We start from the raw sequence: 57671 nt of genomic DNA on the forward strand, positions 1-57671 counted from the left end.
TGCCATTGCAGAAAGGGTAAACGGGATACTAAAATCAGAATTTGATTTGCATAGCTCAAAAGTTGGTTTTAGGGAAACTACCCAAAAGATAAGAGAAAATATCCAAACCTATAATCAATTAAGGCCCCATGCTAGTTGTGATTATCTAACTCCAGAGCAGGCACACCTGAAACACGGGCCATTGAAAAAAAGATGGAAACCTAAATGGTGCAAACCAAATGAAAAGCAACTTGTATAATTGATACAGGAATAACAAATTTGCGTGTATAGTCTATCTAAAATTAATTCAGTAAACTGTATAGCCATTTCAGGATAAGACATTCCAATCCCCTCATTCTGGTCTCGCCCTGCTCATGTTCGGGTCTTGGTCGGGTCTCCTTCTTGGTTGCCCCATTTATATAAGGGGTTGCATCAAATCTACCCCATCCTTGACCCATTTATAATGTTTTAAGCATAATTAACGAATTAAGTAAAACTGGCAAATTTACGCTTTAGTTTATTATGGCTATCGAGTAAGAGCAGCAGATAAAAACTTAAAAAAGGCGGGAAAATAGATCTGGATAAAATATAGTTTTTGAGCAAGTTCAAAAGGGATTTTAAGCATTTCAGGAAGAATTCAAGCAAAATTACAATGCTAGCATAATATGCATACCGAATACCGATATCATATTCGGTCTACCTATCGCCACTTTTTGATATGTAAAATATAATATACGCAATATTTAATACCGAATTATAGAAGTATTATTACTATATATTTTTTTTTATTTATTTTCATTCAGCTATTGACAGTATCTGAAGCATAAACTAAATTGGATTTACAAACCAACAGCAAAAGAAATACAGATGTTAAGCTTATTCATTGTCCTGCTAATTGTCATTATTATCCTGAATCTACTAGTGATTCCCAGGAAGTGTGGCGCTGCACAATGAATATTTAAAAAATAGATCAGAAAGCGCCTTCGAAAGAGGCGCTTTTTTTAATACAATCATACCGAACGAAATAAAACAAACCAAAATGCAATACTACGACGCCAACACATTCCTTTATTTAAACGGTAAGTTTGTAAAGGCCAGCGAAGCCAGCACAGATCTGTACAGTCAGTCACTTCATTATGGCTATGCCGTCTTTGAGGGAATTAAATCGTATCATACGCATAATGGTACCCGCATATTTAAGGCTAGAGAGCATTATGAGCGTCTGAAGCGCTCTGCAGAATTAATGCACATCCCTTTTCCTTACGAGGTAGATGATCTAATCAGGCAAACCTATAAATTGCTGGAGAAAAATAATTTTAAGGATGCGTATATCCGCCCGCTGGTATATTGTGGGCCGCACATGACTCTTAGTCCGGGAGCAGAAGTATCTATTCTTATCTGTGCATGGGAATGGGGCGCATATCTGGGCTGTACCTTACAAAAAGCCTGTATCTCATCTTATCAGCGCCCAAACCCTAAATCAACACATATTGAAGCTAAAGCAAGCGGACATTATATCAACTCCATCCTGGCTACAACAGAAGCTAAAGCAAAGGGTTTTGATGAAGCTATCCTGCTGGATATGAACGGCCATGTAGCTGAAGCATCCGGAGCCAATATTTTTATTGAAAAGAACGGTAAACTATATACACCTGCGTTAGGACATATCCTTCCGGGTATAACCAGAACGACAGTTATACGCCTGTGTAAAACACTGGATATTGAATGTATTGAAAAACAAATTACTGTAGATGAACTGAAAGCAGCAGACAGTGCCTTTTTTTGTGGTACAGCAGCAGAAATTGCAGGTATAGCATCTATCGATGAGACCGTTTTCCCTTCCCTGTGGACAGAAACTATCGGCGCAACTATCCAGCGTACTTATAAAGCACTAGTATTAGAAAAACAGAACTACGAAGTTATTATCTAACCTAAAAATTAAATGTCACAACAACCAGAACTCAACCGCTACAGTAAAGTATTTACCCAGGATCCGACACAACCGGGTGCTCAGGCCATGCTCTATGGTATTGGTTTAACCTCCGAAGACATGCATAAGGCACAAGTCGGGATTGCCAGTATGGGCTATGACGGAAATACCTGTAACATGCATTTGAATGACCTTGCTAAAATCGTAAAAGATGGTGTATGGAAAAACGATATGGTGGGCTTAACTTTTGGTACAATAGGTGTGAGCGATGGGATGTCAAATGGTACAGATGGTATGCGCTATTCTCTGGTATCCAGAGATGTGATTGCAGATTCTATTGAAACTATCTGTGGCGGACAATATTACGACGGGCTAATTACAATCCCTGGATGCGATAAAAACATGCCAGGTTCAATCATGGCTATGGGACGTCTGAACAGACCCTCTATCATGGTCTATGGCGGAAGTATCCATTCGGGAAATTACAAAGGTAAATCGCTTAATATCGTATCTGCTTTTGAAGCCCTGGGTGAAAAGCTTGCCGGGAATTTATCAGAAGAAGATTACCAGGGAATTATTAAACATACTTGTCCTGGTGCGGGTGCATGTGGTGGTATGTACACTGCAAATACCATGGCTTCTGCTATTGAAGCTCTTGGCATGAGCTTACCTTATAGTTCTTCCTACCCTGCTTTGAGCGACGAAAAGAAAAATGAGTGCGCAGCAGCAGGAAAAGCTATTCGTAATTTGCTTGAGAAAAACATCCTTCCTTCCGATATCATGACTGATAAAGCATTTCATAATGCTATTGTTACTGTGATGATTCTGGGTGGTTCTACCAATGCCGTTCTGCATTTAATTGCAATGGCTAAATCGGTCGGGCTATCTTTAAAACTAGATGATTTCCAACGCATCAGTGATCAGACTCCAGTACTCGCCGACCTTAAACCAAGTGGCCAGTATCTGATGGAAGATGTTCATGAAATAGGCGGTATCCCGGCTGTGCTGAAATATTTGTTAAAAGTAGGCCTGATCCATGGTGACTGCCTGACGGTAACCGGTAAAACACTAGCAGAGAATGTAGCCGACGTTCCGGAGCTGAACTTTGAAACTCAAAAGGTAATTTTTCCAGTTGAACAAGCTCTTAAATCAACCGGGCACCTCCAAATGCTGTACGGTAACCTTGCTGAAAAAGGTGCTGTTGCAAAGATAAGCGGTAAAGAAGGTGAAAAATTTGAAGGCCCTGCACGCGTTTTTCAGGGCGAGCAATCCCTTATCGCTGGTATTCAAAGCGGCAAGGTTAAACGTGGTGACGTAGTAGTTATTACTAATGTCGGTCCGAAAGGAGCTCCGGGTATGCCCGAAATGCTCAAACCCACATCAGCTATTATCGGTGCAGGCTTAGGTAAATCTGTGGCCCTGATTACCGACGGTCGTTTTTCAGGTGGAACACATGGTTTTGTCGTTGGTCATATCACTCCCGAAGCATGGGACGGTGGAAATATCGGACTGGTTCAGGACAACGATATCATCACCATTGATGCGGTAAATAATAAAATTGAATTGCATATCACCGATGAACAATTAGCGGCACGCCGTGCAGTATGGAAACAACTGCCGCCTCCGGTAAAAAGCGGTGTACTATATAAATATTTAAAACAGGTGAGTAATGCCAGTGAAGGCTGTGTTACTGATGCCTATACAGAACAATAATAAGCAAGACCCCTAAAACTAATAAAATGGATACACAAGAGGAAGCATTGGCAGTAGCTGAACCAAAAAAAACCACGCGGGTTTCAGGATCTGTTGCGTTGCTGGAAGGCTTAATTGCCGAGGGTACCGAAACTATATTCGGATATCCGGGCGGTGCAATTATGCCTATTTATGATGCGATTTATGATTACAAAGAAAAGTTAAACCATATTCTTGTCAGACATGAACAAGGTGCAACTCATGCTGCTCAAGGTTTTGCGCGCACTTCTGGTAAAGTGGGTGTTGTATTTGCAACCAGCGGACCGGGTGCAACCAACCTGGTTACGGGTCTCGCAGATGCGCAGATAGACAGCACACCACTGGTCTGTATTACAGGACAGGTATTTGCACACCTGCTGGGTACAGATGCTTTTCAGGAGACAGATGTGATCAATATAACCACACCTGTAACCAAATGGAATTACCAGGTAACAGATGCTAATGAAATTCCTGCCGCTTTAGCTAAAGCTTTTTATATAGCCAGAAGTGGCAGACCAGGACCGGTTCTGATTGATATTACTAAAAATGCACAGATTCAACTATTTGATTACGAAGGCTATGTACCTTGTAACCATATCCGCAGTTACCGTCCTAAACCTATTATCAGGAAAACATATGTCGAACAAGCTGCTGCTTTAATTAACGAAGCTAAAAAACCTTTCATCTTATTCGGTCAGGGTGTACTGCTTGGGAATGCTGAACAGGAGTTTAAAGCCTTCGTGGAGAAATCCGGAATCCCAGCTGCGTGGACTATACTTGGTGCTGGCGCGATTCCTACAGATCACCCTTTGAATGTTGGAATGCTAGGTATGCATGGCAATTATGGCCCCAATGTACAAACGAATTCATGCGATGTATTAATTGCAGTCGGGATGCGTTTTGATGATAGGGTAACCGGAAGACTGGATAAATATGCGACACAAGCCAAAGTTATTCATCTGGATATTGATCCTGCTGAAATTGACAAAAACGTCAAAGCTGATGTTCCGGTATGGGGGGACTGTAAAGAGACGCTTCCTTTACTGACCAGCCTTATTAACGAAAAAACCCATGATAGCTGGCTCGCAGAATTCAATGCATTTGCAAAAATAGAAGAAGAAGAACTGATCCGTAAAGAACTGGAACCGGCCTCAGGGGAATTAACTATGGGAGAGGTTATTAATCAGCTTAATATTCTGACTAAAGGTGAAGCGGTAATCGTAAGCGACGTCGGTCAACACCAGATGGTAGCCTGCCGGTACGGCAAACTGAACACAACCCGCTTAAGCGTAACCAGCGGTGGCCTGGGTACTATGGGATTTGGTTTACCAGCAGCAATTGGTGCAAAGATCGGTGCTCCGCACAGACAAGTTATTGCGGTAATCGGCGACGGTGGTTTCCAGATGACGTTACAGGAGCTGGGCACAATTATGCAGTTTGGTGTAAATGTTAAAATCCTGATTCTGAATAATCAGTTCCTGGGAATGGTTCGTCAATGGCAGCAGCTGTTTAATGATAAACGTTATTCGTTTGTAGATATCACCAGCCCTGATTTTGTAAAACTTGCTGAGTCTTATTATATATCCGGTCAGAAGGTAACAGCAAGGGAAACCCTTGTTCAGGCACTCGAGACGATGCTTAATCATGACGGTTCTTACCTGCTGGAAGTAATGGTAAGCAAGGAACACAACGTGTTTCCAATGGTACCACAAGGATGCAGTGTAAGTGAAATCAGACTTAAATAATAAAGAAAATGAGTAATTCAACCGAACAACAGGAATTTACCATAACGGTATATACAGAGAATCAGATCGGTATCCTGAACCGGATCGCTATTATCTTTTCAAGAAGAAAGATCAATATAGAAAGTTTGAACGTCTCTCCGTCTGAGATCGAACATATCCATCGTTTCAACATTCTGATCACTGAAACAGAAGAAGTGGTTCGAAAACTTGCACGTCAGATTGAAAAACAAGTAGAGGTATTAAAAGTATACTATAATACCAATGAAGATATTATCTGGCAAGAACTTGCACTTTATAAAGTTCCGACTGAAACTATTGTGGAAAAAGTAGTAGTAGAAAGACTTCTGCGCGAAAATGGGGCAAGAGCTGTTGTGATCCGTAAAGATTATACTGTCTTTGAGACTACTGGTCACCGTCAGGAAACAGATAAGTTGATTCAGGTTCTTCAACCTTACGGGCTAATTGAATTCGTCCGCAGTGCAAGGGTTGCCATTATCAAGGACAGTGAAGGCTTTAACAGCAAACTCAGAGAATTTGAGCGCATGGAACCAGGTCAGGAAGTGATAGAAAATGAATTCCTTGACCAACCAAAAAATGTATTTACCATGTAAACGTCTCCGGACATTTATTTAAAGCTTTGAAGAAATTGGAAAACCTATTAAAAACCATCAGACAAACCAGAAAAAACTTTATTCAGCTGATTGACAGGTCAACTGTAGAGGAGTTAAATCAGGTACCTGCCGGTTTTAATAACAATATGATCTGGAATTTCGGGCATATCATTGCAAGTCAGCAGATACTTTGCTATAAGCTTGCCGGTATTGAGCCCCGGATTGATCCTTCATACCTGTTAGCCTATCAAAAAGGTACAAAACCAGAAAGATTCATTGAAGTCCGGCAAATTGACACTTTAAAAGAATTGATGTTGAGCACTATTGACGTATTGGAACATGACCTCAAAAATGAGGTATTTGAAAGCTACAATGTGACGACGACCAGTTATGGGGTTACCTTAAACAATACAGTAGAAGCAGTGCAGTTTTTCCCGGTTCATGATGCCTTTCATTATGGTTGCGCCTCCTCAATTCAGAAAGTATTAAATAACAAACTATAACAATAAGAACCTTAAACAATAAACCAATAAAACGATGTCAAATTATTTTAACACACTACCTCTTAGAGAAAAATTAAACCAGCTTGGTGTATGCGATTTCATGGATAGTTCCGAATTTCTGGATGGCGTAAATGCACTGAAAGGAAAGAAACTAGTTATCGTAGGTTGCGGAGCACAAGGCTTAAATCAGGGTTTAAATTTAAGAGATAGCGGTTTAGATGTTTCTTATACTTTACGCAAAGAAGCGATTGAAGGCAAAAGAGATTCCTGGAAAAATGCGACAGAAAACAACTTTAATGTTGGTACATATGAAGAGCTGATTCCTAATGCAGATGTAGTGGTAAATCTAACTCCCGATAAACAACATACAGCAGTTGTCAATGCAATTATGCCTTTGATGAAACAAGGTGCTACTTTATTGTACTCACATGGTTTTAATATTGTGGAAGAAGGCATGCAGGTCCGTAAAGATATTACGGTGATCATGGTTGCTCCTAAATGTCCGGGAAGTGAAGTAAGAGCAGAATATGTCAGAGGTTTCGGAGTACCTACCCTAATCGCAGTACACCCGGAAAATGATCCTGAAGGAAAAGGTTTATTACAGGCAAAAGCATATTGCGTTGGAACTGGCGGTCACAAAGCGGGTGTATTAAGATCTTCTTTTGTAGCTGAAGTAAAATCAGATCTGATGGGCGAGCAGACAATCCTTTGCGGATTACTGCAAACTGGTTCTATCCTTTCTTTCGATAAAATGGTAGAAAAAGGAATCGAGCCTGGTTATGCTTCAAAGCTTGTTCAATATGGCGTTGAAGTAATTACTGAAGCCTTAAAACAAGGTGGTATCACTGCAATGATGGACAGATTAAGCAATATTGCCAAGCTTAAAGCTTTTGAGATTTCAGAAGAACTTAAAACGATCATGCGTCCTTTATTTGAAAAGCACCAGGACGATATCATGAGCGGAGAATTCAGCCGCATCATGATGGAGGATTGGGCTGCAGGTGATAAGAACTTACTGGCCTGGCGTGCTGCAACCGGTGAAACTGGTTTCGAGAAAACACCTGCAGGTAACGTTAAAATCGGTGAGCAGGAATATTTTGATAACTATACATTAATGGTTGCTTTCGTAAGAGCAGGAGTTGAACTTGCTTTTGAAACTATGGTCGAAGCAGGAATTAAACCTGAATCTGCTTATTATGAATCTCTGCACGAGACGCCATTAATTGCAAATACTATTGCCCGCAAAAAATTATTTGAAATGAACCGCGTGATCTCTGATACTGCTGAATACGGCTGTTATTTGTTTGACCATGCATGTAAACCTTTATTGGCAGACTTCATGACCAGAATCGATACCGACCTGGTTGGTAAGAACTTCAACGAAGGTAAAGACGGAGCTGTCGACAACAGAACTTTAATCGCAGTGAATGAAGCCATCCGTACGCATCATGTGGAAATAGTCGGTGCTGAATTAAGAAAGGCTATGACAGCAATGAAATCTATAAAAACTGCCTAATAACATAAAAACGGCCCTTGTGTTAAATCAAGGGCCATTTACAATTAATAAAAAATGTCAAAAACGTTAGTAGAAAAAATCTGGGATGCCCATGTGGTAAAAAGTGAAGTTGGATTTCCTGATATTTTATATATCGATACCCACCTGATCCATGAGGTAACCTCACCACAGGCTTTCGATGGCTTGCGTAAAAGAGGATTACCTGTTTTCCGTCCACAACAAACTGTAGCAACTGCAGATCATAATGTACCTACATTAAATCAGCTGTTGCCGATTAAAGAAGAACTGTCCCGGTATCAGGTAGATATGTTAACCAAAAACTGTGCTGAATTTGGCATTGAGCTTTACGGTTTGGGCCATCCTTTTCAGGGAATTGTACACGTTATTGGTCCCGAGCTGGGCATTACCCTACCGGGTAAAACTATGGTTTGCGGTGACAGCCATACCTCTACACACGGAGCTTTTGGTGCGATTGCATTTGGTATCGGCACTTCTCAGGTAGAGCAGGTTTTTGCCACGCAATGCCTGTTGCAGCAGAAACCAAAAACCATGAAAATTGAGGTAAATGGTGAGCTGGGTACGGGTGTGACTGCAAAAGATATTATCCTTTACATTATCTCAAAAATTTCCGCGGCCGGTGGTACGGGTTATTTTATTGAATATGCGGGTTCTACCATCGAAGCGTTGAGCATGGAATCCCGTATGACCATTTGTAATATGAGCATCGAAATGGGTGCAAGAGGCGGTTTGATTGCCCCTGACCAGATTACATTTGACTACATTAAAGGCAGGGAATTTGCACCTGCGGGAGCGCAATGGGAAGAGTCTCTTGCTTACTGGAAAACGTTATACAGTGATGCCGATGCAAAATTTGATAGCGTGCTTTCATTTAATGCAGAGGATATCACTCCTATGATTACTTATGGTACCAACCCTGGTATGGGTATGGGTATCGCAGAACATATTCCTGCGACAGCCGATCAGGTTTCTTCTGAACAAGCTTCTTTCCAGAAAGCGCTGGATTATATGGGTATTACCGGCGACACAGAACTAGTGGGTAAACCTATTGATTATGTATTTATTGGTAGCTGCACTAATTCCAGAATGGAAGACCTGCGAGAAGTCGCCGAATTTGTGAAAGGCCGACAAAAAGCTGAAAACGTCACAGTCTGGATTGTTCCTGGTTCCAAACAGATCGAGCAACAAGCAATTGCCGAAGGTCTGGACAAAATATTTGAGGCCGCAGGTTTTCAATTGCGTGAACCTGGATGTAGTGCCTGCCTGGGTATGAATGAAGATAAAATTCCGGCCGGTAAATATTGCGTCTCGACATCAAACAGAAACTTTGAAGGCAGACAGGGACCAGATTCGCGTACTTTTTTAGCCAGTCCGCTTACTGCTGCTGCTGCTGCAATTACCGGAAAGGTGACAGATGTGAGGACCTTATTAAAAGATACTGTTAACCACTAATACAAGAACGGAATATCCGATTTCTATATATACTGATGAAAAAATTCGAGAAACTAACATCGGCTATTGTGCCTTTAAACATAGAGAATATTGATACCGACCAGATTATTCCAGCTCGGTTTCTAAAAGCTACAACCCGTGAAGGTTTTGGTGAAAATTTATTCCGTGACTGGCGTTACAACGGCGACAATACGCTTAAAACTGATTTCGTGCTTAACAACCCGGAATTTAAAGGGCAGATTCTGGTTGCGGGTAAAAATTTCGGTTGCGGAAGCAGTCGTGAACATGCGGCCTGGGCAATTCAGGATGCCGGCTTTGATGTCGTGATCAGCAGTTTTTTTGCCGACATCTTTAAAGGAAATGCGTTAAATAACGGTTTATTACCGATACAAGTCAGCGATGAATTTTTGGCGAAGATTTTTACAAAAGTAGGTCAGAGCCATGGTACACAACTTACTGTTGATCTGGAAAACCAAACAGTGACTATAGCTGATACAGACGACCAGGCAGAATTTGAAATCAATGCTTATAAGAAATCATGCCTGATAAACGGTTATGATGATATCGATTTCATTCTGAACCAAAAACATTTAATAGAGGAATTTGAGCAAGCCAGATAATGTCAGAGCCTTTCGTCCATATCGCAAATCTTACCGTTAAATACCAGCAGAAACTTGTATTACAGGATCTGAATTGGGTAATTAACCGCCATGAAAACTGGTTGTTATGTGGAACAAGCGGCAGTGGAAAAACCACTTTAGCTAAAGCAATCGCCGGTTTGATCCCTGTATATAATAATGAAATCCAACTTAATTTCACTCTGGATACTCATTTACCTGCCCAGGTTTATTATGTGGCGAACTGGTATCAGTTTAAAGATCTGGAAGGAGGTGCTAACTTTTATTATCAGCAACGCTATAATAGCCAGGCCACAGCAACTACGGCAACTGTAAGAGTTGAACTGGATGAATTTGGTAAAGAAAATAATTTGGAATGGGACAAGTTGGACCATATATTATCTGCTCTCGGATATGCTAAAGTAATTGACGCTACATTAATCCAGTTATCAAGCGGAGAACACAAAAAACTGCAATTGGTTAAAGCTATATGGCTAAAGCCGCAGTTATTAATATTGGATCAGCCATATAATGGTTTGGATACACGCTCGCGCCAGAATCTAAATGCATTACTTGAAGAGATTTCGGCAGAAGGAACTCAGCTAATTATAGTAGGCAATGAAACTGAACTACCTGCGGCTATTAACCGCTTCGCTGAAATTAAGGATGGCGTACTTCAGGAAATTTCTAGCGAAAGCCGTAAGGTAAATGCAGCTGAAATACTCAGCAAGCCCGTACCTGCTTTTCTTAACCATTCTGCAGTTCCGGTATATGACGAGCATATCATCCGCATGATTGATGTAAATATCACCTATAGTGGAAAAAGAGTTTTAAAAGATATCAACTGGGAAGTTATTTCTGGCGAAAAATGGCTCTTACAAGGACATAATGGATCTGGAAAATCAACTTTGCTCAGTTTAATCTGCGGAGATCATCCACAGGCTTATGCTAATAATTTCCATCTGTTTGGCAATAAAAGAGGAAGCGGCGAAAGTATCTGGGATATTAAAAAACGTATCGGTTTAATTTCACCAGAGTTACATTGGTATTTTGATGCGTCAGCAACCGTATGGCAAACTGTTGCTTCCGGCTTCTTCGACAGCTCGGGCTTATTCTGCAATCCTGGATCTACCAAACATGCCCAGGTGGATGAGCTGACCGGTTACTTCGGACTAACTGCTTATCAAAATACATTAATGAATGTACTCCCTTTAAGTAAACAAAGACTGGCATTATTAGCCCGGACAATTATTAAGAATCCTGAAATATTAATTATGGATGAACCTTGCCAGGGTTTGGATGAGCAGCAGACACAACATTTTAACAAACTGGTAGACGAGCTGTGCGGATATGGAACAACCCTTATTTATGTGGGTCATTTTGAATCCCAGCTACCTTCCTGCCTGGAAAAAAGAATTTTATTGGAACACGGTGAAGTTAAATCCATTGAATCCATTTTACAAAGTATTTAAATATAAGGTCCTGTATCGTTTTGTTCAAAAGCAACATCCGCAAACAGGTTCCAAAATCATAAAAAACATAATACACTGATGAAGAAAAATATATTAGTGATACCAGGAGATGGTATAGGTCCTGAAGTTACTGCCTGGGGAAAAGCTGTTCTAACAGAGATTGCTGAGCTTTCAGGTCACGAATTTACATTCGATGAAGGCCTAATGGGGCACGCTGCAATTGAGGCTGAAGGGAATCCGCTGCCAGATGAAACGCTGGAAAAAGCCAGACGTAGTGATGCCATTCTGTTTGGAGCGGTAGGCCATGCCTTATATGACAACGATCCTTCCTTGAAAGTGCGTCCTGAGCAGGGTTTGCTTAAAATCAGAAAAGAACTAGGATTATATGCGAACCTCCGCCCTATCTTGTTGTTCGATGAATTACTCGAAGCTTCCAGCATTAAATCCAGTATTCTGAAAGGCACAGATATTCTATTCTTCAGAGAACTTACCGGCGATGTTTATTTCGGTGAGAAACAACGTTCAGAAGACAGAAATACCGCTTCCGACTTAATGATCTATCATAAATATGAAGTAGAACGTATTGCACATAAGGCTTTCGAAGCGGCAATGCAGCGTGGTCGTAAATTATGTTCAGTGGATAAGGCTAATGTTCTCGAAAGTTCACGTCTATGGCGGGAAACTGTTCAGGAAGTTGCGAAATCTTACCCTGAGGTGGAAACTGTACATATGTTTGTGGATAATGCAGCAATGCAGCTGATTAAAGATCCTAAACAATTTGATGTGGTATTAACAGCTAATTTATTTGGCGATATTCTGACAGATGAAGCTTCACAGATTGCAGGATCTATGGGTATGCTGGCTTCAGCGTCTGTGGGTGATGGTACTGGTTTCTTCGAACCAATTCACGGTTCTGCACATGATATCGCTGGTAAAAATATCGCTAATCCACTGGCTTCTATTCTATCTGTTGCACTGATGCTGGAAATAAGCTTCGGTCTGAAAGAGGAAGCTCAATTAATTATTTCCGCTATCGATCAGGTATTAAAAGAGGGCTACCGTACAGCTGACATTGCTGACAAAAACACATCTGCTTCTCATTTACTGGGTACTGCAGAAATGGGCGGCCTGGTCTTGAAATTCATCAAACAAAAATCTACTACTAACTAAAACACGATATGTTACACGATCCAAACAGAGTATATATATTTGACACTACCCTTCGTGACGGTGAGCAGGTTCCTGGTTGCCAGTTATCTACTCCGGAAAAGATAGAGATTGCAAAAGCACTGGAAGCTATGGGAGTAGATATTATTGAAGCGGGTTTTCCGATTTCAAGCCCCGGAGATTTTCAAAGTGTGGTCGAGCTATCCAAGGCTGTACAAGACCCGGTTATCTGTGCTTTGACCAGAGCTAATAAGGGCGATATTGATGCAGCTGTAGCAGCATTAAAGTTCGCTAAACGCCCAAGGATTCATACTGGCATCGGTTCTTCTGATATGCACATTAAATATAAATTCAACAGTACGCGCGAGAAAATTCTGGAGCGTGCAGTTGAAGCGGTTAAATATGCCAAGCAATTTGTAGAGGATATCGAATTCTTTGCCGAAGATGCTGGTCGTGCAGATAATGTGTTTCTTGCCCAAATGGTAGAGGCCGTTATTGCTGCCGGTGCAACTGTAGTTAATATTCCGGATACCAATGGTTACTGCCTGCCGGATCAGTACGGTTCCAAGATTCTTTTTCTTAAAGAGAATGTTAAAAATATTGATCAGGCTATCATCTCTGTTCACTGTCATAATGATTTAGGTCTGGCCACCGCAAATTCGCTTGCCGGCGTGATTAATGGTGCAAGACAGGTGGAATGTACGATCAATGGTATTGGCGAACGTGCGGGAAATACAGCGCTTGAAGAAGTGGTCATGGTATTAAAAACGCACCATGCACTTAATTTGCATACCAATATTAACGCTAAACATTTCCACGACATCAGTTCTAAAGTGAGTCGTATGATGCGCATGCCGGTTCAGCCTAATAAAGCTATCATCGGACAAAATGCTTTTGCACATAGCTCTGGTATTCATCAGGACGGTTTCCTGAAACACCGCGAAAACTATGAAATTATAAACCCAGAGGATGTTGGTATCAATGAAGCCGATATCATTCTGACCGCCAGAAGCGGAAGACATGCGCTGAAGCACCACCTGGAAAGATTAGGTTACACTATAGAAAAAATCAACCTGGACCAGGTATATGAGAACTTCCTGATTCTTGCTGATGCGAAAAAGGAGATTTCTGACGACGATTTGCTAACGCTGATGAGTGATGGCGAAGAGTCTACCTACAAAAATGGATATAAACTTAATGGTTTAAGTGTAAGCTGCGGGGACCAGCAACAACCAACTGCCTCTGTTCAATTAGAATATGAAGGTCAGGTTCATACAGCGGAAGCGGAAGGTAATGGTCCGGTAAATGCGACTATTAAGGCTATTGAAAAGATTATAGGTAAAAATATACAGCTTAAAGAATTCACTATTCAGGCAATGCATGGTGGAAGTGATGATACAAGCAAGGTAAATATGCGGGTATCTTATGCTGATAAATCTTATCTGGGTTATGGTTTCAGTACAGATATCGTGAAAGCCTCGGCCGACGCTTATTTAGATGCACTGAATAAATTTTTATAAAATGATGCAGGAAAAAGAAATAGAACTGGACTTTAAAGCAGCGGCTGAAAGACTTTCCAATACGGTTAAACGTACTCCGCTGGAATATAATGAGAGCTTATCCCTTAAATATAATGCAGAGATTTATCTGAAAAGAGAGGATTTGCAAATAGTCAGGTCTTATAAACTGCGCGGTGCCTACAATATGATCAGCACACTTTCCCAGGAAGAAATGAAACGGGGAGTGGTTTGTGCAAGTGCAGGTAATCATGCGCAGGGTGTGGCTTATTCCTGTAAAAAATTAAATATCAAAGGTGTCATTTTCATGCCGGAAATTACACCGAGGCAAAAAATACAGCAAACAGAAATGTTTGGTGGCAGCAATATCGAAATAATTCTTGTTGGAGATACTTTCGATGATTGTATGAAAGAAGCACTAATCTACACTGCTGCGCATCAAATGGTTTTTGTCCCTCCTTTTGATAATATCAAAGTTATTGAGGGACAAGGAACGGTCGGCCTTGAAGTTTACGAAGATCTGCCGGATGCTGAGGTAATCATTATGCCTATAGGCGGTGGTGGCCTTGCTTCTGGTGTAGGAAGTTTCTTCCGAAACATCAATCCTGACATCCGTTTAGTCGGTGTAGAGCCAGAAGGCGCTCCTTCCATGAATCAGGCTTTAACAAATGGTTGTCCCGTTACCCTGGACTATATTGATCGCTTTGTTGACGGCGCCGCTGTGAAGCGTGTCGGCAATCTGACTTTTGAATATTGCAGCGAATTATTAAATGATATGCTGTTAATTCCTGAAGGGAAAATCTGCACGACTATTCTTAAATTATATAATGAGGATGCGATCGTCGTTGAACCTGCCGGGGCTTTGGCCGTAGCCTCTCTGGATCAGCTAAAAGACTCAATTGCAGGTAAAAAAGTAGTTTGTATTGTTAGTGGTGGTAATAATGATATAGAAAGAATGCAGGAGATTAAGGAAAAATCTCTTTTATTCGAAGGCCTCAAACATTATTTTATAGTCCGCTTTCCGCAGCGTCCGGGAGCATTGAAGTCATTTGTGAATAATGTGCTTGGCCCGCATGACGATATCACCCGTTTCGAATTTATTAAAAAGACGAACCGCGAGAACGGACCTGCTCTGGTTGGCATCGAACTGCAACAGCCTTCTGATTATGACGCGCTGAAACAAAGGATGGCCGACTTTAAATTTGAGGTGCTGGATCTGAACAAAGATCAGATGTTGTTTGAATATCTGGTCTAGAAGACCTATTCATAAAAAATGGGCAATCCTAGTGGGTTGCCCATTTTTTTATTCAGAATTGTTGATTTTAAATTCTCAGACCCGACTAAAGGTATCCTTAATTCTACAACCGGCGCCGGCTGCAAGTGCATATAAATATGCTGCCGCAGCTTTTGACTGGCTGGCTTCTTTCTTGAAATTCCAGACGTCTGCCATGAACAGTGGAAAATTTTTATGATTCAACTGATCAAAAGCAACAGATATAGTTGGATTTACGGAGTATGCAGTATGCCAGATTCCAAAAGGGATATACAGCGTTTCCCCTGCGCTTACTTTAAACCGGACAGGTGTTGCATTCCTGAATTCAGGATGTGCAATATAATCGGGTTCAAATACATTAACCGGCGATCTCCACTCGTTTTTATCTGATACATAGAGAAACTTTTCCTGACCCCTTGGAAATACAGTAAATTCCTTTTCTCCATATAACTGATTGATCCAGGCACTTAAATGATAGTAGTCTTTATGTACATAGGGAAACTTACCTCCAGGCCCACCGACAAACAATTCCACTATACCTCCCCAGTGTCCGCGCTGAAAAGGTTTTTCTTGTAACCAGTTTGGCTTGGCATAGTCAAGACTAAGCGGTGTCAATAGTTCAAGCAGTTCGGGTATCGTCTTTTTAATATCAAAAGTCAGTGGATACGGAGCTGGATTTTCCACACTGCTGTTTTCTACCAGATCCATTACTTCCGAAATTCGATATGGTTTGCCGGAAGTAGTATTGATAACGTCACTTTCGCGGTCAGGGTAATTAGTCCGGAACCAATCTGGAGTGAATAGTTTTTTTGCTTTCCATGCTTCAGTTGCATTGGTAAAGATTACAGGAATACCAGGGTTATGATGTTCTTCCATAAATTCCTGGTAAGTAATGGATCCTTTTCGTTGAATTTCCATAAGAGCTTAATTTTCAGATATATAAATATCATACAAATTGGATGATATTATAAATAATATTTATATTTATCTAAAATCAGCGTATATTTTTCTTCTGAAAGACGGAATCCCGGTAATTAAATTTGATAAATTTACGATTAGAAAAAAATATTACATAATACACTATATTCATGATTAGCGACATATATTTCGGGTATTCTGATTTATTCTTTATATTCAACTATAATTGGCGCTACTAAAATATTGACGGTTATTTATGGCCGTATATTTGTACAAGCAAACAAAAACACACAAAACAATTCTTACCTATGAAAAAAACAGTACTAATAATGCTTTTAAGCATCGTGACACTGGGAATTTCCTCCTGTAAAAAGGAAGTCTTTGTGCCGAATGATGGAATCCCGAACCAAACACTCCTAAAATACGTTGCTTCGGGTGACTGGAGAATTTCCCCGGACAATAACACTTATTCGGTGACTATTCCGGTTGGAGAAATTGACAGGGGCACTTTTGAAAATGATAATATTTCATTAATGATTTCAAGAGGTGACAATGATGTTTACGATGGAATGCCATACTCTGATGAGGCAAGCGGCGATAATTATAGCTTTGACATCACACCTGGCTCTGTTACGATTTACTATCAGAACAAATACAGTGTTCCACCAGCAAGACCTAATTTAGTGACGAGAGTCAAAATTGTTCTAACTACATCGTCACTATAATATTTTACAAATATAATAGCTGTAATAGACTATCAAAACTCAAGAAAACGACCAATGTTCACCTGAACGTGGTCGTTTTTTTTATGTGTTCCACTATTCAGTTGTATCGCTCTGATCAGAACTCCATTTCTTTCCAACAGCAGTTCTTCATAAAAACCTTTATAGTATACGTCTTTAACTGCAAAGCGTTTACTGTTCCAGGCATTCTTGAGCTCTGCCCATTCAGGGTAAAAAACGATAGTCTCAGCCTTTGTATGTATACCTAAATCCAATGCTTGCTGATGGTTTAAGACTACTGCATTACCGAGTAAACGGGCAGTATAAATGTGCTCAGGATTGTTGTAAATATATTCAGGTTTCCCGATCTGTATCAATTTTCCATCCTGAATCAACAATAGCTTATCTGCCAGAAATAATCCGTCTGCCGGATCATGTGATACCATAATTACAGTAACTCCTGTCTCTGCCACTATCCTTTTAATATCTGCCCGCAATTGATTCTTCAGCAGCGCGTCTACCTGGCTGAATGGCTCATCCAGTAACAGCACCTGGGTATCTGAAACTAACGCTCTTGCGATAGCTACCCTTTGCTGTTCTCCACCGCTTAATTCTGTGATTTTCTTTTGGCTCAGGTGGCTGATGTGCAAATGTTCCATCATTGCAATCGTTTTCTCTTGCTTTGATTTAACATCTGTATTAGATAACATCGAGGCGATATTATCATAAACTTTTGCATAGATATTTAAGGAAAAATCTTGAGTAACAATTTTCATTTCCTTATGTCCGGGGATCAGCTGTTCATCAGGTCCGAGTACACGATTTCCTCGATATAATACTTCACCACTGTCAGCTTTTAATAAGCCAAACATCGTCTTTAACAAAGTCGACTTACCGCTCCCGCTTTCGCCTATAATAGCTACGATCTGTCCGCTGACAATATCAAAGCTGATATCATTTATTCCCGAAGCCTGACTTGTTTGATATTGCTTGGTTAAAGCTCTTACACTGATTATATTTTCATCCACATAGCAAAGATACATTTCATCGTGAATATTGCAGAGAAAAGCTTCCTGTTAACGAAAAAGCCCTGTTTGCATATGCAAACAGGGCCATGATTTTATTTGTGTATCTCTTAATTCAAACCGAAGGTAATACCAAATGACATGTTTTTAACCCCTTTTTGTGCATCCGTGTCAAACATATCATTGAAATAGTATTTGGTAAACAAACCTATACCACCGTAACCAATACGCGCTGTTCCACCAACTCTGACAGGTTGAAAATGATAGTCATCTTTAAACTTCTGCTTACCTCTTTCATCACTGATCTGCTTAACTTTTCCATTCAGCAGGAAACTAACCTCTGGTCCAAGGACTAAGTAGAAACGTTTTCCTTTGTTATTTTCCTTAGATCTAAATTCAAAATTCAAGGGAATATGTACATAGCTGTTAGAAAGGCGGTTTTTGCTGAAATGGACGTCGTCATCTATCGCAACCAGCTCCGGCATATTTTGCTGAATAGTTACGTCATTTTTCAAGCGAATCATTGTCCAGTCAAAACCACCAGCCACATAGACTTTAAAGTTGGGATTAAACCTGTAACCAAAATAAAGTACATCAAATGATATTGTACTAGTCTTAGCCCCTTTATAAGAAAGGAAGTCATTCTTTGGAGAAACAGAAAAGCTACCATTATCAATTATCCTGCTAAAGCCGATATCAAGTCTGGTAAATGTTACTCCTCCCAGAAATCTCCCTTTATGTGCTTTAACAACTTTAGTGCTGTCCTGATCAACATTTGTCTGATCATTTGAATCGCCGAAAGATAGATTTATGTTATATTTCTTGTTTTTTGAAAAGGTAAGACTGTTTTCATCCTGTGCTAATAACTGCCCTGAAGATAATGCCGTAAGGCTACTTAACACCAGCAGATTCATTAAAAATCTCTTCATATTTTTTTATTATTTGTGCGTTACTTTTGTTTTTTCTGATTTAATTTGAGCATTCCGATATTGATTGCGATTAAAGATGAATTGTCATCATCAGTTTTAAATTTCAAAATCTTCTCCGCTCTTTTATCCACTTTATCCACTACATAATTAACAAGATCACCAACATTACGAATCCCTCGCTGCTGGTCTGCATCTTCTACCCCACTATCTGTTTCCAAAGAAATCTCGTTCGACGCCTGTAAAAATGCTAATTTATCAGGTTTATATAATGTTTTGTTATCTACATGACGAGCAATGTCTGAAGAAGGTTGCAATGAACTTAGCATTATTTCTTCTTTCATCGGAATAACCGGTTGCGCTTCGATATCGTTCTTCTCAGATTCAACCTTTCCTACTTCGACCGTTGGAGCCAAACTAATGCGTCCGCGTACAGGCAAATCAGGGTTATTACTATCAACACGCTCTGTAATTACCTTTTCCTTATTTTCGACTACAGTACTCCGCTCTTGCCTGGTAGAAGTATTTAAGGCTAGCCTCTCTTTACTTATCACCTGGTGACTGGCATAATAACTCATATATGCACCTAGAGATGACAGCAACAAAACAGATGCAGCCACTAACCACCGGCGCCTGTACAAGGCTCCTCTTTTTTTCTGAAGATGAAGTACATGTTCCAGATCGGACCAACTGCTTGCAGGTAACTCAATTTCTGAATTTTCAAATTGATCCCTGAGTCGTTGATCGAATTCTTTATCCTGTATATGTTGCATAATCAATACCCTCCATTTTAATTATTTCCTGCTTCAAAACTGCCCTTGCTCTTGATAACTGAGATTTACTGGCGCCAGCAGAAATACCTAAACTATCTGCAATTTCCTGGTGAGAAAAACCTTCCATTACATACATATTAAATACTACCCTTGTCCCATCTGATAACCCCTGAATGAGTTTAAGTAACACTTGCATACCCATTCTGCTAAAATCAAAATCGGCAGCAATCTGCTCTTCGTTTTCAGTAATCGGAACGATATTCATCATACGAAGATTCCTCCGGTAACTTTCAATTGCAGTATTTACCATTATTCTTCTTATCCAACCTTCTAACGAACCGGCACTACGGAATTCCGAGATTTTCCCAAATACTTTAATATACCCTAGCTGGAGTATATCTTCGGCCTCCATCCTGTCACGGGCGTATCGCACGCAAACAACCATCATCTTGGGCGCAGTTTGTTTATATAACAACTCCTGCGCCTTTCGGTCTCCGGCTCTACATCCTTCCAGTAAATTGTCTAGGTTTAGCTTTGGCGTCAATTTCATTTGTTCAGTTAAAGATAAGATGAACAAACTGTACAAAAGGTTGCAACCAAATAAGAATATTTATTTTTTCACTTTGAACAGCCTGAAATTCTCTTTATAGGTCAGGAAAAATGAATGTTGAAATTGCAGGGATTCTTTTCTCGAAGTACCGAGGTCAATATGCGGCTCAAGTCTGACATCGAGATATAGATTTGGAATAAGCTCCTTTTGATAGGCATAACGCAATAAGAAAATACTCCTGCTGCTTTCCTTATAACCAAATTCATAGAGGTTAGATGAAACCGACTCGTATAAAGGCATTCCTTTAATGGTCATAAAGTTATTACCCTTCCAGTAAGAAGCTGCCAGGCTCCCGTATTTTGACTCCACTCCGGCATTTAACCATAAGCCGAACCCTCCTTGAAAAGCTTGTTGTTTAGTTGGCGAGAAATCTTTGTATCCCACGATATAGTTAGATGTATAAATAGAGCTAACGGGTCCGTAAGTCGCTTTCGAGACTTTAAAACCGGTGGCTCCATTAAATAGCGTCTGCAAAGGAATATCCTTTTCAAGATCAATCTGTCCACCTTTATGGTAGGCAATAAACTGAGCCGGTATACTTAAATTCCAACCATTCTTTTTATATAGAGAAACCTCTGTGGTCAGTCCTCCTATAATTTGTTCCTTCACAGGTGACGCCCGGTAAATCATTTTTTGCCATGCAATCCACGCATCCAGTTTAAACTTATCTTTTTCGATCAATAACTGTGTCCCATATTGAATAGGATCAGTTATCTGTCTTTCAAAATCCCATAAAGGTTCAATATAACCATGGTGTATTCCGCCCTCAAGCGAACCGAAATTTAAAGTTAGATCCTTCTTATGATATTTTAAAGCAAACAGTAATTTAGAATCATATAAGCCCCGGTCATTACCAAAGTCCTTGCGCATATACGCACCCATAACAATAGCAAGGTTCGGATGTGCGTAATAAACAAGTTCAGGCTGCAACTGCGTACCATACAAGGTATATCCATCGTGAAAAGGATTAGAGTACTCGTAATTCCTTACGTAATTGAAATTATAAAAATTCAAATGGACTTCACCTGTTGCTGTACTATCAGGTCTGATACGGTTTTCAATTGCTGTTGAATTAAATTGCGCATAACTGCTGCCTGCAATGCTTAAGAGGAGGAAAAGACTGAGTAGAAGTGATCTCATGGGAAAGGAATAAATGGAGAGCGGTAATCCTTATTGATTATTTTTTTGTCTGTAGTTTTTATACAATTTTACGGCTGTCATGATTACTACAGAAAATATAATCAACCCTATAAGGCCATAAAACCAGTCAACCGCGCTTTTTAATACGACAGTAAAAACAATAGCGACTAATAATACTGTAGCCAGCTCATTCCACAAACGTAATTTAAAAGAGGTTAATTTGAATATGCCAGATCTCAGCTGCTTCATAATCTGCTGACATCTGAAGTGATATAACAGCAGCAGAAAAACAAAGCCGAGCTTAACAGGAAGCCAGGACGTCAAAAGTAAGCCTGGTCTGATTGAAATCATGGCTATTCCGGCCAGGACCGCTAAGATCATGGCCGGAGTAGTGATAATATTCCATAATTTCTTCTCTATTTTTATAAATTCCTGCTGAAGGATATTTTTTTCCATCTCAGGTCTGTCATTTGCTTCAGTATGATAAATGAAAAGGCGGACTATATAAAACAGGCCTGCCATCCAGCTTACCACAAAGATAATATGGACAGATAGAATATATAAATAGTATTGGTCCATTAATAACGGAATTCTTTGATCAGATCGACTGCATATTTCACATTGTCAAAAGGAATATCAGGCATAATACCATGTCCCAGGTTAAAAATAAAACCTTTCTCTCCACGCATTCTTTCAAACAGCTGATGAATAGTCTTCTTGATCACAGCTTTATCTGCGTAAAGAATATGTGGATCCATGTTACCCTGAACGGCAATTCCCGAAGGTAATATATTTTTAATATTAAGTAAGTCGGCATTCCAATCTACAGAAATCACATCTGGTTTAGCTTCCGCCATCATTGGAGCGAAAACGGAACTACCTTTACAGAATGAGATTACCGGAATATCTTTACGGTTCAGATTAGAAATGATCTCCTGGATGTAACGGTGTGAGAACTCTGCATAGTCATTCCAGGATAGCGCAAGTGCCCAGCTATCAAAAATCTGGATAGCATTAACGCCGGCAGCAATCTGCAGGTTTAAATAATCAGCCGTTACCTTGGCAATTTTTGCCAGCAGACGATGTGCAACTTCCGGATGGTTATGAATAAATAATTTGGTGAGTTTAAAATCTTTAGATGAACCTCCCTCAACGAGGTAACTCATTACCGTAAACGGTGCACCGGCAAAACCGATTAAAGGAATACTACCATTAAGACGCTGCTGAATAACTTTAATAGCATCAGCTACATACTGCAGTTCATCCAGACAATCTACATTTAGATTTTCTACATCCTGCATATTTCTGACCGGATTAGCAAACCTTGGGCCTACGCCTTGAGTAAAGCTTAAATCTCCGCCCATTGCTTCACCAGTAACCAATATGTCGCAAAATAAAATAGCGGCATCAATACCTAGTAAGTCAACAGGCAGCATAGTCACATCTGCAGCGATTTCAGGTGTCTTGCACATTTCCAGGAATGAATACTTGTTTTTGATCTCCCAGTATTCAGGCATAAAACGACCAGCCTGGCGCATCATCCATACCGGTGGACGTTCTGTTTGTCTGGACCATGCCGCATCTAAAAATAAAGTGTTCATCTGATAGTAATTTGTTGATTTACGTTTTGAATTGACCTGCGTACATGGCAGGCCTTATATTTACATTATAAGTTATTTGCTTCTTTGAGGAGTTTCTGTACGATCTCTTTCGCTCTTTCTGTATTTGCCAGTTCACCGGCTTTCTCTGCGTAGGCCAACGTCCTGACTTTATCCTTTTTGCGCAATGCAAGATTAGCTAGATGGATGAGCACAAAAGACTTATCGGTTTTCGTGCCAAGCGGAAAACGGCTGGCAATCTGAAAATGCATTTCCGCCGATTCATAATCACCATTTTTCAAGGCAATATTAGCCATCATGAATTCATAGTAGCCTCTTCTATTTTTCGAAAGACGATCTGGATCAGGCACTTCAGCCAATAAAATCGAGGCGCGTGTATAATCGCCATTTTTGAAATTTTTGGAGGCCATCAATATTGAACTGCTTTTAAAATGACTCCAGATTATGAACAACAACATCAGCCCTGCCAGTGCAGCCAGCTGATGTTGTTCGTAATAGAGGCTTATGCCTGCGGCAATTGCAAAAACTGCCATCAGAATATATCTGCCGGTAGCGTTAAACATTAGCTATGAATATCCGTGAATTTATAGCCTACACCACGTATAGAGTGAAAATAGACCGGGTTTTTCTGATCAGGTTCAAAATATTTACGGAAAGTCAATATAAAATTATCAATTGTCCTTGTAGAAGGATATACATCGTAATTCCAAACCGTTTCCAGAATTTGCTCGCGGGAAACTGCTTCGTTCTTACGTTCAATTAATAGTTTTAATAACATAGTTTCCTTCTTAGTTAAAGGAACAATAACACCGTCGTCCTGCTTTAACTCAAATGAGTTGAAATAGATAGTCTTATCACCAATTTTATAAGAATTCAGTTCTTTCAGGTCATCAGATTTCATACTGCGTTTCACCAAAATACCCACACGTAGAATTAACTCCTCCAGGTTAAACGGCTTAACCAGATAATCATCCGCGCCTTTTTTAAGGCCCATTACACGGTCTTCACTAGTGTTTTTAGCTGTTAAAAATAGGATGGGCACTTCAGTATTTTCCAATCTGATCGTTTCACATACCTGGAAACCATCCATCTCAGGAAGCATCACATCCAGAATAATCAGGTTGAAACGTTCTTCCTTAAATATTTTAAGGGCAGTTTTCCCGTCTTTTACGGCATGAACTTTATACCCTTCCAGCTCAAGGTTTAATTTGATAGCGTCTAATAAGTGGTCTTCATCTTCGACCAATAAGATTCTTAATTTCTGTTGCATAACAATCAACTAAATGTAATTTCAAAAATTGTACCCTGTGGTACATTGTCTTTAACGCTAATGTCGGCATCATGCCGCTGTAGTACTTCCTTAACTATAAACAAGCCAAGTCCAGTTCCTTTTGCTTTCCGTGTATGTTCTTGACCTACCCTGTAAAACTTATCAAATATGAGCATTTTTTCGCCATCCGGGATACCCGGGCCTTTATCACCTACACTAAGAAAAGCATGTCCGTCCTGCATTTTAAGTTCCACAGTGATTTCAGCACATTCTCCAGAGTATTTAACGGCATTTTCAACCAAATTATTGACTACTGATGACAGTGCAAACGGGTCTCCCGTAATAATAATCTTAGGCTCAATAAAAGGCGTAATCACCTGTTCACAACCACAAGAATGGATCTGAAGCCTATCAGTGATTTTAGTGACCAGTTCAGATAAATCAAACTCCTCTGCAGGGAAAGAATAAGACCTGTTTTCAATTTTAGTAGCCAACAGCATATTTTCTACCAGGTCATCCAACCTTTCTATATCCTTTAGCGAATTGTTCAGTAATGAAGTCTGACGAGCTTTATCCAGGTCACGTTTCACGATAGTCTGAAGTGATAACTTAATTGCCGCTAAAGGAGACTTTAACTCATGAGTAACAGATAACAGGAAATTTTGTTGTTGTTCCCGGAGTTTATCTTCCTTTTTAATGGATTTGTGAAGGAAATAAGCGCCAACACCCAGCATAAAAAGAAACACGGATCCCTCCCCCATAACCATAGCCATGCGCGAGGGCTGAAGTTTTACAACCAGAGTTCCCCACGAGATCAGCTGAACCAGTGAGTAGAGCAGCAGAAAGTAAAATATGATAATTGATTTCTTCAATTGATATAATCCTCTTTAAAGATAGTTAAATTATTTATTTCTGAACACAATATCCAAAGCTTCCAAAATGGCACGTTTCGCCTTTTCAAGTTCTATTTTAGTATGTGCCGCAGATACAAACCCAACCTCATAACCAGATGGCCCCAGATAAATACCACGGTTTAAAAGTTCACGATGCATAATTTTGAATTTCTCCATACTTGCAGGATCAATGTCCTCGGCGCAACGGATAGATTCTTTATCTGTGAAAGCAAACCAAAAAATAGAGCCAACATAGAATACCTTAAATTTATAGTTTCTGGTTGTTGCGAAACGCTGGATACTTTCCGCGAACTCAGCAGCTTTATTATTAAGTTCCTTATAAAACCCGGAACGTAACAGCTCTGTAAGCTGCGCTATCCCTGCCGCCATTGCAACGGGATTACCGGATAATGTACCTGCCTGATAAACACCTCCGTCAGGGGATATATGTCCCATTATTTCAGCAGATGCTCCGTACATACCCACAGGAAGACCTCCACCGAGTATCTTTCCATAAGTTACGATATCCGGTTTTATGCCGTAATAACCTGCAGCGCCCTCAAATCCGATCCGGAAACCTGTAATTACCTCGTCAAAAATTAATAGCGTGCCATTCTCATTACAGATCTGCTGAAGAAATTCTACATAAGATTTTTCCTGCATCAGCAAACCATTATTTGCCGGAATACCTTCAATAATAACAGCTGCAAGCTGATCTTTAAACTGAGTAAAAGCTTGCTTAATAGCCTCAATATCATTCAAAGGAATAACAATAGTCTCCTCAGCAAATGACTTAGGAACACCCAGTGAAGACGTTTCGCCGAAAGTAACTAACCCAGAACCAGCCTTAACTAATAGAGAGTCACTATGCCCATGATAACAACCTTCAAATTTAAGTATTTTATCTCTCTTGGTATATCCTCTGGCCAGTCGGATTGCAGACATAACAGCCTCAGTACCAGAGCTTGTAAAGCGGATTTTTTCTACAAATTTGTTGTTTTTTATAATAAGTTCAGCTAATTCGTTTTCCAGAGCTGTGGGTGCACCGAAACTCATACCATTCTGCATAGTTTCAATAACCTTCTCTCTCACCTTTGGTGGGTTATGCCCCAGAATAAGCGGTCCCCAGCTCGCACAAAAATCAATAAACTGGTTTCCATCAGCATCCCACACAAAGCATCCATCGCCCTTTTGAATAAAAAGCGGAGTACCATAAACAGATTTGAATGCTCTTACCGGAGAATTAACCCCACCTGGAAAATACGTTTTTGCTTTTTCATAAAGCTCCGCCGATTTTTCCCTTGAGATATCAGGTTTACTACCCGGAGAAACCGGCATTTCGCCCTCGTTTCCAGAAAATATTTTTTTTAATGATTCTAACATATTACATCCAATTCTTTTCAGCGATATCCCTTATATGATAAGTAGTGATAATACTAGCCCCAGCCCTCGCGAAAGCGTACATAGTTTCCATCACAATTTTTTGTTCGTCAATCCATCCCTTTTCGGCCGCTGCCTTAACCATCGCATACTCGCCTGATACATTGTAGCAAGCAATAGGCAAATTGGAATGCTGTTTTAAGGTCTGCATTACGTCCAGGTAAGCTAGCGCTGGCTTAACCATGAGCACATCTGCACCCTCGGTTTCATCAAGCAGTGCCTCGCGCAGTGCTTCCTGCGGATTTCTGAAATCCATCTGATAAGCCTTTCTGTCTCCTTTACTAGGTGCACAATCAGCCGCTTCCCGAAAAGGTCCGTAATAAGCCGAAGCAAATTTAGTTGCGTGAGACATAATCGCTGTATTAATAAGCCCCTGGTTGTCCAGAGAACTTCTTATAGCAGCAATCCTTCCGTCCATCATATCAGATGGAGCAAGCATATCAGCACCTGCCTGAGCATGAGCGACGGCCATCTTTGCGATTACTTCAACTGTGGCATCATTCTGAACATAATCATCTTTCAGAATTCCGCAATGACCATGTGTGGTATAAGAACATACGCACACATCTGTTACCACATAAAGATCCTCACCAAATTGCTTTTTCAACTCACGAACCGCAGCCGGCACCAGTGAATGATCATGATAGGCAGAACGGGCATCCTCAGACTTTTCATCACCTACACCAAACAACATGATTTTATTTACGCCCAGTTCCAGACCTTTTTCTACATCTCTGATTAAAGTATCAGTAGAAAAATGATTCACTCCCGGCATAGCATCAATAGCGTGTACTACCTGTTTCCCCGGTACGATGAAATATGGATAAACAAACATGTCCTTTGACAATTTCGTTTCTGCCATCATTTCTCTTACTACCGGATTCTTTCTTAGTCGACGTGGACGATGTAACATAATTACCTCTTCTTTTATTTTAATTCAATACCAAACACTGCTTCTGCAAGACCAATTTCGTCCGGAGAATAAGGTAAAATATAATTTACTCCCACTTCCTCCAGTTTTTTACCCGTAGAATTGCCAATCGCAATTACCTGCTGACCAGGCTCTAATAAATTATCCGCGAAATAAGCATCGACATTTGAAGGACTTGTGAAAATAAGTACCTCAGCAAATGACTGATCAACATCTTCTTCAATAACTGTTTCATAAATTGGCAGATCGACCACTTTCGTAGAAGAATCCACACGACTCTGAATACTCTGCAGGGAATCCTGTGCACGTGGGAATAAGACGGTCTGACCTTTGATCATTTCAGCAAATTCTTCCGCAATACCCGGTATATCTCCCCCCTCGCCTACGTAGTCAGCCCGGTATCCATGCTTTCTTAACTCATCTTCAGAACCTCTTCCAACCACGCCAAAACGGATGTGTTTTGAAAGTAAAGGCTTCAATTTAAAAAAGTATTCTACACCATTACGGCTGCTAAAGAAAATCCAGTTCAGGTTTTTAAGATAAAAAGGATCTAATACGTTTACAATAGGAAAAGTACGGATTAGCGAACGATCTTCGATTTCAATTTTATGCCTTTCCAAAGCACGGCGCAAGTAACTGTGTTCACTGATTTCTCTGGAAATAAATATTTTGGACGGTAATTTTCTATCCTCACTGAACTTGCTTACGATATGTTCGGCAAGCCCCTCCAGACTATCAACCCGAAAGAATAGACGATCCGGAAAATGTTCAGCAGTAACTGCCTTCGACGTCCAGACTTCATATTTACCATTTTCTTTCTTACAATAACAACCAAGCGGCATATGACATCCACCTTGAAAAAGGTTCAGAACTTTACGTTCGACTTCAATTTCATCCGCTGTATTTTGGTCATTTAACTTTTGAAGCAATTCAAAAAGCTCAGGATCATTTTCCCTGATCTGGAAAGCCAGTACCCCTTGTGCAGGCGCAGGTATCAGTTCAGTTGTATCAATAACTTCGGTATGAAATTCACTTAGGTCAATACCCAGACGGTTAATACCTGCCTTGGCCAATAAAATAGCGTCATAGTTCTCATCCCTTAATTTCTGGATGCGCGTAATGACATTGCCCCTTAAATCTTCAATATTAAGATCAGGACGAAGAGCAATTAACTGTGCTTTTCTTCTGTTAGAAGAAGTACCAACCTGAGCGCCATTTTTTAATGACAGCTTTTTCGTGATATCTACACAGTCCTTTAATACAATTAATAACTCCGATGCATCTTCTCTTTCAGATACAGCTGCAATGATTAATCCCGGAGGATTTGCAGTAGGTAGATCTTTCTGACAGTGAACTGCAATATCGATAGTACCATTGAGTAATTCTTCTTCCAGTTCTTTTGTAAAGAAACCTTTTCCCTCCAACTTATCTAGTCTGAGATTAAGAATTTTATCACCCTGAGTTTTAATGATCTTCAATTCGGCTTCCACACCGATTTCCGCTAGCCTGTCTTTAGTAAAATTGGCTTGCCATAATGCCAGATCACTGCCTCTGGTACCGATAATAAGTTTTTTCATCGAAATATATAATTTTTTAATCTTGAATAGCCTGACGTCATTCTTGCTCTTCAGAACAGGAAGGAGACGTGGATGTTTTCAGCTTAAAGCCTAATTAATCCAGAGTTACCCGCATTGTAAAACCGACGCAAATTTAGCCTAAATGCGCAATACTCACCAATAATAAACAAATAATGTAATTAACCTGACTAATCTAGCTATTATTGATCATGATCTCTTTAGCCATGACCATCGGTACACTGATGTATTTCTTTTCCATGTAGTCCATCACCCGTTCAAGTACGATTCTGGAGTTTTCATCCAGCGTATTTATCTCCTCTGCAAAAACGATATCTAATGCTTTACTTTTAATAGCTTTAATCTTCTGAGGCACTTCGCTCATAGCTATTTCAATCTTACGCTGACGGAGAACAAGATCAAATTCGGTGATATTTTGTTCGATAATCTGTTCCGCGTTTACCAGTTCATCATATCGTTCCTGGATATTTTTACGCGCAACTTCTTTCAAAGACTCCACTTCGATATAATGAATAGGGAAGTTTTTAATCACAGCAGGCGCTGTGTCATTTGGGATAGCCAAATCCACGATCACCTTTTTACCGGTATCGCCATTTAACAAATTTTTATATATTTCTTCGGTGATTATCGGTTCTGTAGCACCCGTACAGGTAATGATCACGTCAAATCCACCTTTAAAACCGGCTAATTCAGTTAATGGATAAGCAATTCCATTCAAGTCTTTTGCCAGGCTTTCCGCATTTTCTACAGTGCGGTTAAAAATGGAAAAATTAGAGTATTTATGTTTTTTAAGATATTGAGCGAGGTTTTTGTTCGTCTCACCGGCACCGATAATTAACAACCTTGAATTTGCTGTAATCGTAAGATCTCTTAATTTCCGGTAAGCTAGTGACACTACTGAAACTGGATTTTTGGAAATATTAGTATGCGTATAAACCTCTTTAGCTGTTTTCACGACACGGTTCATAATCATACGCATATAGTCCCCCGTAAAGCCAGAAACCCTGCAGGCTTCATAAGCCCGGCGTACCTGAGCAAGAATCTCCTTCTCTCCTACTACCAGACTTTCGAGTGAACAAGAAGTACGAAGTAAATGATTAAAAGCAGCTACCTGTTCATAAACAGAAACATTGTCTACAAACTGATCGATATAAGCTGCAGGCAGTCCCATATCAAGTACCCTGAAAAATTCCAGTATAAATTCTCGATCTAAAGTGCGGGCTGTTGTGAAAACAAATTCTACCCTGTTACAGGTACCGATATAGAAAATCTCTTTGACCCCAAGTTCTTTTTGAATATTTCTGAGTCTGTCATCAAGTGTCTGCTCGCAGATAACTAATTTCCCTAAAGATTTTAAGTCAATCTGTTTGTGGGTAAAAGCAAGTATCTTTAAATATTCCAAGGTGGGTGGGTTGTTTTTTTTTCGTGCTAACAAAAGTAAGAAGACAGCCCATATCCACTGTCATTATGCTGTAATTAAGCGTAATTTAGAAAGGTTTTAAATTAAAGATTTAGTTATAAACTAATAGACAATGTGTTTGTTATATTAAGTAGATTGACAATTTAGCCAAAAGATATGATCAAAAGAGAAGAATTTATACTGTCAGGATCAGCTGACCAGAGAATCAACGGAGATCTGACTTATGACGACCAGTACAAGAATCAGCCTACAGTTTTGTTTGTTCACGGATTCAAAGGATTTAAAGACTGGGGCGCACATCATCTCGTCGCTAATGAATTTGCAGAACGAGGGTTTCGATTCATTAAATTTAACCTGAGCCATAATGGAGTTACTGCCGAAAATCCAAATGATGTAACAGATATGGATGTTTTTGCGGCGAACACCATTTCAATGGAAGTTCAAGATCTGGATACTATGGTCAATTATGTCAGCCATACTTATCCAATGTCAGACATTTGCCTGATTGGCCACAGCAGAGGTGGTGGATTAGTAATTCTTCAGGCCGCTAATGACCCCCGTATCAGTCAGCTGGTGACTTGGTCAGCGATTGCGGAATTCAATTCTCTATGGAAATCTGAACAAGAAGAGGAATGGGAAAACTCGGGGCGCATATATGTAGAAAATGCACGCACCAAAGAAAAAATGCCTTTAGACGTGACCCTGTTAAAAGATTACAAATCCCATGAAGAGGAATTTAATATTTTACGTGCAGCAAATCATGTTAATATTCCATGGCTTATCCTGCATGGCGATCAAGATGTAAACGTCAATTTCAATATTGCACAATCCCTGGCACAGGCTAAACCTGAAGCAAGATTACAAAAAATAGAAAACGCTAACCACGTTTATGGAGCTAGTCATCCATTTAACGCAGCGCAGTTACCAGCTCAACTTCAAGATGTATGTGATAAGACCCTTTCATTTTTGAAAGAAAACCTGGCTCATAACCACAAGCAAGTTTAGTGTATCTCCCGGGTTTCGATCCAATTGCCGTCTTCTTTGATCAAGCCAATAAGATCATCAAGTGCATTCGCAGAGTCGACGTTCTTTTTAACGACCTCTTTGCCACGGTAAAGCGTAATCTTTCCCGGGCCGGTACCGACATATCCATAATCAGCGTCAGCCATTTCACCAGGCCCATTGACAATACAGCCCATAATCCCAATTTTAATCCCTTTCAGATGATCCGTTCTGGAACGGATTTGCTGTGTTGTTTCCTGAAGGTCGAATAACGTACGTCCACAACTCGGGCATGAAATATATTCGGTCTTCGAGATCCGGGTACGAGTTGCCTGGAGAATGCCAAAACTGGTAGAATTTAATAGCGATAGGCTGATGTCTTCGCTTGCGTTCAGCCAGACACCATCGCCAAAACCATCTGTAAATAGCGCACCAAGATCTGTGGCGGCATACAATTGTAATGTCTCCGCATCAATTATAGGATAACTTCTATTAATTATCACCGGAAATGTGAGTCCTGCATTCAATAAACTAGTAAAGAACGAACGCTGAACTGTCATATGATCTGCAGCAGAAGATTCCAGAATAATCACGGCAGTTTCATCAAGAGCTTTAAGCTTTGACAAATCATAGTCAGCGGCATTTACTGAAACCAGATTCAGTAAAGAATCATGAATTGAATTATCCAGGTACTCGTCAAGTGTAAATAAGGGAAAACAATTCTGTTTGTTATTAAGCTTATTCCAGGTACCGTAATTATAAATCTGCGACAAATTTCCAGGAAAAGAAAAAGATGGTAGTTCATCCCCCAGATAGACCAAATCACAAGCCTGGTCGGCCATATTGTATTTATCAAGTATCGCCTGGTAATTATAACCTGCCTCTTTCAGGAAGAAAGGGTCCTTTAAATTTTTACCAGAAACATCAAGCATCACTACCGGATGAAAATGACCTCCGATATGCTGCACCGCATGGGTATTCCTTCTTGAGTAAGCATATGGAGAATACGGCAGGTCCTTTAACGCAGAAATTTCTACCGGAGAAGTAGTTTGTTGCTTACGTTTACTATAACGATCAGCCAGCGCTTTAGCCACAGGAGCTTCAAATTCCGGATCTTCAGTAAGCGAGACGCGGATAGTATCTCCTAAACCATCTTCCAGCAAAGTACCAATTCCAACAGCCGATTTAATTCGGCCATCTTCCCCGTCACCAGCTTCGGTAACACCAAGGTGAAGCGGATAATTCATTCCTTCTTTAACCATGGTTTCCACCAGCAAACGGTAAGCCTGTACCATTACCTGGGTATTACTGGCTTTCATAGAGATGACCAGATTATAATAATTGAGATCTTCACAAATCCGTATGAATTCCATTGCAGATTCAACCATGCCACGTGGTGTGTCGCCGTACTGACTCATAATTCGGTCAGATAACGAACCATGGTTAGTACCTATACGCATAGCAGTACCATATTCTTTGCAGATTTTAACCAGCGGTGCGAATTTCTTGTAGATTCTGCTTAATTCAGCATTATAGGCATCAGTCGTATAATCAATATTCTCGAAACGCTTTTTATCAGCATAATTTCCGGGGTTGATTCTTACTTTTTCTACAATTCTGGCAGCGGATTCAGCTGCGTTCGGTGTAAAATGAATATCAGCCACTAAAGGAACATTATAACCGCGGTAACGCAATTCCTTTTTGATTTGCGCCAGATTTTCTGCCTCCTTCATACTTGGGGCAGTGATACGCACGTATTCACAACCAGACTCAACCATTCTGATAGTCTGTTCTACCGTGCCAATGGTATCCATCGTATCGGTAGTTGTCATAGATTGTATGCGGATAGGATTATTCCCGCCCATAGGCACATCACCTATTTTAACTTCTCTGGTTATAAATCTTGAATACTCATCCAGACTGTTACAGTAGCCACCGGTTAAAAGCTGTTTTGCTGTTGTATTTTCCATGCGTATGCAAAGATAAAACTTTATATCATCAAGTTATCTGCCGGATTGATTCTGAAATTGAAATGACTAGATAAGCCGGTCTTTAATCACTACCGTTTCTGCGGCAATATCATGCCAGCATTGTGCCTTTTTATTCAAAAATGAATACAGATAACCAAAAAACAAAGGCAAAACAGAAAGAATTTTTGCAAGCTGTCTAATTATTGACTTGCCGGTACTGATTCTGTTTCCTTTCAGATCGGTTACTTTAATATGCAAAAGTCGCTTTCCAGCCGTGCCCTGCTTTATAGAAGCATCACCAAAAACACTATAGATCATTTTAAACACAGGAATTGCGGGGAGGCACATTATTGCAAAGGCTATACGCGACTGCTTATCGGTAACTACCATAAAAACAAGCAATAATGCAAGAATATAGACCATAAATAATAAAAAATAATCTATCACGGATGCCAGTAAACGCTGGTCGAAAGCAGCAAAATATTGCGGGGCGGTACGCTGGTAGTTAAACCCAAAAAGCGCACAAAGTTCTGGGAACTCGTGCGCTTCTTTATAATCGTCCATTCCTGGTATGCGGATAAAAGTTCCTGCCAAGACAGATTTGCCTGCTAGTTCTTCCAGCGTATAGGGTCCTTCAGGCTTACCGCTTACCACGATGGTATATTTCATATTTTAGTATCTGCTTACCTCAAAGTTACTTAATCCTCCATCCAGAACAATAATTACTTTTTTAGCTGAAGAACTATAATTAGAAGTCTCGTAACTATTATTGTTTATTTTAATAAACCCGGGAAAATCCTTCGCACTCAAACCAGTTTTCGTAGAGATTCTGCAACCCGAAGCTTTCGGTACTGTCAATTTAACATCCGCTACTCCTGTTTTAACAACAACATCCGTAACAGGTACTAGATCACCTATCCTGATATCCAGTGAGGCAGCACCGCCATCAAATCCAAATCTGCGGACCTTATAATCGGAGAAATCAAATTTCACCTCGCCAGCCCCCATTTTCATGTTTACAATCCATTCAGGTGCCTTATTCATTTGCAGATTGACATTATTACCACCATCATTAATTGACCAGCCCCCTTTCTTCTCTTTCATTTTAAAGATGACTGTGTTCACCGAATCCGAACTTTCTTTCTGGAGGATGAAATTTCCACTCCGTTTTTCAACGTTTGCAACAACAAGACTGTCCGTTTCGCCGTCCAGGGAGAAAGATGTCCCGCCGCCAGAGATATTAAATACAGTCTTTTTTGCACTGTCCGCCGGAACAAAAGGTGTTGAAAAAGTTAAAGATTCTTTGTTACCATTATCGTCCTGATCTGAATCAATATCAATGTCAAAATCTTTACTGAATCTGCCATCCATCCATGATCTGCCCGCAGGAACCTGCTGACCTTTGTAAAAAACAAATCCAAGAACTATTACCAATACACCAAGCGAAATCATATTGCCCGTTTCAGATTTGTTCTTGTTGAACAGAATATTTACTCCGGAAATGATTAGAAATACAGGCCAGAAACTCCAGACATTTCTCCAATAAAATTCGATTAGATTAAAGTTCTCCAGCAAGAGCACGATGCCGACGAACAAAAGGACGATGCCCCACATTACTCTGGTTAATTTCATGATTATTTGAATTAGGACCGGAAACCCGGTCAGTTCGATAGAATATTTTAATTTAAGACCTAAAGCTGATCCTCAGGCTTTTGTTGTACTACAGGTGGCTCATTAGTCAGATTATCTGGTCTCTGCTGAAAATCTGATGGTTTTTCCTGAAAATCAGTTGTAGTCTGCTGTCCCTCTTTCCACTCTTCCCATTTATTTTTACGTTTCGATTTCAGAATAAAGCTCAGACCAATAGCAACAAATACGAGTGGCCATAATTTACCTAGTTTAAACCAGTAAGGAATAATATGAAACTCATTCATCAGGAAATATAAGCCTATGACCAGCAGGAAAAGGCCTCCTATAGTTCTGCCCGTATCATTATTTTTAGGCAGTGATTTAAAATCTACCGGATTTTGCCAGTCCGGATCATATTTCTTTTTTTCGTTAACATCCTCAACCGGAGTAGAAAACGGCTGATCTGCTGCCGGCCCCTGATTAAAAGTACTTCCCGGCATATGGAAGGGTGGTTGCTGATTTTTAAAATAATCGTTAAACTTTGAGAATCTGGCTGCCGGATCATTGTTAACCGGAACTACGATCCACATAACCAGGTATACCAGCACACCCGTTCCAACCAGAAAGATGGTAGACAATACGAACAACAATCTGATGATGGTAACATCTACTTGCATGTAAGCTGCTAAACCCGAGGAAACGCCGGCAATTACTTTGTCATGTTCGTTTCTTAATAATCTGTTTTCCATAATTTTGTCTCCTATATTTATGTACCGGAAAGTAAATCAATTCCCTTCCGGTTTACGATAATAAGACTTAAGTAACATCAAATAGTTACAAAGCGTTCTTATTTTTTATAATGTCTGTAAAGACACAGCAGATTCCAGCTGTGAACCTTTCAGGGGCGCAAAAAAACTACAAAATATCTGTATTACCAGAATAATTTCAAGAAATAAAGAAAGTGACAACAATTTTTATCGTTTCTTTGTATTAATATAGTAATGATACATTAGCTAAATTCCCACCGAATGAATTTCACCAATTTTGGTAAATACCTATTACTGTTAAAGGCAGTTTTCAGAAAACCGGAAAAATTTAAAATATATTTAAAGGCAATTTTTCAGCAGATGGATTTCATTGGAGTCGGTTCATTAGGACTGATTGCAATTATATCCACCTTCATCGGTGCAGTAATGACTTTGCAGATTGCATTTCAGCTAGTCAGCGATTTTATCCCAAAAACTATTATCGGATCTGTTACACGTGATTCCAGTATACTGGAATTAAGTCCAACAATTACAGCTATTGTACTTGCCGGAAAGATTGGTTCTGCTATTTCATCAGAGATAGGTACCATGCGTGTAAGCGAGCAGATTGATGCATTGGAGATTATGGGAATTAATTCACCTGGTTACCTGATCCTGCCAAAACTTATTGCCGGAATAACAATGGTACCATTGCTGGTAATCTTCGCAATGGCATTAAGTATTACAGGTGGTTACTTTGGAGGAACCTTATCAGGAGCTGTAAGCCCGGCTGAATATATACAAGGTATTACCACAGACTTTAACCCTTATACAATTGTAGTTGCACTTGTCAAAGCTTTTGTGTTCGGATTCATCATTACGACAGTTCCTGCCTACGAAGGATTTTATGTAAAAGGCGGTGCATTAGAAGTTGCACAGGCGAGTACAAGAGCTGTTGTTGTCAGCTGTATTAGCATTCTTGCCTGTGATTACATTGTAACTCAATTGCTATTATGATCGAAATCAAAGACATCGAAAAATCCTTTGGTTCCAACACGGTACTAAAAGGTATATCCGGAAAATTTGAAGCCGGCGTAACCAATCTGATCATTGGCGGTTCTGGTTCCGGAAAAACTACTTTATTAAAATGTATGATTGGTTTACACACCCCTGAAAAAGGAAGTGTGCAATACGATGGCCGGGAATTCACCGAAATGGATTTTGAGCAACGTATTGAAATTCGTAAGGAAATCGGCATGCTGTTTCAGGGTTCGGCACTTTTTGATTCTATGACTGTCGAGGAGAACATCATGTTTCCGCTGAATATGTTTACTGAACAAACCTTTAGCGAAAAGCTGGAAAGAGTGAACTTTTGCCTGGAACGAGTTAATCTGGAAGGTAAGAACAAATTATTTCCGGCAGAATTATCAGGCGGAATGAAAAAAAGAGTTGGGATTGCCAGGGCCATAGCGATGAACCCTAAGTATCTTTTCGTAGATGAACCCAACTCAGGACTAGATCCTAAAACATCAATTGTGATTGATGAATTGATTAAAGAAATTACTGAGGAATACAATACCACAACGATCGTTGTGACTCATGATATGAACTCTGTGATGGGAATCGGAGACTATATTCTTTTCCTGCACGAAGGAAAGAAATTCTGGGAGGGGTCGAACAAAGAGATTGCACATACCGATATTCAGGAGCTCAACGATTTCGTTTTTGCGAGTCGCTTTATGAAAGCCGCAAAGAAAAACTTTTAAATAACAAGTCCAAAAATTTTATGATAAGCCTATTAACGCCCATCCACTGGAAAGATTACGAGTTGATTGATTGTGGAGATTTTGAAAAACTAGAACGCTTCGGAAATTTAGTTCTGAGCAGACCGGAACCACAGGCCGTATGGAAAAAAACTCTTTCAGAGCAGGAATGGAAAAAAAGAACACACATCCGTTTCAAAGGACGCTCAGCTACATCCGGTGAATGGATCAAATCTGCACAGAATATACCAGAAAGGTGGAATGTTGAATATAAGAATGATGAAGTTAAGATTAATCTTAGACTCGGATTAACTTCATTTAAACACGTTGGGGTATTTCCCGAACAAGCTGTGAACTGGGATTACATCTCGTCATCCATTAAAAAATTCAAGAACCCAAATCCGAAAGTATTAAATCTTTTCGCTTATACCGGAGCAGCGTCTTTAATCGCAAAAGCGGCAGGTGCAGATACGACACACGTAGATTCCATTAAGCAGGTGGTAAATTGGGCAAATGAAAATCAGGAACTTTCACAGTTAAAAGATGTCAGATGGGTGGTAGAAGACGCATTAAAATTCGTTAAACGCGAGTTGAAACGCGGGAAGAAATATAATGGGATTATATTAGACCCGCCTGCGTTCGGACATGGACCTAACGGGGAGAAATGGAAACTGGAAGATCACATCCAGGAAATGATGCAGGACGTAGTTCAATTATTAGACGAAGAAGAACATTTCCTGATACTCAATACCTATTCCCTTGGTTTCTCTTCAGTTATTGTAGAAAATCTGATTAAAACATCCTTTCCACAAGTTAAAAATCTGGAGACAGGAGAACTTTACTTACAGGCAACCTCCGGCATTAAACTTCCCTTAGGTGTATTTGGTAAATTCAACACCTTCTCCGCTTAAGATATTCACGATATTAAGCAGCAGGCTCCAGCAGACGATATTCTATGCGGGGCCTGCCTCTTCGGCCTCCATCATTAGGTATAAAGCTTAGAAATCTTAATTTATAAACATTTCCTTCGCCATCCTTTACCAGAAAAAATCTATCTCTGTAAACAGAGGAAGTACCAGCTGCGGGATCTAAATTCCGCCACTTCGTTCCTATGGCATCTCGCTCAGCGCTATAGGTTACTCCTGTCTGATCTTCAAACTTATAATCCTCATACGATTTTGTCGTCGCTCCGGTTCCACTAAAAACAACCTGTGCTGCCTGTACACCGCCACCAGAATTGATCAGCACAAAATCGGGCACAGTGATCGCGTTACCTGCCGTATTTTTGTAGGTGCTCCAACCCCATTGTATATCCCAGTTTACACGTGCAGGCTCAAAATTCGCCCGGTTAGACCTGAAAGAACCAAAGCGGAAGTTGTATGAGTCATCCTTGGCTATAGTAACGGTGCTGAATCTGGAAGGCGTGGTCTCATTAATCAATGCATAATCTATTTTATAACTGCGGTCTACCAGATAGACCTTCATTTTATACCATCTTTTATTAGGCGTATCAACAGTGTCACCTGCGGTTCCTCTGTTAACGATGTAGACATTGCTTGACTCCGCGTCGGCTTTGACCTCGGCAAATACAGTTCCACTCAGATAGGCCGCGAAATCGCCACTGACAGGATCTACATTCGCCGTATTACCGGAAGTCCCGTTTACCCTAAGCGTATTATTAGTTTCAAGAGCAGTCGTGTCACTCCCTGTCACACTTGCTAAAGAAGTTTTATTTAAAGCGATGGCCGCAGCACCCATGGTATGATTGATAATTAGTCTGTTTTCTGTACCACAATACACGCCGAAATCCCATGAGTTCCTGAGTTCCCTGGTCTGAATACCTTTGCTGAAATCCATAAATACACTATAGCTCGCATAAATTCCTTCCGTAGGCCGTGCAAGGCCGTTCAATGTAGTAGTGTCGCCTTTAAACGCAGGAATCAGGTGAATTTCGGAAATTTCTTTTTTACAGCCGGTCATACTATAAAACAGGATTGCAACAAAGAAAAGGAGTAAATAATTTCGTATCATAAATTTAAATCGTGCGAATGGTTAAAGATAAGCAATTTAAGGATTCGTAAAGTTTGCAGATTGATTTAATACAGCTAAATTGTCAGTTGATTGTGTAGTTTTGCACGAGAAAAATAAAATACATTACCCTATCTATGAAAATAACACCACCCGCAACTTTCGCACTTGCGTTCACCACTTTCGCACTGCTTGCTAGCTGCAATTCCAATTCAACGAAAGCAGAAGGTAAATCAGCAGAAACTCAAAAAGCAAACGCTGATACCACTGAGGTTAGTATGACAGCGCCTGTATCTAAACCAATTGATACTGCTTTATACGACTCTTTACAACTTAAACTCGCAAACGGAGATACTACAGGAAAATGGCCTGTCAAAAACCAGCCTTATCCACTTGCAGGCGCAATTCTGCCTTTTAAAAGAATCGTAGTTTATTATGGAAACCTGCATTCTAAAAAGATGGGTGCTTTAGGTGAGTATGCACCTAAAGAAATGTGGTCAAGATTAAATACTGAAATTAAAAACTGGGAAAAAGCAGATCCGTCTACACCCGTTCAGGCAGGCCTGCACTATATTGCTGCAGTAGCCAGCGGCACCCCTGGAAGAGATGGTAAATATGTGAACAGAATGGCCAACAGTCAGATTGATTCTGTATTAGCCATCGCTAAAATGCGCCCGAATACGATTGTATTTTTAGACCTGCAGGTCGCCTTAAGTAATATTAAAGCAGAATTACCGCATATTGAGAAGTACCTGGAACTACCTTACGTACACTTAGGAATAGATCCGGAGTTCTCTATGAAGGACGGCTCTTTACCAGGTAAAAGAATCGGAACATATGACGCTGCAGATATTAACTATGTTTCGCAATATCTTGCTGACATTGTCAAGAAACACAATTTGCCGCCAAAAGTATTTGTCGTTCACCGCTTCACAAGAAAGATGGTAACTAATGCATCCAGTATTAAATTACGTCCGGAAGTACAGATCGTCATGCATATGGACGGATGGGGCGAACCTGAATTAAAAAAAGGCACCTATCGTCATTTCATTTATAGCGAACCTGTAGAATTCACAGGTTTCAAATTGTTCTATAAAAATGATATAAAGAAAGCACCGAATAGATTGATGACACCAGAAGAGTTATTGAAACTTACACCTAAGCCAATCTATATACAATACCAGTAGAAGTTTAGAAATTACAAGAAAAAAAACAGGATTCGGGCGTTCCCAAATCCTGTTTTTTTATGCGCGGTCAGACCAGGATTCAATATATAATTACACAAATAAACACAGTTTTTAATTTTTGTTCATTTTTAATTAAAAATTAATAATTTAGCAAAATGCAGGATTTCTCTTTATACTTCGAATTAGGCTGGCAACATATACTCGATTGGAAAGGATATGACCATATTCTGTTTGTGATGGTGCTCTGTGGAATTTATACCCTGACAGATTGGAAAAAGGTATTGGTACTGGTAACAGCATTTACTATCGGTCATAGTATAACTCTTGCATTAAGCGTTTTTAAGATCATCACTGTCAACACAGATCTGGTTGAGTTTCTTATACCAGTGACCATTCTGATCACCGCAGCCACAAATATCCTTAGCAAAAGAGCCAAGCCTAAAAATATTAAATTGAAATATACGCTGGCTTTATTTTTCGGGCTAATTCATGGAATGGGCTTCAGCAATTACCTGAATAGCCTGCTCGGTAAAAGTAAAAGTATAGTTGCAGAGCTGTTCGCTTTCAATGTAGGTTTGGAAGTCGGACAGATAGTTATTGTACTTGCCACCCTCCTGATTTCATTTATACTGGTTAATATAGTTAAGATCAAAAAATGGGACTGGAACTTTTTCCTGTCCTCTGCAATTTTTGGTATCAGCTTTATTATGGCAGCAGAGCGTCTGCCAGGCTTATTCGGTTAGAATAAGCCCAGTTGACCTTTATCATCAATATCTACATCATCGGGATTTGTAATTTCCAGCTTGATTTCTTTCTTAGCAGGTTTTGGTTTATCCTCCTCCCCCGGTTTACTGTCCGCTGATTTAGGTTCGGCAACATCAGCGGCTGGAGTTTCCTTTACGACTTTTTTAACCCATTTCTTTTTTTCCGGAGCAGGATCCTGAATAATAGTCGTTTCCTGTACTGGAGGCTTTTCTTCAAGATGCTGTTCCGAAGCAGGTTCTTCTTTCTTCACCCAATTCTTCTTTTCCTTAACTTGAGCCGTCTTTTCAAGAGCTTCAGGCTTCTTTTCCGGAGCTTCTATCTTTATATCCGGAGCCTCGGTCTTAATAATTTCTTCAGGCATTTCAGCAACAACAAGATCAGGTATTAACTCTTCCTGTTTTTCCAATACCGGTAAAGAAGAACTGTTATCAGATATCGCTGATTTCTGAACAATCTCTGGTGCCGGTTCTTCCAGCGAATCCTGAACGTTCTCATCCGCAGATTCTGCTAAGTCAACCGGAGCTAGTGTATTCTCTTTATGCTCTTCAGCCAGAACAGGTTCCAACTCTTCGGCATTACTCAATTTAATCTGCTGTACATCATGCTGGCTTAACCTGTTTCCGTTAGCCTTAATTCCTTTCAGGTCAATAAATTCGGACAGTACTATCTCCAGTGTTTCCGGAATTTGTGTTTTTCCCTTCAATACATCAACAGTCAGTAAAGCTGCAGGATTACTGGTCAAATGCAGGAATTTCGATCCTTGCTCTTCACTAATGAGACTTAGCTTTTTACCAATTGCTATCGGCTCGAATAAGAACCGCTTGACGAAGTAATTCTTCGCTTTCCCTTCAAACTGAACAACTGCAAAAGCCTTTTCCGGATCAAACTTCTGAATAAGCAGCAGGTCGGCATCGAAATGATTACTTAATTCAAAAGAACTAAGTTCATACCAGCCCTCTTTATGAACCTGAAGTATCTTGTCGTCCCCATCAAATTCCCCCAGGTACTTTCCTCTGCCATCTACATTTAAACGACGCAATAAATCATCATACCAGATTTTCAAGCCTGATAAAGTTGAAACACCTTTACTTTTCAGTACAATTTTTTTGATTGGATATTTGGATACAATATTTCCCTGGGATCCCCTCCCTTTGATTGCGATCTCAGCAAAATCAAGATCGAATTGCAATTTCTTTAATTTTGTATGCGGTTTAAGCATCACTGTTACCAGTTCAGCTTCACCGTTAGGATTAGCTGTAAAATACCATACTCTAGATCCTTTAGAACCCTTGGTCAGGTCATACTCTTTATCTCTGGTTACACCGACGACAGCGAACCTTTTCACGTAGGAGGTACCACTGCTACCGTCCTTATAAATCATATTATAAATCGTACGCTCGTCATTCTTTTTAAATACCTGGGCGTGCAATATTCCTTTACCGACAAAAGTCTTATCGGCAACTTTCGTAATCAGACATTTGCCATCTTCACGAAAGACAATTACCTCATCCAGGTCAGAGCAATCTGCAATAAATTCGTCCTTTTTTAGACCGGTACCGATAAAACCATCTTCCCTGTTCAGGTACAATTTTACGTTGGCAAGTGCTACCTTGGAAGCTTCAACTCTGTCGAATAACCGGATTTCAGTTTTCCTGCCTCTTCCTTTTCCATATTTATCTTTCAATTTCTGGAACCAGGCAATAGCATAATCAGTCAGGTGGCGAAGATGATTCTTAACGACTTTAATTTCATCAGCAAGTGATTTCATCTGTTCATCCGCTTTTTTCACATCAAAGCGGGTGATGCTGCTCATTGGTTTTTCGATCAGCTTTTTAAAATCTTCAGCTTCTATTTCCCTGTATAGTTGATCTTTAAATGGTTCAAACAACCTCGTTAAGACACCTACAACAGTTTCGAAATTACCTGAATTCTCGTATTCGTGGTTTTTATACATTCCTTCCTGTATAAAAATTTTGAGCAGCGAGCTAAAGAATATTTTTTCCTGTAATTCTTTAAGTCTGATTTCAAGTTCCTGTTTCAGTAAATTTTTGGTGTGCTGTGTGTTCTCGATCAGAATGTCGTTTACACTCAGGAACTGCGGTTTATCCTGTTTAATGATACAGGTGTTTGGAGAAATTGAGACTTCGCATGATGTAAACGCATAAAGCGCATCTATAGTTACATCAGGCGAGATACCAGGTGCAAGTTGAATAACAATTTCAACATGCGCAGCAGTATTATCCTCTATTTTCTTAATTTTTATTTTTCCTTTGTCATTTGCAGACAGGATACTGTCGATTACCGAACCAGTCGTTGTACTGTACGGTATTTCGGTGATTACCAATGTCTTTTTATCCTTCTCTGTTATTTTGGCGCGGACACGGATTTTACCCCCTCTCATTCCCTCGTTATAAGCAGAAAAGTCGGCCATACCCCCTGTAAAGAAATCCGGAAGGATATTCGGCCGTTCGCCATTAAGCACTGCAATAGAAGCATCCAGCAGCTCAACAAAGTTGTGCGGCATAACTTTGGTCGCAAGACCTACGGCAATACCTTCCGCTCCCTGTGCCAGTAATAGCGGGAACTTAACCGGCAATGTGATCGGTTCATTATTCCTGCCGTCATAACTCAGTTGCCAGACGGTTGTGTCGGCATTAAAAACAACTTCGGTTGCGAATTTAGATAATCTGGCTTCAATATAACGGGGAGCAGCAGCGCTATCACCCGTTATTGGGTCACCCCAGTTACCCTGACAGTCAATTAGCAGGTCCTTCTGCCCAATCTGTACCATTGCATCGCCGATAGAAGCATCACCATGCGGGTGATATTTCATGGTATTACCGATTACGTTCGCAGCTTTATTAAAACGCCCGTCATCCATTTCTTTCAGCGAATGCATAATTCTGCGCTGAACTGGTTTCAAACCATCGTTGATATGCGGTACTGCTCTGTCTAAAATTACATAAGAGGCATAATCGAGAAACCAGTTTTCATAAAGTCCGTTGATTGGTATAACAGTATGTTTTGTTTCTTCGTTTATGTGGTTATCTAATTCGTCGCTCATTAAGAATGTTTTGGATCAAACAAAGATAAGGCATCCAGTCAAATTTAGGGAACACAATTTCCCAACAGTTTACAATTCAACCTGCAACCTGTCCTCTACAAAACTGAAGGGTAGCAGACTCCGCACTCCCTTTACCTTCAGCAATTCTCCACCCAGACAGTAAAAGATTATTTCGATAGGTTTCCCCTGCTTCTGTTCAAACTCCGAAATCACCTGCAGGCATGCACCACAGCAGGTTACAGGCTTAGTAATTTCAAATTTATCGGTATGGGCAGTTACGACCATACTCTCAATTACGGCATTTGGATAGGCTGCACCAATACTAAAAAGTGCCACACGTTCTGCGCAAAGACCAGACGGATAGGCCAGATTCTCCTGGTTACTTCCCGTAACAATCTTACCGTCTTTAAGACGAACTGCGGCAGCGACTTTGAAATTGGAATATGGTGCATAAGCTGTAGCCAAAGCCTGCTCTGCAGACCTGCATAAATCCTGATCTTTGCTATTCAGTTCATCCAATCCCTGGAATGCTTCATAACCGATTATAATTTCTCTTTTATTCATATATAAAAACCATAATCAGCTACAAAAACTAATTAATGGGGTTTTAAGATAAGACATTTTAAGTGGTAACAGGATAAATTTTGAAAAATCTATCTTCCAGATGACATTAAGGCCTGAGATTTGATGTAGACCATACACAACTGTTTATATTAGTAAATAAAAAAATTAAACAAATTCATTCAACGCTTTGTTGAAAGGAAGATTACAGATTTCTGTAACAGAAACATGTAAAAATTTTGTTCATCAATCTCTCAAAAAACTTGTCAATTGAATAAATACGTACGAAAAAGTTTAAAGGTCATTCTTTGGGTCATTGGCAGTATAATTCTAATCGTAGTTTTACTTGCCGTATCACTTAATATTCCTGCTGTACAACAGTTTGCCAAAGGGAAAGCTATTAACTATCTGAAAAATAAAACCCATACAGAGGTAAGTCTGGAAAGTATTAAAATTGCACTTCCAAAGGACGTTGTTTTAAACAAGTTCTACATGGAAGACAAAAAAGGTGATACTTTACTTTATGCACAAAAGCTTGCAGTAGACATTAGTCTTTTTCAACTGTTAAAGAACAAAGTGGAGATTAACAATATTGAACTGGAAACTATACGGGCAAACGTAACCAGGATTAATCCGGACACTACTTTCAACTTTTCTTTTTTAGTGGACGCTTTCATGTCCGAGCAAAAGAAACCCGAAGACAAAGTTCAGCAGGACACCACTTCGACCATGAAATTTTCAGTGAGCAAAATAAGCCTGAAAGATATAGGAATTACCTACCGGGATGATGTTGCGGGTAATGACATGCACCTGAACCTTGGGGAGTTTAAAACCAATATCAAAGATTTTGATCTGGATGGACAGCACTATGTGATTAAAGACTTCAGTCTTAAGAATACCAGCGTAAGTTATTTGCAGCAAAAACCGTTAACTCAACTGGCTGCACATCTGGAAAACAGCCTGGACACTGCTCAGGCAGCTGCAGGAAAACTTCCACTGGTAGAAATTCAGGACGTCAATCTGGAACAGGTTAAAATCAAATTTAACGATATGCTGTCTGACACCAGGGCAGATCTTAATATCAGCCAGCTAAATCTTAAAACCTTATTTGCAGATCTAACGAAATCAGACTTTAGACTGGATGAAGCCAGTTTGAATAAATCAAATGTTGCATTCGCATTCAAACCGGCTAAAGTAGAAGCTGAAACTAAAAAAACTGATACAGTTGCCGCCAAACCATCGGCGATGTCTGTTCTGGTCAAAAAACTTCAGCTTGCTGACAATACTATACAATTTGACAATCTCGGTGAAAAGGCCTTGCCCACCGGAATGGATTTCAATCACCTGCGAATTAAACAACTTGGCCTGAATGCCGAAGAATTATCTTACAGCCCGGAAGGAATTAAAGTAAACCTTATCAGTGCGGGAATGAAAGAAAAAAGTGGCTTTGAGCTATCACAGCTTAAAGGAAACGTCCTGTATAATGATAAGACAGTGAAACTGACTAACTTCTTATTCAAAACACCAAATACGCAGGTAGAAAATCAAACGACGCTGGAGTATACTTCATTGGAAGATCTAACTAAACACCCCGAGCGCGTTAAAATTGATATCCAGCTGAAGAACTCAGTATTGGGTCTTAAAGATGCCACTTACTTTAGTAATGCAGTTCCTGCGGCTTACAGAAATCAAAAGATAAAAATCTCTGCTGTTGCAAAAGGGTATATGAATAACCTGAGTATTCCAACCCTGAAAGTAGATGGCCTTAAAAACACGCATATAGATATTAGCGGGCAGGTGAAGGGACTTCCCGATGCAGAGAAAGCCCAACTGGACATTAAGATCAAACGGTTCTCTATGACCAAAGCCGATTTGCTGGCCGTGATACCAAAACAGTCGCTGCCTGCAAATATTGAGTTGCCAAATTCTATTGTGGCGGTTGGTACCTTTAAAGGTGGAATGACCAATTTCAATACCGGTTTCAATATCAATACGGATATGGGTAGTGCAAAATTGCAGGCGGCAATGAGCGGACCGAAAGGAAAAGAAAAATACAAAGCAGATTTAGACCTGCAGAATTTTAACGTAGGCAGGCTCATGAAAATGCAGCAGACCTTAGGCCGTATAACAGTCAAGGCACAAGTTGAAGGAACCGGACTGGATGCCAATTCAGCTTCGGCTAAGATAAATGCGCGTTTAGTTTCGGCCGTTTATAATAAATACACCTATAAAAATCTTTTATTGAGTGGTACTTATGCCGCACAGAAACTGAATCTGAAAAGTGAGATGGCCGATACAAATGCAAACTTTAATCTCACTGCATTCGTAAATATTGCCGGAAAATACCCTGCCGTTAAAGCAGATCTGAACCTTAAACAGGTAGATCTTCAGAAACTAAACTTCAGCCCGACAGAACTGAAGCTGGCCGGGTTGGTTAAAGCAGATATTGCTACCGCCGATCCAGACTATCTGAACGGCGATGTCAGTATCAGAAGTCTTCAGGTTGTCAAAGAAGGCCAGTCATTTAACATTGACACTGTAGACATTCATTCCGAAGCTACTGCAGACCATAACCTGCTTAGCTTAAAATCTGAGTTATTAAATGCGAGAGTCGATGGAAAATACCAGTTGACTAACCTTGGAGCAGCAGTCATTAACCAGATCAATAAATACTATGCATTTGGGACGGTAACTAAGATACCAGATCAGCGCTTCAGATTTAATGTACAGATATTTAATCCGGATTTCCTTAAAAAATTCGTACCTGAACTAACTACCTTCTCTCCATCCCGCATGTCCGGGCTACTAGATACACAGAAAGACAGTCTGGTTATGAATGCATGGGTTCCGAGAGTTGTTTACGGAGATTACAAAGTTGATTCCACTCAGCTGAATATTGACAACGTTAATCAGCAGCTGAATTATAAACTATTGATCAAAAGCTTCCAAAGCCCTTCCATTGCCCTATACAACAGTGAGATCAGCGGACAGGCAGCACAAAACCAACTCGGGCTAAACATCTATCTGAGAGACAGTAAGCGTAGAGATAAGTACGTATTGGGTGGTATATTTAAATCCATTGATAAGAATTTTCAATTTAGCCTTGACCCGCAGAAATTGCTGCTGGATTATGAAAAGTGGGCAATATCTCCTGAAAACTTTATTCAGTTTGGTCAGGCAGGCATCCTTGCCAATCAGTTCAACTTAAGCAAAGGCACACAGCTGTTGAGTATAAATAGTCTGAATGCTACGCCTAACTCACCGTTGAAAGTAGAATTTAAAGATTTCAGAATTGAAACACTTACCAAATTCGCAGATCAGGACAGTTCTCTTGCAGGAGGTTCAATCAACGGTACTGTTGATGTTAAAGATCTGATGGAGACACCTAAATTCGAAGCCAATCTTACCATTGACCAGTTACGTTACCAAAAAGATCAGCTGGGGACACTTCGAATCGCTGTTAACAACAATACCGCAGATGCCTTTGAAACCAATATAGCGCTGAGTGGTGTCCATGAGCTAAGGCTGAACGGCTTTTATTATACTAAAAGCGAAAATGCCCTGGACTTCTCCCTCAATGTTGACAAAATAGATTTGAAAGCATTGGAGAGCTTGTCAATGGGACAGATCAAAAACGGATCTGGCACCATAACCGGGCAATTTGATATTAAAGGATCTACCAGCGCACCAAAAGTACTCGGAGATCTGAAATTTAATCAGGCTGCGTTTACAGCGACTTATGTAAACTCTTATTTCAGAATGCCGAATGAAACAATCAGTTTCGACAATGAAGGAATCAAGTTTAATAATTTCACGATTATTGACTCGCTCAACAGAAGGGCAACGATTAATGGTGGCATTCTGACAACCGATTTTAAGGATTACAAATTCAACATGGATATCCGTACCAATAATTTCAGGGCGCTCAATTCTACCGCGGCAGATAATGAAATGATTTACGGAACAGTTTTCCTTACCAGTACAATTAAAGTACGCGGCGATTTGAATCAGCCGGATGTGGATATGAACATTAAAGTGGAAAAAGGCACAAAGTTCTATTTTGCTATGCCACCAGATGATCCTTCGGTTATATCTCAGGAAGGAATTGTACAGTTTATTGATGCAGATGCGGCACCGTATAATGGACAGAAGGCGTTGCAAACTGACAGTATTAGTAAAGCACCTATCAAGGGCATTAACCTGAGTGCAGATATTTCTATCGATCCCGAGGCTGTACTAAATGTTGTGGTAGACCCTGAAAATGGTGATGCGCTGCAGGTCAGAGGAGAAGCCAATTTGACTGCTACAATGGATGCGAGCGGAAAGACAAGTTTGACCGGACGTTACGAGGTTACCGACGGTTCTTATAACCTATCTGTTGGGCCAATGGGTAAAAAAGAATTCAAATTGGTTAAAGGGAGTACAATTGTTTGGACAGGCGAACCTACGTCTGCAAATGTAAATCTGACCGCTTTATACGAAGTAAATGCGGCGCCGATTGACCTTTTAAATGATCCGACTAATATACAGGCGAAAACAAAATTACCATTCCAGGTATACCTGATGATGAAAGATGAATTGTTAAAACCAAGCATCTCTTTCAGATTAGACCTGCCTGAAAATGAAAGGAACGCGCTGGGCGGAGATGTTTATACCAAGCTGATGATTGTTAATAATGACGAGAGCGAGTTGAATAAACAAGTCTTCGCGCTGCTTGCACTGAACCGGTTTATTGCAGATAATCCATTTGAAAGTCTTGCCGGTGGTGGTGGTGGAGTTTCTACCCTTGCCCGTTCCAGTGTGAGCAAATTGCTTACCGAACAACTGAATAACCTGGCATCGGATCTTATTCAGGGAGTCGATATCAATTTCGGCGTAAACTCTTCAGAAGACTACTCTTCAGGATCACTCGAACAAAAAACGGATCTGGAAGTCGGACTATCTAAAAAACTACTCAACGACAGGCTGACTGTCACCGTAGGTAGCACATTTGGTCTGGAGGGACCATCTACACCAGGTCAGAACTCAACCAATATTGCAGGAAATGTAAATGTGGAGTATGCACTGTCTGCAGATGGCAGGTACAGGCTTCGAGCTTACAGAAGAAACCAAAACGAGGGCGTAATTGAGGGGCAGATTATTGAAACAGGATTAGGTTTCGCACTGGTAGTAGACTATAACAAGTTCAGAGAGATTTTCCAGCAAAGAAGAATCAGGCGCAGAGCGAAACAGGAACAGAAGCAGAACGAAAAAGAAGTAGTTGAATTCCGTTCAGCTGATGAGAATAAAAGGCAATTAAAATAATATACTGAATACTATACGATGAAACACCTATTGAAACCGAGCCTATTGATCTTGACCTGTCTGGTAGTGGCAGCCTGCAGTAATACGAAGTATTTAAAGCCAGGTCAGATCTTATATACCGGAGCTCAGGTGAAGATAAATCCGGATACCACAGGGAAAATTGACGATGAAAAAAATGTCAAAGGGACATTGGAGAGCAAAACAAGACCCAGACCGAATAAATCCATTCTGGGCCTGCGTCCTAAACTTTACATTTATAATCTCGCCGGGGAGCCTAAGAAACCTAAAGGTATCCGCCACTGGCTGAGAACGAAAGTGGGTGAACCTCCTGTATTACTGAGTGAAGTAAAATTGAGCTATAATAATGCCGTGCTGACCAGTTATCTCCTCAGTCAGGGATACCTGCAATCTGTAGTAACCGGAGACACATTAGTGAAAGGCAAAACGGGCAAAGCAATTTATACCGCTCAAACGGGTAACAGGTATAAAATTAATGCGGTAAACTTTCCAAAGGACTCCGGTAACCTGGCTAACGTAGTTAATAAGTTTAAGCAAAAAACCTTAATTAAAAAGGGAGATTATTACGATCTGGACGTTTTTAAAAATGAGCGGATCAGGATAGACAATGACCTTAAAGAAAGCGGATACTTTTATTTCAGCCCTGACTATCTGATTTTACAGGTAGATAGTACCATTGGCAATAACCTGGTTAATGTAAATATCAGGGTTAAAGATATTGCGCCGGACGCAGGTTTAAAACCTTATACGATTAACCATATCAGAATTTATCCAAGATATTCACTCCGCCGCGACAGCGCATTGAGAAAACTGACCCCTGAAGTTTATCACGACTTTGAAATCTACGACGACAGGAATACTTTTAAACCAAGATTATTTGACAGGCTGGTCTTCTTTCAAAGAGGTGAAACCTATAACAGAAAGGATCATAACCAGAGTTTAAACCGGATGGTCAATATCGGGGCATTCCAGGCAGTGAAAGCAGAATTTATACCGCTGGATAGTTTCAAAAATAATCAACTTGATCTGAATATCTATCTGACCCCTCTGAAAAAGAATTCACTAACCTTTTCCGTTACAGGAACAAGTAAGTCGAATAACTTTGTCGGATCTGAAGTTAAAGTCACACAGACTACCAGAAACCTGTTCCGCGGTGCAGAACAACTGGACCTTAGTGTCAGCGGAGGATTTGAAACACAGGTTAGCGGACAGTCCAGGGGATTAAATTCGTACTCGCTTTCAGGACAGGCCAAACTGACCTTTCCGAGATTTATTGTACCATTTTATAAACCGAAAAGTACAACTGCATTTATTCCTAAAACAGTCGCCTCACTTTCCTATGAATTATTGAGCCGTGGATCACTTTACAACCTGAACTCCTTCAAAGGCGAATATGGTTATGTATGGAAAGAGAACCAGTATAAAGAGCATACCTTCAATCCAATCTCTATTACGTTTGTCCGTCCGACAGTAACGAGAGATTCGCTAAAGCAGGATAGCTTATATGCCATACCAGGAATGAGGAGCACGCTGGAACGCCAGTTTATAATCGGAAGCAGTTATAACTTTGCTTACACGAATCAGATGGAAGATAACCGAAGGAATAATATCTATTTCAACGGTAATATTCAGGCAGGCGGTAATGTCTGGGGTCTTTTCGTCCCGAAAAATGAATTTGGACAGAAAACTATTTTAAATGTTCCGCTCACACAGTTTATCAGATTTGAAGCCGACTTCAGAGATTATTATAAGATCACAAGAAACCTGATCTGGGCAAACAGACTTAATCTGGGATATGGTTATGCCTATGGAAATAGTAGTTCCATGCCGTTTGTTAAGCAGTTCTTTGCTGGTGGTACAAATGATATCAGGGGTTTTGCAGCAAGGTCATTAGGTCCGGGAACCTACCGTTCTCCGCAGACAGCCATCTTTGCAGATCAGAGCGGTGACGTTAAAGCAATGCTGAACACCGAACTTCGATTTAAATTGGTAAGCGTTCTTTATGGTGCATTGTTTGCAGATGCTGGTAATATCTGGTTAAGAAAAGAAGATAAAGGCGGAGTTGATCCGGTGACCGGGCGCGTAGATGAAGGACGACCTGGTTCTGGTTTTAAATTCAAAGACGCACTGAGTGAAATGGCTATTAGTACAGGAGCTGGTCTGCGTGTGGATGCGACGATCTTTGTAATCAGGCTCGATGTTGCCTTTCCAATCCGTAAACCTTACCTGCCACCAGGAGAAAGATGGGTGTTTGACCAGGTCGACTTTGGCAGCAAAGCATGGAGAAAAGATAATTTAATTTATAATATAGGTATAGGGTATCCATTTTAAGCTGACGAATGAAGATTATAGACAAGATCAAGAAATTTTTCATTGCCCTTTATCATTTATTTGTAGCGGCAGGACAAGGGTTCATCGAGGATAGAGTTACCAAATTAAGTGCCTCACTGGCCTACTACACCATTTTTTCGCTAACACCGCTGATTATTATTATTATTTCAGCAGCCAGTATTTTTTTCAGCGACAAATTGGATCCGGGGACTGAACTATTCGATCAGATCACTGAAATGGTAGGTGCTGAAGCAACCAGTCAGCTACAGGGTTTCGTAGCAAATGCAAACGTTACCGGTAAATCTACAATGGGGCTCATCATTGGAATTGTAACACTTGTAGTTGGGTCTACAGCGATTTTTGTGGAGATTCAGGATAGTATTAACCTGATCTGGAAAGTTAAAGCAATTCCTAAAAAAGGATGGTTAAAAATGATTACCAACCGGCTGCTTTCCTTTTCACTGATTGTGTCGATGGGTTTTCTGCTGCTGGTGTCTCTGGTGATTAACAGTATCGTACTTAGTCTGGGATCAAGACTCGGTGAGCTGCTTCAACGCACAGGTATCGGAGAAGCGATTCCGGTCGCTAATGACACCACAACATTGATTATATACATCCTGAATAATGTTATCACTATTGCCGCCGTTACCGCGGTATTTACCATCATATTCAAAGTATTGCCTGATGTGATTATCAGGTGGAAATCGGCGATCATAGGCGCCTTGTTTACTGCATTTTTATTCGGACTCGGTAAATATGGAATTGGTATTTACATAGAGAAAGGTAATCCGGGTTCTGCTTTCGGGGCGGCAAGTTCGATCATCGTTATTTTACTGTGGATTTATTATACAGCAATAATTCTTTATTTCGGGGCAGAATTCACACAAGCCTATGCCGAAAAATATGATAAAGGTATTAAGCCGAGCAAGTATGCGGTACATACCCAGATTACAGTCGTGGAAGAGAAAGTTGACGTTTTACCTCCAAAGCATCCAAACGAAACAAGAACAGAACCGGATTAAGCCGGTTCTGCGTTTACAATATCTTCAGTGACAGCCGCTATTGCAGCCTCTGCATCGGCCGAAACTAATTCTTCGATTGTATCTTTTTCGATTCTCAGATTACGGATAATATGTTGTTGCCTGTCGGGTGTATTTTTACCCATATAGTATTCGAGCAGGTTTTTAATTGTCTGATCTTTCAGAATTACCGGGTCAAGCCTGATATCCTTACCGATAAACAAGCCAAATTCATCAGGAGAAATTTCACCTAAACCTTTAAACCTGGTAATTTCAGGTCTGCTGCCTAATTTATCGATCGCTTTTCTGCGTTCTTCATCGCTATAACAATAAATGGTCTCTTTCTTATTTCTAACCCTGAAAAGCGGTGTCTGCAGAATATATACATGTCCGGCACGAACCAGATCAGGGAAAAATTGAAGGAAGAAAGTCATCATCAGTAAACGGATGTGCATACCGTCGACATCTGCATCGGTAGCAATTACGATATTGTTATAATGCAGTCCATCCAGTCCGTCTTCGATATTTAAAGCATGCTGCAGTAAGTTGAATTCTTCATTTTCATAAACAACCTTTTTGGTCAGTTCATAACAATTCAGAGGCTTACCTTTCAGACTAAAAACTGCCTGACAGTCCACATCTCTCGATTTGGTAATAGATCCTGATGCAGAATCTCCCTCTGTAATAAACAGCGTAGTCTCGTACCGCTTGTCATGTGTAGTGTTAAAGTGAACCTTGCAATCTCTTAATTTCTTGTTATGCAATGATGCCTTTTTTGCGCGGTCGTTGGCCAGTTTTTTTATACCCGCGATATCTTTTCTTTCCCTTTCAGACTGCAGGATCCTTTTCAGTAAGGCTTCAGCTACATCCTGATGTTTGTGCAGGTAATCATCCAGTTCCTTTTTAACGAAATCATTGATGAAAGTTCTGACAGATGGCCCTTCGGGTCCCATATTCTGAGAACCCAGTTTAGTTTTCGTCTGTGATTCAAAGACAGGTTCCTGTACCCGGACAGAAATTGCCGCTATTATAGAAGCTCTGATGTCAGAAGCTTCATATTCTTTTTTATAAAATTCACGGATTGTTTTCACTACAGCTTCACGAAATGCTGCCTGATGTGTACCGCCCTGTGTAGTATGCTGCCCGTTAACAAAAGAGTGATAATCCTCACCGTATTGCTGACCGTGAGTCATCGCAATTTCGATATCACTGCCCAGTAAGTGAATTATAGGATAGCGGATATTTTCTACATCGGCAACTTTATGAAGCAGATCATACAGACCACGTTCAGAAAAATACTTTTGTCCGTTAAAATTAACTGTAAGTCCGGTGTTCAAAAAAACATAATTCCAGATCATGCTTTCTACAAAATCCGGGATATAATGGTAATTCCTGAAAATACTTTCATCCGGATAAAAAGTAATTGCGGTACCATTACGCTGCGTAGTATCTATAATAGGATGGTCAACAGTGATCTCCCCTTTCGAAAACTCTACTTTTTTAGTTTTTCCATCACGGTAGGATTGTACGACAAAATTTGTGGACAATGCGTTTACAGCTTTTGTACCTACCCCATTTAATCCAACAGATTTTTGAAAAGCGTTACTGTCGTATTTACCACCGGTATTAATTTTAGATACGCAGTCGATCACTTTACCTAATGGAATACCACGACCGTAATCCCGGACATTCACTTTAGCATCAGAAACAGTAATATCTATGGTGCGTCCCGAACCCATCACGAACTCATCGATAGAGTTATCCATGATTTCCTTCAGCAGGACATAGATCCCGTCATCCTGGGCAGATCCATCACCAAGCTTACCGATATACATACCGGGGCGTAGCCTGATGTGTTCTTTCCAGTCCAGTGACCGTATACTGTCATCGTTATAAATTGGTTCAGCCATAATCTTTACGTATAAATGCAAATTTAATCATTCATCCACACAATTAGTTGACGAAGTTTCAACAAATAAACAATTAGCATTACCTTCAGCTTCAACTCAATTAAGTAGATGCTCCAAAAAAAACAACTCAGCCTTTTTGATCTTTCCATGATCGTGGTCAGCCTGGTCATCGGAATGGGAATTTTCCGCACTCCGGTTAACGTAGCCGTTAAGGCTCAGATACCTTCCCTGTTTTTCCTGGCCTGGTTAATCGGTGGACTTGTTGCCTACTGCGGTGCACTGATCTATGCAGAAATCGGTTCAAGGTTTCCTGTTAACGGCGGTTACTATAAGATTTTTTCGGCCTGTTATCATCCTTCTATTGCATTTGCAATGAATGGTATCATCATCGTTACCAATGCTGCATTTATTGCCGGAGTAACCCTAATCGGTTCAGAGTACCTGAGCAGTGTTATCCTTCCAGCCGATGTTCCCACTGACACCTACCGGTTGCTCATTGCCGGTATTACTGTCCTGATTTTTTATGGTATAAACCTGTTGGGATTAAAGACAAGTTCGAAGATTCAGAATATTCTAAGTATCATTAAGATTGTGCTGATTCTTATGCTCATCTGTGCTTTATTTACCGGCAGCACCAATTCAGGTATTCCACCTGTTTTCAAATCCGTTTCCGGCGAAGCACCAGGCTGGGCAGATTATGGTAAGGCACTGGGACTTTGCCTGGTTGCGGTATCTTTTTCTTTCGGCGGCTATACACAAACTATAAATCTGGGCGGTGAAGTCAGGGAGCCTAAAAAAATCTTACCAAAGGGTATCAGGTTTGGCATTCTGATCGTCATTGCCCTTTATATGCTTATTAATTATGCTTATGTACAAGTTATTGGGTTCGAAGAACTCAAAACTGCAGACAGTATTGCTGCAATCCTGGCCGGTAAAATTTTTGGCCCGGTCGGTTATACGTTGTTATCCGGATTAATCTTCCTGTCCGTTCTGGGTTATGTCAATGTCAATTTGCTGAGTAATCCCAGAGCACTATTTGCAATGGGCGAAGAGAAAGCACTCCCTGCTGCATTCGCCTGGCAGCACAAGAAAACAGGCGTTATGGTTTTCAGCCTTACAGCTTTTACCGCATTAGTCCTGATTATTTTATTCTACGGCAAAACATTCGATACCCTGTTAAATTATACGATTATACTGGATTGTATCGGTACTGCCAGCTCTGCGGCAACCCTATTCTATCTTCGTAAATCGACGGCTCATCTGGATAAAGACAGTATTTTCACACTCAAGTGGTATCCGTTTATCCCCATCATTTTCATTTCTTTTTACATTTTTGTCGCCCTCAGTATTTATCAGGATGACCCGGTTTCGGCCCTTAACGGGCTGCTCGTGTTTGCAATATTTATGCTCTTGTATTTTATAGGTTACTGGGCGAGACGTTTACGCAGCCAAAGAAAATAAATTGTTAAATAACTTATATGTATATTTGCAACGAACGTAATTGTTTAAACAGCAATCTATTCGGCCTTTGCGAACAAGCCGGCCATGAACGTTTCAACAT

Annotated in this window: 47 protein-coding genes; 24 read left to right on the plus strand and 23 right to left on the minus strand. The window is 40.3% G+C overall.

Going from position 1 to position 57671, the window contains the following annotated elements; all coding sequences use genetic code 11:
• The 13 genes from BLR53_RS18180 to ilvA all read left to right on the plus strand — a co-directional run.
• On the plus strand, positions 1-238 hold a 238-nt coding region (locus tag BLR53_RS18180), incomplete at its 5' end, for an integrase core domain-containing protein (RefSeq protein WP_143007904.1).
• Between the two features lie 780 nt (positions 239-1018).
• Positions 1019-1909, plus strand: coding sequence for a branched-chain amino acid transaminase (locus BLR53_RS18185; protein ID WP_037439741.1), 891 nt, complete (start codon positions 1019-1021; stop codon positions 1907-1909).
• A gap of 12 nt (positions 1910-1921) precedes the next feature.
• A complete protein-coding gene (ilvD, locus tag BLR53_RS18190; protein WP_037439648.1) occupies positions 1922-3622 on the plus strand; it encodes a dihydroxy-acid dehydratase in 1701 nt (566 codons plus the stop codon).
• A gap of 26 nt (positions 3623-3648) precedes the next feature.
• Complete coding sequence (ilvB, locus tag BLR53_RS18195) at positions 3649-5385, plus strand: biosynthetic-type acetolactate synthase large subunit (RefSeq protein ID WP_074591687.1); 1737 nt, start codon at positions 3649-3651, stop codon at positions 5383-5385.
• 8 nt (positions 5386-5393) lie between these two features.
• Positions 5394-5996 carry an acetolactate synthase small subunit gene (gene ilvN / locus BLR53_RS18200; RefSeq protein WP_037439650.1) on the plus strand — a complete coding sequence of 201 codons (603 nt, stop codon included), beginning with the start codon at positions 5394-5396 and terminating at the stop codon, positions 5994-5996.
• A 26-nt stretch (positions 5997-6022) separates the two neighbouring features.
• A complete protein-coding gene (locus tag BLR53_RS18205) occupies positions 6023-6499 on the plus strand; it encodes a DinB family protein (RefSeq protein ID WP_176763559.1) in 477 nt (158 codons plus the stop codon).
• Positions 6500-6533: 34 nt separating this feature from the next.
• Positions 6534-8015 (plus strand): ketol-acid reductoisomerase, encoded by a 1482-nt coding sequence (gene ilvC, locus BLR53_RS18210; RefSeq protein ID WP_037439654.1) that lies wholly within the window; start codon positions 6534-6536, stop codon positions 8013-8015.
• Positions 8016-8069: 54 nt separating this feature from the next.
• Positions 8070-9485, plus strand: coding sequence for a 3-isopropylmalate dehydratase large subunit (leuC, locus tag BLR53_RS18215; protein ID WP_037439656.1), 1416 nt, complete (start codon positions 8070-8072; stop codon positions 9483-9485).
• A gap of 35 nt (positions 9486-9520) precedes the next feature.
• Positions 9521-10105, plus strand: a complete 585-nt coding sequence (leuD, locus tag BLR53_RS18220) for a 3-isopropylmalate dehydratase small subunit (protein WP_074591689.1) — start codon at positions 9521-9523, stop codon at positions 10103-10105.
• On the plus strand, positions 10105-11574 hold the full coding sequence (locus tag BLR53_RS18225; protein ID WP_176763560.1) for an ATP-binding cassette domain-containing protein: 1470 nt from the start codon (positions 10105-10107) through the stop codon (positions 11572-11574). Before leuD ends, BLR53_RS18225 begins: the two co-directional genes overlap by 1 nt.
• Positions 11575-11652: 78 nt before the next feature.
• Positions 11653-12744: a 3-isopropylmalate dehydrogenase gene (gene leuB, locus BLR53_RS18230; RefSeq protein WP_037439662.1), complete on the plus strand. Its 1092-nt coding sequence runs from the start codon at positions 11653-11655 to the stop codon at positions 12742-12744.
• A gap of 8 nt (positions 12745-12752) precedes the next feature.
• Positions 12753-14261 (plus strand): 2-isopropylmalate synthase, encoded by a 1509-nt coding sequence (locus BLR53_RS18235; RefSeq protein WP_037439664.1) that lies wholly within the window; start codon positions 12753-12755, stop codon positions 14259-14261.
• A 1-nt stretch (position 14262) separates the two neighbouring features.
• Entirely contained in the window at positions 14263-15513 is a 1251-nt protein-coding gene (gene ilvA / locus BLR53_RS18240; protein WP_037439666.1) for a threonine ammonia-lyase IlvA, read from the plus strand.
• A 75-nt stretch (positions 15514-15588) separates the two neighbouring features.
• Here the strand turns inward: ilvA and BLR53_RS18245 are convergent, their stop codons facing one another.
• A complete protein-coding gene (locus tag BLR53_RS18245; protein ID WP_051759770.1) occupies positions 15589-16449 on the minus strand; it encodes a cupin-like domain-containing protein in 861 nt (286 codons plus the stop codon).
• A 308-nt stretch (positions 16450-16757) separates the two neighbouring features.
• On the opposite strand from BLR53_RS18245, the gene BLR53_RS18250 reads away from it, so the two are divergent.
• Positions 16758-17174: a hypothetical protein gene (locus BLR53_RS18250; protein WP_074591691.1), complete on the plus strand. Its 417-nt coding sequence runs from the start codon at positions 16758-16760 to the stop codon at positions 17172-17174.
• A gap of 32 nt (positions 17175-17206) precedes the next feature.
• Here BLR53_RS18250 and BLR53_RS18255 read toward each other — a convergent pair whose 3' ends face one another.
• The 14 genes from BLR53_RS18255 to hemA all read right to left on the minus strand — a co-directional run bounded on the left by BLR53_RS18255 (position 17207) and on the right by hemA (position 30795).
• Positions 17207-18199, minus strand: a complete 993-nt coding sequence (locus BLR53_RS18255; RefSeq protein ID WP_074591715.1) for an ABC transporter ATP-binding protein — start codon at positions 18197-18199, stop codon at positions 17207-17209.
• Between the two features lie 107 nt (positions 18200-18306).
• Positions 18307-19125, minus strand: coding sequence for an outer membrane beta-barrel protein (locus BLR53_RS18260; protein WP_037439670.1), 819 nt, complete (start codon positions 19123-19125; stop codon positions 18307-18309).
• Positions 19126-19145: 20 nt separating this feature from the next.
• Positions 19146-19895, minus strand: coding sequence for a hypothetical protein (locus BLR53_RS18265; protein ID WP_074591692.1), 750 nt, complete (start codon positions 19893-19895; stop codon positions 19146-19148).
• Complete coding sequence (locus BLR53_RS18270) at positions 19876-20445, minus strand: RNA polymerase sigma factor (RefSeq protein WP_074591693.1); 570 nt, start codon at positions 20443-20445, stop codon at positions 19876-19878. The genes BLR53_RS18265 and BLR53_RS18270 overlap by 20 nt, the downstream gene beginning before the upstream one ends.
• A gap of 60 nt (positions 20446-20505) precedes the next feature.
• Positions 20506-21645, minus strand: coding sequence for a hypothetical protein (locus BLR53_RS18275; RefSeq protein WP_037439676.1), 1140 nt, complete (start codon positions 21643-21645; stop codon positions 20506-20508).
• Between the two features lie 30 nt (positions 21646-21675).
• Positions 21676-22224: a CopD family protein gene (locus tag BLR53_RS18280; RefSeq protein ID WP_037439678.1), complete on the minus strand. Its 549-nt coding sequence runs from the start codon at positions 22222-22224 to the stop codon at positions 21676-21678.
• Complete coding sequence (gene hemE, locus BLR53_RS18285) at positions 22224-23246, minus strand: uroporphyrinogen decarboxylase (RefSeq protein ID WP_037439679.1); 1023 nt, start codon at positions 23244-23246, stop codon at positions 22224-22226. Before hemE ends, BLR53_RS18280 begins: the two co-directional genes overlap by 1 nt.
• 65 nt (positions 23247-23311) lie before the next feature.
• Positions 23312-23827, minus strand: coding sequence for a hypothetical protein (locus tag BLR53_RS18290; RefSeq protein ID WP_037439681.1), 516 nt, complete (start codon positions 23825-23827; stop codon positions 23312-23314).
• Entirely contained in the window at positions 23827-24534 is a 708-nt protein-coding gene (locus BLR53_RS18295) for a response regulator transcription factor (RefSeq protein ID WP_037439683.1), read from the minus strand. The genes BLR53_RS18290 and BLR53_RS18295 overlap by 1 nt, the downstream gene beginning before the upstream one ends.
• 5 nt (positions 24535-24539) lie before the next feature.
• Positions 24540-25406: a sensor histidine kinase gene (locus BLR53_RS18300; RefSeq protein WP_037439685.1), complete on the minus strand. Its 867-nt coding sequence runs from the start codon at positions 25404-25406 to the stop codon at positions 24540-24542.
• 30 nt (positions 25407-25436) lie between these two features.
• Positions 25437-26810: a glutamate-1-semialdehyde 2,1-aminomutase gene (gene hemL / locus BLR53_RS18305; protein ID WP_074591694.1), complete on the minus strand. Its 1374-nt coding sequence runs from the start codon at positions 26808-26810 to the stop codon at positions 25437-25439.
• 1 nt (position 26811) lies between these two features.
• Positions 26812-27780 carry a porphobilinogen synthase gene (gene hemB / locus BLR53_RS18310; RefSeq protein ID WP_037439689.1) on the minus strand — a complete coding sequence of 323 codons (969 nt, stop codon included), beginning with the start codon at positions 27778-27780 and terminating at the stop codon, positions 26812-26814.
• A gap of 14 nt (positions 27781-27794) precedes the next feature.
• Positions 27795-29375, minus strand: coding sequence for a hydroxymethylbilane synthase (gene hemC / locus BLR53_RS18315; protein ID WP_074591695.1), 1581 nt, complete (start codon positions 29373-29375; stop codon positions 27795-27797).
• 193 nt (positions 29376-29568) lie between these two features.
• Positions 29569-30795 carry a glutamyl-tRNA reductase gene (gene hemA / locus BLR53_RS18320; protein WP_037439692.1) on the minus strand — a complete coding sequence of 409 codons (1227 nt, stop codon included), beginning with the start codon at positions 30793-30795 and terminating at the stop codon, positions 29569-29571.
• Between the two features lie 174 nt (positions 30796-30969).
• Here hemA and BLR53_RS18325 point away from each other — a divergent pair, with 174 nt between their 5' ends.
• Complete coding sequence (locus tag BLR53_RS18325; RefSeq protein ID WP_074591696.1) at positions 30970-31818, plus strand: alpha/beta hydrolase family protein; 849 nt, start codon at positions 30970-30972, stop codon at positions 31816-31818.
• On the opposite strand, the gene ispG is transcribed toward BLR53_RS18325, so the two are convergent.
• The 4 genes from ispG to BLR53_RS18345 form a co-directional block, all read right to left on the minus strand.
• Positions 31815-33785, minus strand: a complete 1971-nt coding sequence (gene ispG / locus BLR53_RS18330; RefSeq protein ID WP_074591697.1) for a (E)-4-hydroxy-3-methylbut-2-enyl-diphosphate synthase — start codon at positions 33783-33785, stop codon at positions 31815-31817. The genes BLR53_RS18325 and ispG overlap by 4 nt on opposite strands.
• A 66-nt stretch (positions 33786-33851) precedes the next feature.
• Positions 33852-34454, minus strand: coding sequence for an RDD family protein (locus BLR53_RS18335; protein WP_037439698.1), 603 nt, complete (start codon positions 34452-34454; stop codon positions 33852-33854).
• Positions 34455-34457: 3 nt separating this feature from the next.
• Entirely contained in the window at positions 34458-35417 is a 960-nt protein-coding gene (locus BLR53_RS18340; RefSeq protein ID WP_074591698.1) for a LiaF transmembrane domain-containing protein, read from the minus strand.
• A gap of 59 nt (positions 35418-35476) precedes the next feature.
• Positions 35477-36163, minus strand: a complete 687-nt coding sequence (locus tag BLR53_RS18345; protein ID WP_074591699.1) for a PspC domain-containing protein — start codon at positions 36161-36163, stop codon at positions 35477-35479.
• 279 nt (positions 36164-36442) lie between these two features.
• Here BLR53_RS18345 and BLR53_RS18350 point away from each other — a divergent pair, with 279 nt between their 5' ends.
• The 3 genes from BLR53_RS18350 to BLR53_RS18360 are packed head-to-tail and all read left to right on the plus strand — an operon-like array spanning position 36443 to position 38834.
• Positions 36443-37177: an MlaE family ABC transporter permease gene (locus BLR53_RS18350; RefSeq protein WP_037439702.1), complete on the plus strand. Its 735-nt coding sequence runs from the start codon at positions 36443-36445 to the stop codon at positions 37175-37177.
• The gene (locus BLR53_RS18355; protein ID WP_037439704.1) at positions 37174-37926 is read left to right on the plus strand and encodes an ABC transporter ATP-binding protein; all 753 of its coding nucleotides are present in this window, start codon (positions 37174-37176) and stop codon (positions 37924-37926) included. The genes BLR53_RS18350 and BLR53_RS18355 overlap by 4 nt, the downstream gene beginning before the upstream one ends.
• Positions 37927-37946: 20 nt before the next feature.
• The gene (locus BLR53_RS18360) at positions 37947-38834 is read left to right on the plus strand and encodes an RsmD family RNA methyltransferase (RefSeq protein WP_037439706.1); all 888 of its coding nucleotides are present in this window, start codon (positions 37947-37949) and stop codon (positions 38832-38834) included.
• Positions 38835-38847: 13 nt separating this feature from the next.
• Here BLR53_RS18360 and BLR53_RS18365 read toward each other — a convergent pair whose 3' ends face one another.
• Positions 38848-39954: an HmuY family protein gene (locus BLR53_RS18365; protein WP_083332134.1), complete on the minus strand. Its 1107-nt coding sequence runs from the start codon at positions 39952-39954 to the stop codon at positions 38848-38850.
• Positions 39955-40088: 134 nt separating this feature from the next.
• Between BLR53_RS18365 and BLR53_RS18370 the strand changes: the two genes are divergently transcribed.
• Positions 40089-41138 (plus strand): hypothetical protein, encoded by a 1050-nt coding sequence (locus tag BLR53_RS18370; RefSeq protein WP_037439708.1) that lies wholly within the window; start codon positions 40089-40091, stop codon positions 41136-41138.
• A gap of 155 nt (positions 41139-41293) precedes the next feature.
• Positions 41294-41881, plus strand: coding sequence for a HupE/UreJ family protein (locus BLR53_RS18375; protein WP_037439710.1), 588 nt, complete (start codon positions 41294-41296; stop codon positions 41879-41881).
• On the opposite strand, the gene BLR53_RS18380 is transcribed toward BLR53_RS18375, so the two are convergent.
• Together BLR53_RS18380 and BLR53_RS18385 are read right to left on the minus strand one after the other, a co-directional pair.
• Positions 41878-44967 carry a DNA gyrase/topoisomerase IV subunit A gene (locus tag BLR53_RS18380; RefSeq protein WP_074591701.1) on the minus strand — a complete coding sequence of 1030 codons (3090 nt, stop codon included), beginning with the start codon at positions 44965-44967 and terminating at the stop codon, positions 41878-41880. The genes BLR53_RS18375 and BLR53_RS18380 overlap by 4 nt on opposite strands.
• Positions 44968-45036: 69 nt before the next feature.
• Positions 45037-45531 (minus strand): cytidine deaminase, encoded by a 495-nt coding sequence (locus BLR53_RS18385; protein WP_037439714.1) that lies wholly within the window; start codon positions 45529-45531, stop codon positions 45037-45039.
• 267 nt (positions 45532-45798) lie between these two features.
• Here BLR53_RS18385 and BLR53_RS18390 point away from each other — a divergent pair, with 267 nt between their 5' ends.
• Genes BLR53_RS18390 through BLR53_RS18400 form a run of 3 tightly spaced genes read left to right on the plus strand, consistent with a single transcriptional unit; the run spans position 45799 to position 54203 of the window.
• Positions 45799-50832, plus strand: coding sequence for a translocation/assembly module TamB domain-containing protein (locus BLR53_RS18390; protein WP_074591702.1), 5034 nt, complete (start codon positions 45799-45801; stop codon positions 50830-50832).
• A gap of 18 nt (positions 50833-50850) precedes the next feature.
• Complete coding sequence (tamL, locus tag BLR53_RS18395; RefSeq protein WP_074591703.1) at positions 50851-53181, plus strand: translocation and assembly module lipoprotein TamL; 2331 nt, start codon at positions 50851-50853, stop codon at positions 53179-53181.
• An 8-nt stretch (positions 53182-53189) separates the two neighbouring features.
• On the plus strand, positions 53190-54203 hold the full coding sequence (locus BLR53_RS18400) for a YihY/virulence factor BrkB family protein (RefSeq protein WP_051759776.1): 1014 nt from the start codon (positions 53190-53192) through the stop codon (positions 54201-54203).
• Here BLR53_RS18400 and BLR53_RS18405 read toward each other — a convergent pair.
• A complete protein-coding gene (locus BLR53_RS18405) occupies positions 54200-56110 on the minus strand; it encodes a DNA topoisomerase IV subunit B (protein WP_037439718.1) in 1911 nt (636 codons plus the stop codon). The genes BLR53_RS18400 and BLR53_RS18405 overlap by 4 nt on opposite strands.
• A 108-nt stretch (positions 56111-56218) precedes the next feature.
• Between BLR53_RS18405 and BLR53_RS18410 the strand changes: the two genes are divergently transcribed.
• A complete protein-coding gene (locus BLR53_RS18410) occupies positions 56219-57571 on the plus strand; it encodes an APC family permease (RefSeq protein WP_037439720.1) in 1353 nt (450 codons plus the stop codon).
• Positions 57572-57671 lie beyond the last annotated feature (100 nt).

This window comes from Pedobacter antarcticus (genome assembly GCF_900103515.1).
Taxonomy (GTDB): Bacteria; Bacteroidota; Bacteroidia; order Sphingobacteriales; family Sphingobacteriaceae; genus Pedobacter; species Pedobacter antarcticus.

Excerpts from the sequence above, each read along its gene's own strand:
- tamL (WP_074591703.1), top strand. The coding sequence starts at position 50,851 with ATGAAACACCTATTGAAACCGAGCCTATTGATCTTGACCTGTCTGGTA.
- BLR53_RS18325 (WP_074591696.1), top strand. The coding sequence starts at position 30,970 with ATGATCAAAAGAGAAGAATTTATACTGTCAGGATCAGCTGACCAGAGA.
- BLR53_RS18270 (WP_074591693.1), bottom strand. The coding sequence starts at position 20,445 with ATGAAATTGACGCCAAAGCTAAACCTAGACAATTTACTGGAAGGATGT.
- BLR53_RS18340 (WP_074591698.1), bottom strand. The coding sequence starts at position 35,417 with ATGAAATTAACCAGAGTAATGTGGGGCATCGTCCTTTTGTTCGTCGGC.
- BLR53_RS18280 (WP_037439678.1), bottom strand. The coding sequence starts at position 22,224 with ATGGACCAATACTATTTATATATTCTATCTGTCCATATTATCTTTGTG.
- BLR53_RS18290 (WP_037439681.1), bottom strand. The coding sequence starts at position 23,827 with ATGTTTAACGCTACCGGCAGATATATTCTGATGGCAGTTTTTGCAATT.
- BLR53_RS18295 (WP_037439683.1), bottom strand. The coding sequence starts at position 24,534 with ATGCAACAGAAATTAAGAATCTTATTGGTCGAAGATGAAGACCACTTA.
- hemL (WP_074591694.1), bottom strand. The coding sequence starts at position 26,810 with ATGTTAGAATCATTAAAAAAAATATTTTCTGGAAACGAGGGCGAAATG.
- hemE (WP_037439679.1), bottom strand. The coding sequence starts at position 23,246 with ATGAACACTTTATTTTTAGATGCGGCATGGTCCAGACAAACAGAACGT.
- BLR53_RS18370 (WP_037439708.1), top strand. The coding sequence starts at position 40,089 with ATGAAAATAACACCACCCGCAACTTTCGCACTTGCGTTCACCACTTTC.
- BLR53_RS18245 (WP_051759770.1), bottom strand. The coding sequence starts at position 16,449 with ATGGAAATTCAACGAAAAGGATCCATTACTTACCAGGAATTTATGGAA.
- BLR53_RS18380 (WP_074591701.1), bottom strand. The coding sequence starts at position 44,967 with ATGAGCGACGAATTAGATAACCACATAAACGAAGAAACAAAACATACT.
- leuD (WP_074591689.1), top strand. The coding sequence starts at position 9,521 with ATGAAAAAATTCGAGAAACTAACATCGGCTATTGTGCCTTTAAACATA.
- ispG (WP_074591697.1), bottom strand. The coding sequence starts at position 33,785 with ATGGAAAATACAACAGCAAAACAGCTTTTAACCGGTGGCTACTGTAAC.
- BLR53_RS18400 (WP_051759776.1), top strand. The coding sequence starts at position 53,190 with ATGAAGATTATAGACAAGATCAAGAAATTTTTCATTGCCCTTTATCAT.
- ilvN (WP_037439650.1), top strand. The coding sequence starts at position 5,394 with ATGAGTAATTCAACCGAACAACAGGAATTTACCATAACGGTATATACA.
- ilvA (WP_037439666.1), top strand. The coding sequence starts at position 14,263 with ATGATGCAGGAAAAAGAAATAGAACTGGACTTTAAAGCAGCGGCTGAA.
- ilvD (WP_037439648.1), top strand. The coding sequence starts at position 1,922 with ATGTCACAACAACCAGAACTCAACCGCTACAGTAAAGTATTTACCCAG.
- leuB (WP_037439662.1), top strand. The coding sequence starts at position 11,653 with ATGAAGAAAAATATATTAGTGATACCAGGAGATGGTATAGGTCCTGAA.
- ilvC (WP_037439654.1), top strand. The coding sequence starts at position 6,534 with ATGTCAAATTATTTTAACACACTACCTCTTAGAGAAAAATTAAACCAG.
- BLR53_RS18335 (WP_037439698.1), bottom strand. The coding sequence starts at position 34,454 with ATGAAATATACCATCGTGGTAAGCGGTAAGCCTGAAGGACCCTATACG.
- BLR53_RS18235 (WP_037439664.1), top strand. The coding sequence starts at position 12,753 with ATGTTACACGATCCAAACAGAGTATATATATTTGACACTACCCTTCGT.
- hemB (WP_037439689.1), bottom strand. The coding sequence starts at position 27,780 with ATGTTACATCGTCCACGTCGACTAAGAAAGAATCCGGTAGTAAGAGAA.
- BLR53_RS18265 (WP_074591692.1), bottom strand. The coding sequence starts at position 19,895 with ATGCAACATATACAGGATAAAGAATTCGATCAACGACTCAGGGATCAA.
- BLR53_RS18405 (WP_037439718.1), bottom strand. The coding sequence starts at position 56,110 with ATGGCTGAACCAATTTATAACGATGACAGTATACGGTCACTGGACTGG.
- BLR53_RS18350 (WP_037439702.1), top strand. The coding sequence starts at position 36,443 with ATGAATTTCACCAATTTTGGTAAATACCTATTACTGTTAAAGGCAGTT.
- ilvB (WP_074591687.1), top strand. The coding sequence starts at position 3,649 with ATGGATACACAAGAGGAAGCATTGGCAGTAGCTGAACCAAAAAAAACC.
- BLR53_RS18355 (WP_037439704.1), top strand. The coding sequence starts at position 37,174 with ATGATCGAAATCAAAGACATCGAAAAATCCTTTGGTTCCAACACGGTA.
- leuC (WP_037439656.1), top strand. The coding sequence starts at position 8,070 with ATGTCAAAAACGTTAGTAGAAAAAATCTGGGATGCCCATGTGGTAAAA.
- hemC (WP_074591695.1), bottom strand. The coding sequence starts at position 29,375 with ATGAAAAAACTTATTATCGGTACCAGAGGCAGTGATCTGGCATTATGG.
- BLR53_RS18410 (WP_037439720.1), top strand. The coding sequence starts at position 56,219 with ATGCTCCAAAAAAAACAACTCAGCCTTTTTGATCTTTCCATGATCGTG.
- BLR53_RS18365 (WP_083332134.1), bottom strand. The coding sequence starts at position 39,954 with ATGATACGAAATTATTTACTCCTTTTCTTTGTTGCAATCCTGTTTTAT.
- BLR53_RS18225 (WP_176763560.1), top strand. The coding sequence starts at position 10,105 with ATGTCAGAGCCTTTCGTCCATATCGCAAATCTTACCGTTAAATACCAG.
- BLR53_RS18260 (WP_037439670.1), bottom strand. The coding sequence starts at position 19,125 with ATGAAGAGATTTTTAATGAATCTGCTGGTGTTAAGTAGCCTTACGGCA.
- BLR53_RS18385 (WP_037439714.1), bottom strand. The coding sequence starts at position 45,531 with ATGAATAAAAGAGAAATTATAATCGGTTATGAAGCATTCCAGGGATTG.
- BLR53_RS18345 (WP_074591699.1), bottom strand. The coding sequence starts at position 36,163 with ATGGAAAACAGATTATTAAGAAACGAACATGACAAAGTAATTGCCGGC.
- BLR53_RS18360 (WP_037439706.1), top strand. The coding sequence starts at position 37,947 with ATGATAAGCCTATTAACGCCCATCCACTGGAAAGATTACGAGTTGATT.
- BLR53_RS18250 (WP_074591691.1), top strand. The coding sequence starts at position 16,758 with ATGAAAAAAACAGTACTAATAATGCTTTTAAGCATCGTGACACTGGGA.
- BLR53_RS18375 (WP_037439710.1), top strand. The coding sequence starts at position 41,294 with ATGCAGGATTTCTCTTTATACTTCGAATTAGGCTGGCAACATATACTC.
- BLR53_RS18185 (WP_037439741.1), top strand. The coding sequence starts at position 1,019 with ATGCAATACTACGACGCCAACACATTCCTTTATTTAAACGGTAAGTTT.
- BLR53_RS18275 (WP_037439676.1), bottom strand. The coding sequence starts at position 21,645 with ATGAGATCACTTCTACTCAGTCTTTTCCTCCTCTTAAGCATTGCAGGC.